The following is a 46,000-nucleotide window of genomic DNA, read 5'->3' as shown; positions in this document are numbered from 1 at the left end:
CTCCCACAGGGGAATGCATTCCAAAGGTGGGAGCGAGCCTGCTCGCGAAAGGGTTGGCACTGCCAGCGCATAATCGTCGGACACAAAAAAAGGCCCGCATCACTGCGGGCCTTCTTTTTCAGTGCGATCAAATCAACCGCGACGACGCAGGGCGTCAATACGCTCTTCCAGCGGCGGGTGGCTCATGAACATGCGGGCGAAGCCCTGTTTGATGCCACCGTTGATGCCAAAGGCGTTCAGGGTGTCGGGCATATGCACCGGCAAGCCCTGTTCGGCGCGCAAGCGTTGCAGCGCGCCGATCATCGCGCTGGTACCGGCCAGGCGGGCGCCGGCTTCGTCGGCACGGAATTCGCGCTTGCGCGAGAACCACATGACGATCGCACTGGCGAGAATGCCCAGCACCAGTTCGGCGAAGATGGTCGCGACGTAGTAGGCGATGCCCTGGCCTTCTTCGTTCTTGAAGATCACCTTGTCGACGAAGTTGCCGATGATCCGCGCGAAGAACATCACAAAGGTGTTCACCACGCCCTGGATCAGTGCCAGCGTAACCATGTCACCGTTGGCAACGTGACCGATTTCGTGGGCCAGTACGGCTTTCACTTCATCGGGCGAGAAACGCTCGAGCAGGCCCTGGCTGACCGCGACCAGCGCGTCGTTCTTGTTCCAGCCGGTGGCGAAGGCATTCGCCTCGTAGGCCGGGAAAATCCCGACTTCAGGCATCTTGATCCCGGCTTCGCGGGACAGTTGCTCGACCGTTTGCAGCAGCCATTGCTCATGACGAGTGCGTGGCTGGCTGATGATTTGCGTTCCGGTGCTCATCTTCGCCATCCACTTGGAGATGAACAGCGAGAACAGCGAGCCGGCGAAACCAAAGACCGCACAGAAAACCAGCAGCTGACTGAGGTCGAGATCGACCCCGTTGGCCGCCATGAACCCGTTGAAGCCGAACAGGCTCAGGGTGATGCTGGCTATCAGCACGACCGCCAGGTTAGTGGCCAAAAACAGCAGGATGCGCATCATGGTTGTAGAACTCTCCTCAAGCTAAAGATGTAGCGTACTGCGGGGTATATAAGGTGCGGCACCGGGCTATTCAACCGAGTGACTATTTCAAACTGTGTCCTACAGCGGTTTCCTGAGGAAAAAGAAAATTCCCACCCTCAATTCCGATGCGGATGACACAGCTTCGCGCCCCGCTGCCATTAGGTCGGACACGTCTGCACGCCTCGCATCGCAAGTGTAGAAGGGCTGCAAAGGTGCGGAACAAAGATGTGTTGCTGAATCAGACAGTACGCAACGGCTGATCCGTTGCGCACTGCTGGCCTATTACTGGCGGTAGGACTTGAGGAAGTTGCCGATACGGCCGATGGCCATTTCCAGATCATCGACGCGGGGCAGGGTGACGACACGGAAGTGATCCGGCCAAGGCCAGTTGAATGCCGTACCTTGCACCACCAGCAACTTCTCGGAGAGCAGCAGGTCGAGGACGAATTTCTCGTCGTTGTGGATCGGGCAGACCTTCGGGTCGATTTTCGGGAATGCGTACAGCGCGCCCATCGGCTTGACGCAGCTGACACCGGGAATGTCATTGAGCAGTTCCCAGGTGCGGTTGCGCTGTTCCAGCAGGCGGCCCTGGGGCAGGACCAGATCGTTGATGCTCTGGTAACCGCCCAGCGCGGTCTGGATCGCGTGCTGGCTCGGCACGTTGGCGCACAGACGCATGTTGGCCAGCATGTCGATGCCTTCGATGTAGCTCTGTGCGTTGTGTTTCGGCCCGGAGATGGCGATCCAGCCGGAGCGGAAACCGGCCACGCGGTAGGATTTCGACAGGCCGTTGAAGGTCAGGCAGAGCAGGTCCGGCGCCAGCGAAGCGGTGCAGATGTGCACGGCATCGTCATACAGGATCTTGTCGTAGATTTCATCGGAGAACACCACCAGGTTGTGCGCCCTGGCGATTTCCAGCATGCCCAGCAACACTTCCTTCGAGTACACCGCACCGGTCGGGTTGTTCGGGTTGATGATCACCATGGCCTTGGTGTTCGGGGTGATCTTGGCCTTGATGTCGGCCAGGTCCGGGAACCAGTCGGCGCCTTCATCGCACAGGTAATGCACGGCATTCCCGCCGGCGAGGCTGACGGCGGCGGTCCACAGCGGATAGTCCGGCGCTGGCACCAGCACTTCGTCGCCGTTATTGAGCAGCGCCTGCAGCGACATCACGATCAGTTCGGAAACACCGTTGCCCAGGTAGATGTCTTCGATGCCGACGCCCTCGACCTGTTTCTGCTGGTAGTACTGCATCACCGCCTTGCGCGCGCTGAACAGGCCTTTGGAATCGCTGTAGCCTTGCGCGGTCGGCAGGTTGCGGATCACGTCCTGGAGGATTTCGTCCGGCGCTTCGAAACCAAACGGCGCCGGGTTGCCGATGTTCAGCTTGAGGATGCGCTGGCCTTCCTCTTCCAGTCGTTTGGCGTGCTTGAGCACCGGGCCGCGAATGTCGTAGCAGACGTTGGCGAGCTTGTTCGATTTGCTGAACTGCATGGCGATGTGATCCCGAAAATGAACGATCCAGGCGGCAAGTGGACAACCGTACTGGGATTGCTGCGTCTTCGCACAGGCGGAGGTCTGTCGCTTGAGCGCTCAGAATCCGTTTGAATGCGCCCGGTCTGGCTGCCAGACTGGCGCGTGACGAGGCGCAATCATACGTGCCGCCCGATCCGTGGAAAAGGTACAGATCGGGCTTTTTCAGCCGCTGAGGTGTGATGATGGAAAAGTTGCAGAAAACCCTGGAAGAGTGGAAAGCCATGCTCGACCCCGAGCAGTACAACGTCTGCCGTCTGAGTGCCACCGAGCGCCCGTTCTCCGGCAAATACAACGACACCAAAACCGACGGTGTCTACCACTGCATCTGCTGCAATGAACCACTGTTCGATTCCACGACCAAGTTCGATTCCGGTTGCGGCTGGCCGAGCTTCTACGCGCCGATCGGCGAAAGCGCGATGACCGAAATCCGTGATACCAGCCACGGCATGATCCGCACCGAAGTGAAATGCGCGCGCTGCGATGCGCATCTTGGCCATGTGTTCCCGGATGGCCCGCCACCGACTGGCCTGCGGTACTGCATCAACTCGGTGTGCCTGAATCTCGAGCCCCGCGAATAACCGAACCAGGCGACGCGATGTCGCCTTTTTTTCGAATAATTAAATTGCACACAATTCAATTGCTCGTTATGTTCGCCCTTTCCTCACGATTGCGGAGCCATCTCATGAGCGACAACCTGCTGAATATCCCCTGCACCACCATCAAGGGTGAGCAAAAGACCCTCGCCGACTTCGCTGGCAAAGCAGTGCTGGTGGTCAACACGGCGAGCAAGTGTGGCTTCACTCCGCAATACAAAGGCCTCGAAGAGCTCTGGCAGACCTACAAGGACCAGGGGCTGGTGGTGCTGGGCTTTCCCTGCAACCAGTTCGGCAAGCAGGAACCGGGCACTGAGGGCGCCATCAGCGAATTCTGCGAGCTGAATTTCGGCGTCAGCTTCCCGCTGTTCAAGAAGATCGACGTCAATGGCGCCGATGCTCATCCACTGTTCGTGCAGTTGAAGAAACGCGCCCCGGGCGTGCTCGGCTCGCAGGGCATCAAGTGGAACTTCACCAAGTTCCTGATTGGCAAGGACGGCCAGTTGGTCAAGCGCTTCGCCCCGACGACCAAGCCGCAGGATCTGAGCGGCGAGATCGAAGCCCTGCTGAAATGAGCCTGGCGGTTGATTCGCTGAAGCTCGACAGCCAGTTGTGCTTCAAACTTTACGCAGCCTCGCGGGCAGTGATTCGCGCCTACAAGCCGATGCTTGATCAGTTGGGCCTGACTTACCCGCAGTACCTGGCGATGCTGGTGCTGTGGGAGTGGCAGGACGCTGCACCGGAGCAGCCGACGGTAAAAGCCCTCGGTGAGCGTCTGGCGCTGGACTCGGGCACGTTGACGCCGTTGCTCAAGCGGCTGGAGCACATCGATCTGGTCCAGCGTCGGCGCTCGGAGCGCGATGAACGCGAGGTGCATTTGAGCCTGACGCCTGTCGGCGCAGCATTGCGCGAACAGGTCGGGCCGCTGAAAGCGCGCCTGTTATGCGACAGCGGCGTTGATCTCGACCGTCTCAACGACTTGCGCGCCGGCCTCGATCACTTGCTGGGGCAGATCAAAGCGCTGACGTAGTCGGCATCCACTGATCGAGCAACGCCGCGAGTTCTTCGCGGCGAAAGGGTTTGGCCAGATAATCGCTCATGCCGGCCGCGCGGCAGCGTTCGCGCTCCTCGGACATGGCATTGGCGGTCAGCGCGACGATCGGCAGATTCGGCCAGCGTCCGCTCTGGCGAATCTGCCGACTGGCTTCATAGCCATCCATCACCGGCATGTTGCAGTCCATCAGCACCAGATCGAAATCGGCAAACTCCAGCTGGTCCAGCGCCTCGGCGCCATGGCCCGCCACCACCACATCGCAGCCTAGCTTGCCGAGCATGCCTTTGGCGACCAACTGGTTGACCGGGTTGTCCTCGACCAGCAGCACCTTGCCCCGACGCGTGGACGGCGAGGCATCCGCTTGCGTTTCACTGAGGGTGGCGACATCCGGTTGCAGAATCCGCCGCAGGTGCTGATAGAGCGCGTTGCGCGCCAGCGGCCGGGCTTGCTGCTGCAAGGGGGCGAGGGCGGCGGCTTCTTCGCTGGGCAGGAAACTGCCGTAAGCCGTCACCAGCAGAATCGGTGCGGTGATGTTCGGGCGCAGACCGAACAGGCACTCCGGGCAATCAGTGATCAGTACGTCAGGATTCAGGCCCAGCAGCGAGTCATCGATGGTGCGCTGCGTGTATTCCAGCCCCCACACCGGCAACAGGCTTTTCAGCAGCTCTGCCAGACCACTGCTGGCGGCGGTGATCGCCAGGACCTTGCCGCGTAACGGCTCCGGCGCCAGTGCGCGGGTGTGGCTTGGCAGGGGCAGATCGGCGCAGAACTGGCTGCCGAAACCGCTCTCGGAACTGATGGTCAAGCGGCCCTGCATGGCTTCGCACAGGTTGTACGTCAGCGCCAGACCCAGCCCGGTGCCGCCGTATTGACGGGTAATGCCAGCGCCGGCCTGAGTGAACGGCTGGAAGATTTTCACCTGAGCTTCCTGGGCGATACCGATGCCGGTATCGCAGACTTCGATGCGCACGCCATGCTTGTGCGCCGACAAACGCACGTCGACCCGACCGAAGCGGGTGAATTTCAGCGCATTGGACAAAAGGTTGCTGACAATCTGCCGCACTCGCGTCGGGTCCCCCAGCACCAGGGCCGGGAAGTGCGGCTCGATCAAACAGGTCAGCTCAACGCTCGGCGCAGCATTTTGTGAGAGCAGATTGGCCGTGTCCTCGATCAGCGAGCCGAGATCGAACGGGATGTTTTCCAGCTCCAGTTGCCCGGCGTCGAATTTCGACAGGTCGAGAATGTCGTTGAGCAGTTCCACCAGCACCTTGCCCGAGTCGTGGGCAATCGACAATTGTTGCTGCTGCTCGGCGTTCAGCGGGCCGTCCAGCGACAGCGCGATCATCCCCAGCAAGCCGTTGAGCGGCGTGCGGATTTCATGGCTCATGTTGGCCAGAAAGGCCGAACGCGCTTCGGCCATGTCCAGCGCCGTGCGGCGCGCCACTTCGAGTTCTTCGTTGGACTGGCTGAGGCGGGCGTTGATCGCCTTGAGCTCGGCGGTGCGCGCCGAGACGATGTCTTCAAGTTGCGCGAGGTATTCGGTCAGGCGGTTTTCCGCTGTACGCCGTTGCTGGATTTCCGTGGCGATGTTCTCGAATTGCTGATTGGCGACTTTTACCAGTACGCCGATTTCATCATTGCCGTGGCCGGCGGGGCACTCGAGCGTGGTCGGCTCGGCGCTGCGTGGATCGCGGCCGCTGAGTTCGCGGATGACTCGCACCAGCGGCTTGGTCAGCATCACGTAGAACAGCGCCAGCAGGATCCCGGTCAGCAGCAGGCTGCGGGCGAAGCCATTGAGCAGGGTGACTTCTGCACGTCGCAGGAAACGGCTGCCGAAGGCATAGGTGTCGACTTCGAGCTTGAGGACGCCGAGGGATTCGTTGGGCAAGTGGTCGAGGTACAGGCGGTCTTCGAAATGACGCTTGGCGCCGAACAGGAAGTCGCTGATCAGCCGATAGTTGCTCTGCAGTTCCGGGCGTTTGACGTTGGCCAGCACGGTCTCGTTGTTGTCGATCAGTTGCGCGGCGATGATCGCCGGCGAGCGCAGCAGGCCCAGGGTGAGTTCCTGCGCCAGTTCGGCGTCGATGTTGTAGGCGATGCGCGAGGCCGGGTTGTGGCTGATTTCCAGCAGGGCGAGGATTTCCCGGTTGATGGAAGCGTCTTCGCTGGCATAATCGATGCCGATCTGCAGCAGACTGAGCAGGGTGCCCAGAATGAACCCGACCAGCACGGTAAGCCTGGCTTGCTTGTATGACAGCCGGTGGGTGAATTTGATATCCATGAGGTGTTGAACCACTTCCGTTTCCCTTCGCTGCTCAAGCATAGTCGATCATGTATGGATACCGAGGTTCCCGAATCGCCTTGTAACAAGGCTTGGTCGGGCAATTCTATCTGTGCAGGGTCGCTGGATCGTCATCATCACTGTGAAAGTGCCCGAGGAGAAGACGTGGATTCCCGATTGAATGCTTTTCTTGAACGCGCCGAGTCGGTTCTGGCGCGAATCGAACCACTGTTGCCGGCACCGCGTCCTGTCATTGACTGGAATACGTGTCTGGCGGCGCGCTGGCAGCGTGACGGGCGCAGCGGTTATCTGCTGCCGCTGGAAGTCAGCCTGGACATGCGCCTGTCGGACCTGATCGGCGTCGACCGTCAGTTGGAGCAATTGGGCCGCAACACGCAACAGTTTCTCGATGGCATGCCGGCCAACCACGCTTTGCTGTGGGGCTCGCGCGGCACTGGCAAGTCCTCGCTGGTACGGGCGTTGCTGGCCGAGCATGCCGGCGCGGGCCTGCGTCTGATCGAGATCGAGCGCGATCATCTGGCGGACTTGCCACGGGTGGTCGAGCAGGTCGCCAAATTGCCGCAACGTTTCGTGCTGTTCTGTGATGACTTGTCGTTCGAATCCGGCGAAGGCGACTACCGCGTGCTGAAAAGCGTGCTTGACGGTTCGCTCGAGCAGGCCCCCGACAACGTCTTGCTGTACGCCACTTCCAACCGCCGCCACCTGGTGCCGGAAAAGGAAAGCGACAACGAAAACTGGAAGCGCGTCGACGGCGAACTGCACCCCAGCGAAGCGGTGGAAGACAAGATCGCCCTGTCGGACCGCTTCGGTCTGTGGCTGTCGTTCTATCCGTTTACCCAGGAACACTTCCTCAATGTCGTCGAACACTGGATCGGCCAGTTGGCCGCCAAGGCCGGCCTGAGCTGGCAGCGCGACGAAGCACTGGACATTCTCGCCGTGCGCTGGGCCACCGGCCGCGGTAATCGCAACGGACGTTGCGCGTATCAATTCGCCCGGTACTGGGTGGGACTGAAATTGCTGGAGCACAAGGCATGATTGATTTGCAACACAGCGGCCAGGGCCTCGAAGGCTACGGTATGTTGGCTGCCCAACTGGAGTCGCTGCTGGCGGACGAGCGCGATTTCATCGCCAATGCCGCGCAGTTTTCCGCGTTCCTGTTCAACCAACTCGATGATCTGAACTGGGCCGGCTTCTACCTCAACCGCAACGAAGAGCTGGTGCTCGGCCCGTTTCAAGGCCAGATCGCGTGCGTGCGCATTCCGTTCGGGCGTGGTGTGTGTGGCGCGGCGGCTGCCAGTCTGCAGACTCAGCGCGTCGAAGATGTGCATGCCTTCCCCGGCCACATCGCCTGCGACAGCGCGTCCAACAGTGAGTTGGTGGTGCCGTTGGTCAAGGACGGTCGCCTGATTGGCGTGCTTGACCTCGACAGCCCGAAGCTGGCGCGTTTCGGCGCCGCAGACCAGGCCGGGATCGAGCAGCTGGCAGCGATTTTCCTGCGCCTGACCGACTGCTGATCAACCGCTGAGGCCAGCCTTGTGCAACAGGCTGGCCGTGTCCACGCTGTCGATTTGCGCGGGATCGAGAAACCGCGTCGCGTACTGCATGTACACCCCCTCGTTGATGAACAGGCCGAACAGCGTCGCGTCAATGTGCGCTTCGCGGCACATGGTCGCCATGATCCCGAGCGCCTCGCTCAACGATTTGGCTTTCTTGTAAGGGCGATCGGCGGCGGTCAGCGCTTCGAAAATATCGGCAATCGCCATCATCCGCGCCGGCAGGCTCATCTGCTCGCGCTTCAGCCGTTTCGGGTAGCCGGTGCCGTCCATTTTTTCGTGATGGCCGCCAGCGATCTCGGCGATGCTGTCGAGGTGGCCGGGGAAGGGCAGGCGGCTGAGCATCATGATCGTCTGCACCATGTGGTGATTGATGATGTAGCGCTCTTCGCGGGTCAGCGTGCCCCGGGCGATCTTCAGGTTGTAGAGCTCGCCGCGGTTGTACTTGTATGCGGGCACATCGAGTTTGAAACCCCAGGGATTGTCTTCCGGGATCAGTTCGTTCGGGTCGCGTTCGATCAGATGCTCGGGTTTGTCGGCCAGCAGTCTTTCGCTGACGGGCAGCGTGGGCGCAGGCGTTTTCGCCTGGCGGCGGTGTTCTTCCCATGACACACCAAGGCGATCGTCAAGCGTGCGCAGCCAGGGGCGTAGCGCGATCTGGTCAAGGCGTTGCAGATCAGCCTCGGCCATGGCCTCGCCACCGAGATTGCAGCGGGCGACAAAGGCAAAATCGTCGTCCAGCGTCATCAACTCAAGGTCACGCGAGCGGGCCAGCGCAGCGTCGTCTGCACCGTTCGCCAATGTCTGCCAGTAGTTGATCCAGACATCACGCTTGAGCACTTCGAAACGCGTACGGATTTCGTGGATGCGGTCGTTGATGGTTTCAAGTTTGGTGGCTTTGTCGACCACGTATTCCGGCGTCGTGACCTTGCCGCAATCGTGCAGCCACGCGGCGATGTGCAACGCCTCCCATTCATCCTCACTGGGCTGATAGGCACTGAACGCCGGCGCCTGGCTGGCGGCGGCAGCCTGGGCAAGCATCAGCGTCAGTTCCGGTACTCGCTGGCAGTGGCCGCCGGTGTACGGGCTCTTGGCGTCGATCGCGCTGGCGAGCAGCTGGATGAAAGCATCGAGCAATTGTTTCTGCCGGGCCTGCAGGCGCTGGCTTTCGATGCTCACCGCCGCCGCGCCGGACACCGCCTGCAGAAAGGCGATGCGGTCCGGCCGCAGTTTTTCCAGATCGCTCGGCGCACCGCTGTCATCGACCAGCAGAATCAGCAGGCCGATGGTTTCGTCATGCTGGTTGTGCAGGCGGATACCAATGAGGTGGATGCGTGGCGACTGCATCGCCAGGAGGATTTTCTGCAAGTCGCCAGCCTGATCGAAGCCCAGATGGCTGACGGTATTGTTGGCGCTGGCCAATTGTTCGAACCACGCCGGCCCGCTGTTTTCATGCAGCTCACGGCCCTGAATGTCAAATGCCTCCAGTGCTTGCGGCACGCCATCGATGATCAGCCCATAAGGTTCCATGCGGGCACCGTCGGCTTCACGCAGATAGATCAGGCCGGCCTGAGCCTGGGCGATTTGCACGGTTTCGAAGAGCACTCGTTCAAGCAACGGGGCGAAGCGTGTTTCGGCACACAGGCTGTCGGTGATCCGGAAGAAACTGCCCAGGGTGTCCTTCATCCGCGCCATGGACAGGCTCAATCGGTCGATTTCCAGCACGGCTGAGCGGCGGGTCAGTGGGAAGTTGAAGTCGAAGCTGCGAATGGCATCGGCTTCCTTGACCAATGCATGCAGCGGTTTGACGAGGATCCGCGAAGTCACCCAGCCCAGTGGCAGGCACAGCAGCAAGATCGCCAGGGTGATGAGCGCGCCTTGCCAGCGCAGGCGGAAAGCGTCGGCCAGCAATTCATCTTCCGGCACCAGCAGCGCCAGTTGCAGACCTTTTGGCCCACCTTCCTCAATGCCGGTACGGGCGACGATCCATTGCCGGCCGTTCACCTGCAGGCGCTTGCCAATATCTCCTGCGCTGAAAAGCGCGTTCAGCTCGGGGCTCAGATCGGCCGCTCGGGCCAGCCGCGCCGAGCGATCGTCGACGATCAGGCGATGGCTGTCGGGGTAGGCCACGGCATTGCCGTCGGTGTCGTACAACGCGATTTCTGTAGAGGGCGTGACCCGGTGCCTGCCAAGGGCGGTCGACAGCGAAGCGAGGGTCAGGTCGGCGCCAATCACGGCGTTCTCGCCGCTGCGCCGGGCCAGCGTGGTGCCGACATTGTGAGTGGAGAAAAATACGTAGGGTTCGGTGGTGATCTGCCCGGCCTGTTGCAGGGCGTCGCTGAACCAGTTCCGGTTGCGTGGATCGTAGGCGTCCTGCGGATGATCGCGGCGGCTGATCGGGGTCAGGGCCTGATCAAAGAACAGTGATTGCGAGCGTATGGCGCCTTGGGGATCGTGCTCGATGCTCCACACCTGATACACCGCCGTGTCCGGCGCCTGCAACTGGGCCTTGAGCGCCGCCGTGCGCAGCGCCCGCACCATGAAAAAGTCGCCATTGGCGTAACCCAGATACAGCGAAGCCAGCGCCGGGTTGTCGACCAATGACTGGCTGAAGGGCTTGAGCAAGGGCAGGCGATGCTCAAGATCAGCAGACTGGGCCGCCGGGGTATCTGCCAGCAGGCTCAACAGATGGCGGATCGGCTGGTAAGTCGCCTGCAGGTCATCGCGCACATCCTGTTCGATGCGATCGAACAGTTTCTCGCTGCTCGACAGAATGATCTGCGTGGTCTGGCGGTAATTGAACAGGCCGAGCACTACGCCCGTCAGCAACAAAAGAAAAGTGAACATGACGCTGATGTGCACGTGCAGCGGCAAGCGGCGCTGCTCGGGGCGCAGTGGGCTGGGCATTGCAGGCTCTCCATGAATGTTTAACTCACTGCTCAGCTCCAAGCATAGTTAAGACTCGCTCACTGTGCCTTGGTCGGCCAATGCCAATTGATGTTGCAGGGCTTGCTCCAGTTCGAGCATCGCCTGACTGGTTGCTTGCCATCGGCGGCCAATCTCCAGCGAGGGAAGCGCTTGCTGGCAAGCGTCCTCGAGGGCATCGCAACATTCGATCAGCCGCGATGCCTGGGCGATGCGTGCCGCGCCCTTGATCTTGTGGGCGACTACTGTCAGTCCTTCGCGATCATCGGCAGGCGAAAGAGTGAGCAGTTCCTGGCGGTCGAGGCGGCTGCTTTTGAGCAGCTCCACCAGCAAGCGGCGTGTCTGCGCCGGGTTGCTGCCGGTCAGCAGGCACAAACTCTGCAGGTCGAACACCGATGCGGGAGACGCTGGCGTGATCCCGTCGATCCACTGTCCGAGCAGGGTCAGGCTCAGTGGCTTGAACAGGCAATCGTTCATGCCGGCGAGTTTGCAGCGCTGGACTTCCTCTGGCTGGGCGTTGGCCGTGAAACCCAGCACGGTGCACGGCGGACGACGATTTTGCAGCTCGAACTGGCGGATGGCGCGAGTCAGCTCATATCCGTTCATCACGGGCATGTTGCAGTCGGCAATCACCAGATCGAAATGCTCTGCCTGCCACAGTTCCAGGCCGCTGCGGCCATCTTCGGCGATGCTGAAGCGGTGACCGAGAAACTCGAGCTGCTGGCACATCAGCAAACGGTTGGCGGGATGGTCGTCGACCACAAGGACATGCAGGGGCGTCGTTGCAGGTTTGATCGCCAGCTCGCTTTTCGCTGGGTGTGTCGTTGCCGGGCGGATTTGCAATGGCAGGGACACGCAGACCTGAGTGCCCAGTTCCGGCTGGCTGTTGAGCTGCAGTTGCCCGCCCATCATTTCACACAGATTGCGACTGATGACCAGCCCCAGCCCGGCGCCGCTTGTGGCCTGGCGACTGCCATTTTGTGCCTGGGCAAACGGTTCGAACAGGCGCTGTTGATCTTCGGCGCTGATCCCGACACCGCTGTCCTGCACGGTCAATTGCATCAGAGCCCGTCCGGTTGCGTCCGATGTCATCAAGTCCAGGGTAATCCGCACGTGGCCGTGGTCGGTGAATTTGATGGCATTGCTGACCAGATTGGACAGCACCTGCTTGAAGCGCAGCGGATCCAGATGCACCTCCACGGCCGGGTCAGGCGGATTGAAGACGACTTGCAGGGCGAGGTTTTTCTGCCGGGCGAGACCGTCGAAGATGCGCGCCACGGATGTCACCGTGTCGACCAGGTTGATCCAGTCCGGACACAGGCTCAGTCGCCCGGATTCGATGCGGGCGATGTCGAGAATATCGCCAATCAACCCCAACAGATCCTTCGCCGAATGGTACGCCGTGTCGATGGACGCTCGATCCGGATGCTGGGGCTCGATGCGTTTGAGGGTCAGCTCGAGCATGCCGATCACGGCGTTCATCGGTGTACGGATTTCATGGCTCATGGTCGCCAGAAACGTGCTCTTGGCCCGGTTTGCCTCGTCTGCCTGCTCCTTGGCCGCGCGCAGTTCCTCGAACAACTGACGGCGTTCACTGATATCGATCCAGCCGCCGATGATGCCCTGGACGTCGCCGCTGGAGTCGCGGTAGGGAAGGATCCAGTGGTAAATCGTCAGACGGCGGTTGCCGATGTGCAGGGGGCGGTCGAGTATCAGCGCAGTACCTTCGGCGATGACTCTCTGGTAATCGGCGTGGAAGGCCTGGGCCTCGAAAGCATTGCTCACTGTGCCCTGCATCACCCCTTTGCCAAGGATGTCCTCACGCTTGGCGTTGAACGCCTGGAGATAGCTGTCATTGCAACTTTGCAGCAGACCCTGGCGATCCCGCACGTAGATCGGATGCGGCGTGCCGTTGACCAGAGATCGCATGAACTCCAGTTGATCGTTCAACGCGCGCTCGGCGGCGCGGCGCTGTTTGATCTGATGGCGCATGTAGGCGTTCCAGGTCAGTAACAGCAGCAGGATCAGGCCGGCGGCAGCGATGACTTGATAGAACAGGCGCTGATAGTTTTGCCAGATGTTCTGCGATGCGGTGGAGTAACCACGCCAGCGACCGTTGATCACACCCAGTTCTTCCGGAGCAATGCTCAGCAGTGCCTTGTTGATGATCGAGGAGAGCTCGCTGTTGTCACGGGCGGTTGCCAGCGAAAACGCGGCCTGACCGGTACCGATGGTGGTGGTGATCTGCAATGGCCGGGCAAAGATGCGCGATGAAATGAAGTAGTTGGCGATCACCAGTGAGTTCACGGCGCCGTCGACATGGTTTTCAGCCAGCATCGACACCGCGCTGAAACTGTCGGGCGTTTCGATCACTTCAATGCCCGGGAAGTCTTCCCGCAAGTAATCGACCAGTGGATTGCCTTGGGCGATCGCCAGCCGCTTGCCTTTGAGTTGTGCCAGGTTGGTCGGGCCGTCGGCGCTTTTGCGGGTCAGCAGCACGTAGGAATTTTCAAGGTAGGGCCGGCTGAAACTCAGGGTTTTTTCGCGTTCGGCACTGGGCAGCAGCGCGGCGATCAGATCGGCTTTGTGGTTGTCGATCTGTTTGATCATTTCCGCATCGTTGCGACTGCGCTGAATTTCGAAACGCAGGCCGGTGCGCAAGCGAATGAGTTCGAGCAGATCGGCGCTGATGCCCCGAAAGTTGCCGGCGCTGTCGAAGAAGGTCAACGGTGCGAACGCTTCATTGACCACTACGCTGACTACGGGATGCTGCTTGAGCCAGCTCTCCTCGCGATGGGTCAACTGCAGTTTTCGGTCGGTGAGCAGCAAGTCGCTGCCAGCGCTCCAGCGTTTGCCGATTTCGTCGCGCTGGCTGCCCGGAATGGCATCTAGCACCGTGTCGACAATGGCCAGCAGTTGCGGATTGCTGCGCCTTACGGCGAAGCTGAACCCTTGCGCTTCCTGCTTGCCGAAGTTGGCCATGCGGACATTGTTCAGATAACCCTTGTTGATCATGTAGTGGGTGGAAAGGGTATCGCCGAGAAACACATCGGCCTGGTCGAACGCCACGGCGTTGATTGCATTCTGGTAGGACGGATAACAGGTAATGAGCGCCTTGGGATACAGCGCTCTGATCTCGGGCAGTGGCAAGTAGTGATAAACCATGCTCAGGCGCAGCCCGGCCAGACCCTCGGTCAGAGAGCGGGTTTCATCCTCGCGGGTCACCAGTACTGGCTGATCGACCGCGTAAGGTCTGGAGAACGCGAGATTGGCGTTGCCCGCTTCGTAGCCGTTGGCTGTGCCGAGCAGGTCGATCTGGCCGTCGACCAAGGCGCGAATGGCAGCGTCGCGGGAGGGGAAACGTTGCACCCTGATCGGTAAGCCGGTGGCCTGGCCGAGGATGCCCGCGTAGTCGGCGGTGAGTCCTTCGTAGTCCTTGCCGCTCACGGTCATGTCGAATGGCGGGTAGTCAGGTGCAGAGGTTCCCAGCACCAGTTCGCTGCGACTCTGCAGCCATTGCCGCTGAGCAGGCTGCAAGACAACCTGGACGGCTTCGCTGGCCGAGCGACTGAGCAAGGCGTAGTCCGGTGAGACGCCTGGCATGGCAGATGCGTTGGCGCTCAGGCACAGACCTGCGCTCCAGGCGATTAGATAGTCCTTTAAACGGCTGGGCATGTAGGGTCTCACACAAGAGCGTTGCGTTTGGCCATCTCGATAAGTTCTACAAGGGATCTGGCCTTGAGTTTTTGCATCAGGCGTTTTTTATACGTGCTCACCGTCTTGTTACTTAGGAACATGCCCTTGGCAATTTCTTTATTGGTACGGCCCTGGGCAAATAACTGCAGCACCATCAATTCGCGATCATTGACGGATTTGAATAATTCAAGTTCGACATAACGGATGTCGTCACAGCGCACCGGATTAAGTGCCTGGCTGGGGAAGTAGTTATAACCGGAGAGTACCGCTTTGATTGCGCTGACCAGTTCGCTCAGATCTTCCTGTTTACAGACATAACCGGAGGCACCGGACTGCATGCAGCGAATCCCGAACAGCGTTGGACATTGCGCGGTCAGAATGAGGATTTTGAAATTCGAACCCATGGTGTTGAAGCGGGCCAGCACTTCGAGGCCGTCCAGCTTGGGAATGCTGACATCCAGGATGACCAGGTCAGGCATGCATTCGCGGACCATTTGCATGGCATCGACACCGTTATCGGATTCACCGACGACCTTATAGCCTTCATGTTCCAGCAGCATTCGGACGGCGAGACGGATAACCGGATGGTCGTCCACAATAAAAACGGAGTTCATAAATAGAGTCCCATGCAAGCATGAATAAAGCGCGCACCTTAGCTCAGATGCGTGAGCACTCGCATGGACTGGCAGTGTCGTGACTACCTTATAGGATTAGTCCTACGCGTAATAAGGAAAGGGACTACGTTAAAATTAGGTTTGACGTAAGGAAGTGCAGGGTTGGCAGGACTTCACTGTTGGCTTGTCAGAGTTTGCAAGTGTTGGGCTTTGATAATTTTTGCAAGTGTTTAAATATGGGTTTAACAGTGCGCCGTCGTGGTGTTTATCTTTTCCGATATCAGCTCACGCGCTGCCCTGGCCAGCACGGCGTTTTCCGAATGATCGCGGGGGGCAGCTGGTTGTATCCAGTCGGTCATGGTGCCCGCCCGACTGGATGCAGCAGACTCAGTGGCTGGAGCGGCCGGTCATTTCCAGCGCCATGTCGCTGGCATAGCTGTCGGTCATGCCGGCGATGAAATCGATCATGCGCAGAAACGAGCTGTGCAACGACCCCCGCGGGTCCGGGGCGTTATTACCGAGCAGATCGAGGATGCGCCGACTCTTGAACGACGGCGTGCGGCCGTTGTGTTGCTCCAGCGCGGCGCCGCAGAACGAATTGAGCAGGATTTCCAGCGTCGTATACGCGCCGATTTCGTGCAAGGTCTTGCGCTTGTCCTGAAAGATTTTCTTGCGGGCAATGTCCTTGGCGTTCAACACGCAGCGTTTCGCCGGCCCGTGCATGTGTTCGACCAGATCGCCGTGCAGCGTGCCCGCAAGCAGGGCTTCCTGTTGTTCGACAAAGGCCCGCGCCGCTGCGTTGGTCAAGTGCTCGATGGCCTTGCCGCGCAGGATCGCCAGCTTGCGCCGCCGTGAATCCTGCGGGCCGAGCTGGCGATAGGTTTCCGGCAGGTCGTCACCGACCAGTCCGAGCAGCAGCGATTCGACTTCGGCGTATTCTAGGAGCTCCATCTCCAGACCGTCTTCGAGATCGATCAGCGCATAGCAGATGTCGTCGGCTGCCTCCATCAGATACACCAATGGATGGCGTGCCCAGCGCTGATCTTCCAGTTGTGGCAGGCCGAGCTTGTGAGCGATCTGTTCGAGCAGCGGCAGTTCGCTCTGGTAGCAGCCGAACTTGTGTTTCTTGTAGCCAAGGGAGTCAGCGTGGCGCGCGGTCCACGGGTACTTCAGATAGGTACCCAGCGTCGCGTAGGTCAGGCGGGTGCCGCCATCGAACTGGTGATATTCCAACTGTGTCAGCACGCGAAAGCCTTGAGCATTGCCCTCGAAATTGAGGAAGTCACCGCGCTCGGCTTCGCTCATGCCATCGAGCCAGCCGCGCCCGGCGGCTTGTTGAAACCAGTGGCGAATGGCGTCTTCGCCGGAATGGCCGAACGGCGGGTTACCGATGTCGTGAGCCAGGCAGGCCGACTGCACCACCATGCCGAGGTCGGCGGGGTCGCACCATTCCGGCAGCGCGCTGCGCAGGGTTTCGCCGACGCGCATGCCCAGCGACCGGCCGACGCAACTGACTTCCAGCGAGTGGGTCAGGCGCGTGTGAATGTGATCGTTGCTGGTGACCGGGTGCACTTGGGTCTTGCGCCCGAGGCGGCGGAAGGCACCGGAGAAAATGATGCGGTCATGGTCTTTGTGAAAAGGGCTGCGGCCAAGTTCTTGCGGGCTGTGCAGCGGCTTGCCGAGGCGTTCGCGGTTGAGCAGGGTAGGCCAATCCAAGGCTGATTCTCTCCGTCTGGTGACTGATCGCCCTAGCTTCCCGGTTCGGCCCCGTGCCTGCAAGCAGAACTACAGGCCCGCCGCATCGATATCGATCAACAGCAAGCGTTCACCGTTATCGAAGAACTGCCCGGCGGTCAGGCAATACTGGTTGCTGGTGGCATCGCGATAAGTACTCGACAGGGTCAGGCGGCGTTCTTCCCAGCCTTCGGCGAGCAGATGATAGAAGTAGGGTCGCCACGACCAGTTGTGCCCCAGGTAGCGATCATCGGCGAACCAGCCGTCGTGTCGCCATTCCAGATTGGGCGTCAGTTGCGTGCCGTGACGATCACATTGATAAAAGCGCAACAGCCAGGGAAACGCCTGCAGCTTTGGCAGTGCGCTGAGCGGAGCGCGGGCCTGCGCCCATTGCTGCAGAATCGCCATCAACTCACTGAGCTGCTGGCGCATCTGCATCAGCCGTCCGCGCTCGCTGAGTTTCTGCTTCACATAGCGCTGGCGCAGTTGAGCGAAGTGCGCGACGAAAGCATCCGAAGCGAAGAAATCTTCCTGCGCACGGGCGAAGAGAAAACCCTGCACGTAGCGCGAGCCGCATTCCAGAGCGAAATTGAGCTGCGCTTCGGTTTCGACACCTTCAGCGATGATCCAGCAGCCGGTTTTCTCGGCCATTTGCGCAAGTGCTTTGACCACATCGCTGCTCGGGCCACCAAGGGCCGCTGCCTGGAACAGGCGCATGTCGAGCTTGAGAATGTCCGGTTGCAGGGCTAGCACCCGATCCAGCTGCGAATAACCAGCGCCGAAATCATCGATGGCGATTCTTGCGCCTGCGTCGCGGTAGCGTCCGACCACCTGTGACAAACGTTCGCTGTTGCCACCCAGCTCGGTGATTTCGAACACGATGCGCTGCGGATCAACCTTGTTCCGGGCGAACTGCTTGAGACTGGGCAAGGCCTGATCCGCACGCAGGCGACTGATCCAGCGCGGCGACATGTTGAGGCTGAGAAACCATTCTGGCGGTGCCTCATGCAGGCGGCTCAAGGCATGATCACGGATCTGCCGGTCGAGACGACGCAGGGCCGTGGCCGGGGTGCGCGGATCGGCGAATAACGGCCCGACCGAGGTCAACTGACCATCGCCGTGACGCAAGCGGCCGAGTGCTTCGACGCCTGCAATGCGTCCGGTGGCGGTGTCAATGAAAGGCTGAAAGCAGGCGAGCGGTTGCCCGTCGATCACGGCAAGTCCTTAATCTTATTGTTTGTTGGCCGCGTTTGCCGGATAGGCACGCGGGATTGAATCCCCCGATAAGGAGATTCACCCCGGCGCTATTGCAAGATTGTAGCCAGAGACACCGACTCAGCGTTTGCCCGAGCTGTGCATGACCAGTTTGATCAGCGGTCCGAGTGTGGTGCCGAGACGCAGCAGTCGGGTCAGACCGCCACCGCCGCTGCGTTTCGAGCCTTTGCCGGTGAGGAAACCCAGCAGCGTTACCGCCGCCACGCCCCACAACGGCGCATGCTTGATGCCGAAACCGTCCTGCACGTTCTGCTTCATGCCACGCATGCGCTGCAAGGGTTGCAGCACTTGCGCGGTTTCGTGGCGGATTTCCTGACGGTGCATTTCCATGCGCAGGCGGATCAGGGCCTTGCGCATTTCCCGGCGCGAGCTGTTGTGCGGAAGTTCAGGCAGGCTCATGGCAGCAGGCGCTCCCGGTCGTTGGCCAGCTCTTCGAGCGTGCCGTGGAAAGGCGAGGACTCGTCGAAAATCGCCGCTTTGAGGCGCAGGCCGCAGAAGATCGACGCCAGCGTGTAGAACACGCACAGGCCGATGATCGCCGCCAGACGGTAGGTGTCCCAGAAGATGATCATCACCAGCGTCGACAGGCCCACCAGCAATAGCAGGGCAAACACCAGCGCCAGACCGGCAAACAGCAGCAGGCTGACGGTGCGTGATTTCTGCTCCTGCAATTCGATGCCGAACAACTCGACATGACTGTGCAGCAGGCCCAGAACGGCGGCGCCGAGACGACGCGTGGAGGAGGCGGTGCCCGCAGTCGGGCCGGATTCACCGATCGACATGATCAGCGCCGAGTAGCCAGCAGGCCAATCAGGAAACCGACGCCGGCAGCGATGCCCACCGATTGCCATGGGTTGGCGGACACATAGTCTTCAGTAGCGGTGACCGCCGCCTGACCGCGTTCGCGCAGAGTGTCTTCAGTCACTTTCAGGGTCTCGCGGGCGCGCAGCAGGCTGTCATGAATCTGGGCGCGCAGCTCATCGGCCTGATCGCCAGCGAGGGTCTTGGTGTGCTCGAGCAAGCGTTCGGTGTCGGCAACCAGAGTCTGGAAGTCGTTCATCAGGATTTCTTGAGCAGTCTTTGCCTTGATGCTGGCCATTGGTGGATCTCCGTAGGTGGCTTTGAAGCGTTCGAGTATGAGCCTTGCGTGAAGGTTCAGTGCAAATGCCTGGTACAACTTTTGCTGTGTCGTGGTGCGTCGCTTGGTACCCGTGCGCTGTTGCCGGGCGAAAAAATCCAATTCATCTGCTTGCGGTTCGTGATCGGACATCAACAGTGCGCCACATCAGTTCATCCCATTTGTGGATGGATGACTGACGGGGCGCAACTTGGTGCATGAAATGTCCCCATGAACCGCTTTGGTGCCTTTTTAGCCTTCAGGTCTGCCTCCTCATGGAAAATCTGCAAAGCGCTGTGGACACGCTGGTTCACAGTTCCAACACGTTGTTCATTCTGATCGGTGCGGTGATGGTACTGGCGATGCACGCCGGTTTCGCCTTTCTGGAGGTCGGCACGGTCCGGCAGAAGAATCAGGTCAACGCACTGTCGAAAATCCTCAGCGATTTCGCCGTCTCGACCCTGGCCTATTTCTTTATAGGCTATTGGATCTCCTATGGCGTGACCTTCATGCAACCCGCCGCGGTGCTCAGCGCCGACCATGGCTATGGACTGGTGAAGTTTTTCTTTCTGCTGACCTTCGCTGCCGCGATCCCGGCGATCATTTCCGGCGGTATTGCCGAGCGCGCGCGTTTCGTCCCGCAGCTGTGCGCGACGGCGCTGATCGTGGCGTTCATCTATCCGTTTTTCGAGGGCCTGGTCTGGAACGGCAACTTCGGCCTGCAAGGCTGGCTGGCGGCGAAGTTTGGCGCCGCATTCCACGACTTCGCAGGCTCGGTGGTGGTGCACGCCATGGGCGGTTGGCTGGCGTTGGCCGCCGTGTTGTTGCTCGGGCCGCGCAATGGTCGTTATCGCGATGGTCGGCTGGTCGCATTTGCGCCATCGAGCATCCCGTTTCTGGCACTGGGCTCGTGGATCCTGATTGTCGGCTGGTTCGGCTTCAACGTGATGAGCGCGCAGACGTTGCAAGGTGTCAGTGGCCTGGTCGCCGTCAACTCGCTGATCGCCATGGTCGGCGGCACCGTTGCGGCGTTGATCGTCGGGCGCAATGACCCGGGCTTTCTGCACAACGGCCCGTTGGCCGGTCTGGTGGCGATCTGCGCCGGGTCCGACCTGATGCACCCGGTCGGCGCACTGGTGACGGGGGCAATTGCCGGAGCCTTGTTTGTCTGGTGCTTTACCGCTGCTCAAGTCAAATGGCACATCGATGACGTCCTCGGCGTATGGCCGCTGCACGGCGTGTGTGGCGTGTGGGGCGCAATTGCCTGCGGCATTTTCGGCCAGACTGCGCTGGGAGGTCTGGGCGGGGTGAGTCTGATCAGCCAGGTGATCGGCACCGTGCTCGGCGTCGTGGTGGCGCTGGTCGGCGGCTTTGTAGTTTACGGCGCGATCAAGGCTCTGCATGGGCTGCGCCTGAGTCAGGAACAAGAGTATTACGGCGCCGACCTGTCGCTGCACAAGATCGGCGCGGTGAGTCAGGACTAGATTTCCTCATCATTGGCTCCGGGGTAGAAACCGTGGAGGAGGCGATAGCGATCGATGCGCACCTGATCGACTTTCTCCTGCACCTGATGCGCTGGCAGGCCAAGCATGATCAGTGCGTGTGAAGCGAGCATCAGGCTCGACTCCAGAAGCTCCGGCACCACCTCGGTGGCGCCGGCGGCTCTGAGCTCGGCCGATTGGCTGTCGTCACGGGTGCGCACCAGGATCGGCACCTGTGGGTTGAGTCGGCGCGCTTCGCGGAGGATGCGCAACGCCACATCACTTTGATCCACGGCAATCACCAGCAGCCTCGCGCGTAGCAGGCCGACGGCAGTAAGCAGGTCGCCACGCGCCGAGTCGCCGTAATGCACGTCGCTTTCCCCGCTAGCGGCTTCCTGTACCCGTACCGGGTCGTTGTCCAGCGCGACATAGGCTTGCCCGGCATTGCCCATGAAGCGCCCGATGGACTGGCCAACGCGACCGTAGCCGCAGATCACCACATGTTGGTCGAGATCGGCGTTGAGCGCGCTGATCTGTTCGATCTGCGCTTCCTGATTGGGCTTGCGGTGCAGCACGGCGGCAAGGCGCGGCGCTGCGCGCAAAAGCAGCGGCGTGAGCAGCATCGAACAGAACGTCGCCGCGAGCAGCAGGGCACCCGGTTCGGCTGGCAGCAAACTGTTCTGTTGCATCTGCGCCATCAAGGCAAAACAGAATTCGCCGCCCTGGGCCAGTGCCAGACCGCTGCGCCACGCGGTTTCGCTGTCGCTGCCACGCCACTTCACCAGCAGCGCAACCACGATGCCCTTGACCAACATCAGTCCCAGCGTCAGGCCGATGATCAACAGGCTGTGACTGACGAACAATTGCAGGTCGATCAGCATGCCGATGCTGACGAAGAACACGCCGAGCAGGATGTCGCGAAAAGGCCGGATGTCGGCTTCGATCTGGTGCCGATAATGGCTCTCCCCGAGCAACATGCCGGCCAGAAAGGCGCCGAGGGCTGGCGACAGGCCCAACAAGTGCGTGAGCCATGCGGTGAGCAGCACGATCACCAGTGCCAGCAGGACGAACAGCTCCGCCGAGCGTGACGCCGCCACTTCATGAAACAGCCTTGGCAGCAACCAGCGACTGGCGAGCAGCAGGCCGAAGAACAGCACCACGGTTTTGCCCAGGGTCAACGGCAAGGCCCAGTACCAGGGCTGCTCGCTGGTCCCGGCGAACACGGGCACCAGTGTCAGCAGCAACACTGCGACGACGTCCTGAAACAACAGCACGCCGACCGCGTTCTGGCCGTGGCTGCTGAACACTTCACCGAGACTGCCCAGCTCCTTGGTCACAATCGCCGTGGATGACAGCGATAGACCGGCACCGAGCAACAGCGCTGGCATCATCGGCATGCCCAGCCCCATCAACAGTGTGCCGAGCAAGGCTGTGCTGATGAGCACCTGCTGACTGCCGAGGCGAAACACCACCTGACGCAGCGCAATCATCTTCGACAGGGAAAACTCCAGGCCCAGCGAGAACAGCAGGAACACTACGCCCAGCTCAGCGACATCCGGCAGATGTTCGCTCTCGTTGACCCAGTCGAACGCGTTCGGCCCGACCATTAATCCCACGCACAGGTAGCCCAGCACCGGTGGCAGTCGCAGGCGCCGGAACAGGGCAATCACCACCAGGGACGAGGCGAGAATGATCAACAGATTTGCAAACACGGGACACTCCGCTGTCAGGGCGTTGGCCTCTGAAGCGTAGAGGCAAAAAGTCCGCGAGGATGACGCAATTGCAATTTGCGCCGAATGATTTGCGTCAGGATTTTGCGCCAGCAGCGTTGCATCCTTTGGGCGGTGGCGGGTCGACGAGGGTTCGGCACCGTCCTAGAATGGGCTCACTTGTTTTGCGGTAATGCCGTCATGCCTCCTGAATGTCAGCTGTTCGGCACCCTCGGGTGTCATCTGTGTGAAGTCGCCGAAGCCGAGCTGATGCCTCTTGTCGAGCATGGTCTGCTGGTGGAACTGGTGGACATCGCCGAAGACGAATCGTGGTTCGAAAAGTACAGCTTGCGCATTCCGGTACTGCGGCGGGTCGACACTGGCGCGGAGCTGGATTGGCCGTTCAGTGACGATGAAATCGTGGCGTTTTTACGCTGACGCAGAGTTGTCCTGTTCATTCCGCTGGTCGCAGCAACCCATCCTTGCGTTGGCACTCCCCGGCTTCTTCGGTTACTGTATGTTCATACAGCAATCGAGTCAGAGGGATGAACCGTGGTCAATGTCGAACAGTTGAAGAGCAGCGTTAACCGGATGTCGGTCGACGTGGTGCGCGAGGCCGTCCTCGAATTGCGCCTGGACGGGCTGGTCACGGAAGGCAAGACGCCGTTCAACAAGCTGCATTTCAATACCTGCTTTGCCGAAATCGAAGCCCTGTTTCAACGCGCCGGTTATCACAAGCAGCTGGATGTGGTCGGCTATCAGGGCCTGCTGTATGCCTTGTACGATCCGGGGCGCTGGGAGGCGGTCGATGTGTTGCGCTGGCTGAAGGAGTTCACCGAAGCGGCGGCACTCAAATCGGTGCCGGCGTGAAGAAACTGCGCTAGGTGGCTTTGCCTCGGTGTTGGATAATGCCGGCCTGCATTGAGGATTCCTGTTTCGTATGTCCACTCCCGTTTTTTCCGCTGCGCACAATCAGGCCAGCACGTTGTACTTGCCGCCCGGTCCCTGGCTGACGGTCCTCGATTGCCTGTGCGAGCACTTCAGTGCCATCGGCCGCGAGCAGTGGCTCGACCGGATTGCTCGGGGGCGGGTGCTGGATGCACAGGGCCAGCCGATTGCACTGGACTTGCCGTACAAGGAAGGTTTGCGCATTCATTACTTCCGCGAAGTACCGGATGAGAAACCGATTCCGGTGGTCGAAGCGATTCTCTACGCCGATGAACATCTGGTGGTGGCCGACAAACCTCATTTCCTGCCGGTCACGCCGGCCGGGGAATATGTCGAGCAGACCCTGCTGCGGCGGCTGATCCGTCGGCTGGACAATCCGCATCTGGTGCCGCTGCACCGCATCGATCGGCACACCGCAGGGCTGGTGATTTTCTCGGCGAATCCGCAAACCCGTTCCGCCTATCAGTCGTTGTTCCCGACGCGGCAGATCGACAAACGCTACGAAGCGATTGCCCCGGCGCTGCCCGAACTGAATTTTCCGTTGGTACACAAGAGCCGGTTGGTCGATGGCGAGCCATTCTTCCGCATGCAAGAGGGGCCTGGTGTCAGTAATACCGAAACGGCGGTCGAGGTGCGCGAGAAAAACGGCGATCTGTGGCGCTATGGCCTGTTTCCAGTGACCGGCAAGAAGCATCAGCTGCGTGTGCATATGACCGCGCTGGGGGCGAGTATCTGCAACGATCCTTTTTATCCGACTGTGCTGAAAGATGTCGAGGACGACTACGCCAACCCGTTGAAGCTGCTCGCGCAAGGCCTGCGCTTCATTGATCCGGTGACGGGTGAATTACGGGAGTTCGAAAGCCGGATCACCTTGCAGTGGTGACAACCGATCCACTTTTGCTACGCCCATGAAAAAGCCCGCATCGCAATGCGGGCTTTTCTGTATCCGGTATCGACCCGGAGCCTTACAGCTCTTTAACGGTACGAACCTGATCCTTGTTGATGCGGGTTTCTTTGCCGTCCAGTTGCTGGAACTCGTAGAAGCCCGAATCATCATCGTATTTCGGGGTGTCGACGGCCTGGATTTCGCGACCGTCATTCAAGGTGATCACTGTTGGCGAGGAGCAACCGGCGAGGGTTGCCAGGCCCAGTGCGAGCATGAAAGTGGCGAGGGTCCGTTGAGTCATGAGTGTGTCTCCGAATGGGAAATCTTCTGGTTACTGAGCTTGAGACGTAAACAAGGCGTGAGAGTTCCTTGGATAATGTCAGTCTGACACAGTGTTATGCAGATGTAACAATTCGGGGGTGTTGAGGTTGGCCAGTCGTGGGTCGTTGTCGGGGCATTGCAATGCGACGGCGCCCAGACCGCGCATCACCCGCCCGGGGCTGCGTTCACCGCTGTGCCACGCCGCTTCGAATGCCGGCAATAGCGCCACAGGAATCACACACAGCAGCGGTTCCCAGTGCTCGCCGTGGCGCAGCATTAAAGGTTTTTCACGTTGCAGATCGGCGGTGGCAAGCATGGCTTGCAGCAACGCCTCGTCGATCCGTGGCACATCGCATGGCAACACCAGCAAGTGCGCATGGCGCGCCGCTTTCAGCCCTGCACGAATCCCGGCCAACGGGCCCGGAAAGTCCCCCTCATCATCCATGACCAACTGATCGGCAAACGCGGCATAACGCTCGCGATTGCGGTTGCACGAAATAATGAGATCGTCGGTCAGCGGCCGCACCTTACGCTGCAAATGCGCGATCAAAGGCTCGCCCAGCCATTCGATGAGCCCCTTGTCCTGACCGCCCATGCGCTGGCCGCGTCCACCGGCCAGAAGCAGGACAGAGCAGGGTGGCAATGGGCTGTTCAAGGGCATGACGACTCTCCAGAGGGGCGGCAGAAAAATGAGCCGCTGTGATATAACACCGGGCTGTTTCCCCTACAACTGGAAGAGCCTATGAAAGCCAAGGCTGATGTACCTTTCGTGCCGCTCAATATCGCGGTGCTGACTGTCAGCGATACCCGAACCCTGGAAACCGATACCTCCGGCCAGGTCTTCGTCGATCGCTTGATCGCGGCCGGCCATGCGCTGGCCGAGCGCGTTCTGCTAAAAGATGATCTGTATAAAATTCGCGCGCAAGTCGCCAACTGGATTGCCGACGATGTCGTTCAAGTGGTGCTGATCACTGGCGGCACCGGCTTCACCGGCCGTGACAGCACACCGGAAGCAGTGGCGTGCCTGCTCGACAAGCAGGTCGACGGTTTTGGCGAACTGTTCCGCCAGATCTCCGTGGCCGATATCGGTACGTCGACCGTACAGTCCCGTGCCCTGGCAGGTCTGGCCAACGGCACGCTGGTGTGCTGCCTGCCAGGTTCGACCAATGCGGTGCGTACCGGATGGGACGGCATCCTCGCTGAGCAACTGGACGCCCGTCATCGTCCGTGCAACTTCGTCACCCATCTGAAGCAGGCGGCGCCTTGTGAATCCCGTGGGTAAGCCAGGCAAGACCGGCAGTTTGTTGCCCGTCGAAGCGGCGCTCGAGCGTTTGCTGGACATGGCCGATGCATCGCGCATTGTCGAGCGCGAGCACTTGCCGCTGGCTCAGGTGGAAGGACGGGTGCTGGCTGAAGATCTGATCTCGACACTGGATCTGCCGCCCTGGCCGAACAGCGCCATGGACGGCTACGCCTTGAACCTTGCTGACTGGAACGGTGAGCCGCTGCCCGTCAGTCATAAGGTCTTCGCCGGGCAGTCTCCGCAACCGTTGGAGCGAGGCACTTGCGCTCGCATCTTTACCGGGGCACCGCTGCCGCCGGGCGCGGACTGCGTCGAGATGCAGGAAAACGCTGAAGTTCAGGCCGACGGCCGAGTGCGTTTCCTTGAAACGCTGAAACCAGACCAGAACATTCGTCCGCAGGGCCAGGAAACCACGGTTGGCGAATTGGTGCTGCAGGCAGGCACCCGATTGGGGCCGATTGAGCAAGGTCTGGCTGCTTCGCTTGGCTGCGCCGGCCTCAATGTCGTGCGCAAGCCGCGCGTGGCGGTATTGTCCACCGGTGACGAACTGGTCGAGCCCGGACAGGCACTGGGCCCGGGCCAGATCTACAACAGCAACCGCGTGCTTCTGTGCAGCTGGCTGCAGCGTCTGGGCTGTGAAGTCATCGATGGCGGAATTCTCCCGGACGATCTGCCCACCACAAGGGCCCGGCTGGGCGAGTTGCAAAATGTCGATCTGATTCTTTCCACCGGCGGTGTCTCGGTCGGTGAGGCGGATTTCCTCGGCATTGCCTTGCGTGAAGAAGGCGAACTGGCCTTGTGGAAGCTCGCCATCAAGCCTGGAAAACCCTTGACCTTCGGCCATTTCCGCAACGTGCCGGTGATTGGCCTGCCCGGCAATCCCGCCTCCACGCTGGTGACGTTCGCATTGCTGACGCGGCCTTATCTGTTGCGACGCCTGGGTGTGCAAGACGTCGAACCGCTGAAGTTTGCAGTGCCAGCAGGTTTTGTCTGGCCGGTCGCCGGAAACCGTCGCGAATATTTGCGCGGACGTCTCGAGCACGGGCGGGCAATCATCTACCGCAACCAGAGTTCGGGTGTGCTGCGTAGCGCGGCGTGGGCCGACGGATTGGTCGAAGTCCGAGAAGGCCGCACGCTGAGCGAGGGTGATGAAGTGAACTTCATTGCGCTCAGTGAGCTTCTGGGGTAGACCTTCTCACCCATGCACGCGTCGGCGGGTACGCACGGCGCGTGCAACGATTGGTTCGGTCAGTTGCTGATCAGTGTCACCAACTGGTCGAATCGGCTGTTGGCCACCCATCCCAGCAGTCCCAGGATGACAGCGGTCGCACCCGCCGAATACGCCAGACGGTGTTTGATGGTACGGACGTCATTGAGCATTTCGTCCATGTCGCGGCGCATGTATTTGAAATGGGTTTCCAGCTCGCTGACACGGGGCTCCATATCAAACTCTCCAGTGGGTTTGGCGTTGTTGCAAAAATCCGCTTTTTTACTGGCACGACTTTCGGCGAGCGCCGCGACCGGGCTCACCGGTGCCTTGGTTTCATGGTTGTGCATGGAAGTACTCGCTGAATGAATCAACTGCACGCTTGCTGATGTTTCCATGACGCGATTCATGAAAATAAATCGGGGGGGATCCGTTCATTACCGGCACATCCTTGTGTAATTGGGTTGAAGGTTGATGCTGCCAGCACACGGTGACCCAAGGGCCGGGCGCGGTCAATTAAGCCGATTCCTGTTGTTTCGTAAGAAAAAATACCGCTGTGCAGGAAGCTTGCTGTTCTAACAGGAATTAATTGCTCTCCCCGGTGGCTTTTTCGAGGCACGCCGTGGTCAAGATGTTTCAACCGATTCAATTCTTGGAGTGACGTTATGAGTGAACGCCGGGCACTGCTGATCTTGCATGGCAAACAGGCACTCAACGAGGATGTCCGCGCCGCTGTCGAGGCCAGGCGCGAGTCAGGCTGGGAGCTTGCGGTGCGAGTGACCTGGGAAGCCGGCGACGCCCAGCGTCTGGTAGAAGACGCGCTGGCCGCCGGCTACACGAAAATCATCGCCGGCGGCGGCGACGGCACCTTGCGTGATATCGCCGAAGCATTGGCTCAGCATCCGCAACAAGCCAGTCTCGTCTTGCTGCCACTGGGCACCGCCAACGATTTTTCCCGGGCTGCCGGCATTTCCCTGGAGCCGGCGCAGGCCCTCGATCTGCTGGACGTCGAGCCTTCGGATATCGATCTGGGCGAAGTCGGCGGGCAGATTTTCCTCAACATGGCGACGGGTGGATTCGGCAGCCAGGTCACCGCCAATACCTCGGAAGACCTGAAAAAGGTCCTGGGTGGCGCGGCTTATCTGTTCACTGGCCTGACCCGGTTCAGCGAGCTGCACGCCGCTTACGGTGAGTTGCAGGGGCCGGATTTCCATTGGCAGGGCGAACTGCTGGCACTGGGCATCGGCAACGGGCGGCAGGCGGGTGGCGGGCATGTGTTGTGCCCCGAGGCGCGAGTCGACGACGGTCTGCTGGATATCAGCATTTTGCCGGCGCCGCAGGAACTGGTCGGGACACTGAAGAATTTGCTGAGCGAGGGCTTTGGCCTCGACAACATGTTTGTACGCGCGCGGTTGCCGTGGGTCGAGATCAAGGTCGCCGAAGGGCTGAGTATCAATCTCGACGGCGAGCCGCTGGAAGGCGACAGTCTGCGCTTCGTGGCGAAACCCGCAGCGTTGCAGGTGCACCTGCCGAAAGACTCGCCGCTATTGGGCCCACAAGCGTCAATCAGTCATCCAGGCTGATGATCTGTTCACGCACGGCGAACAGTACCAGACCCGCTACGTCGTAGATCTGCAGGCGTTTCATGATCTGCGCGCGATGGGTTTCCACGGTCTTGACGCTCAAGCCCAGGCCGTTGGCGATTTCCCGGGTGGATTTGCCTCGTACGATCAGCCGAAGGATCTCCAGCTGGCGCGCCGTCAGGTTGTGCGAATCGGCGATGTCCGGCTGGCTCTTCTGGTTACGAGTCAAAGCCTGGTTGATCACCGTATGAGCAATGGCGGGGCTGAGGTAGCGTTCGTTGTTGCGCAGGGCTTCCAGTGCGTGTTCGAGCTCGGTGGCCGTGGTGTCCTTGAGCAGGTAACCATGGGCACCGGACTCCAGCGCCTGCATGATCAGCGCCGGATCGGTGTGCATCGACAGGATCAGCACCTTGCTCTGCGGGCGCACGCGCTTGAGGCGTTGCAGCGCTTCCAGGCCCCCGGTTTCCCTCATCGAAATGTCCAGCAATACGATGTCGGGGCTCAATTGCTCGACCATTTCGAGCAGTTGCGAACCATCATTGGCTTCGCCGATTACCGCGTAACCGGGAATATCCAGTACCAGAGCGCGCACGCCGGCCCTGATCAGCGAGTGGTCATCCACCAGAAGTAAGTTACAAGTCAACGCATAACCTTATTCGTACTGGCCCGTTCGAGCGCTCGCGGCGCCCAGGGGAAAAGTGCTTCGATTCTTGTGCCTTTGCCCGGCTCGCTGACAACGCTCAATGTGCCGCCCAACTGTTCGATGCGCTCGGCCATCCCGGCCATGCCGCGTTGGCCTTCTCTGGCCGGGTCGGCCGCCGGGGCGAAACCGAGACCGTCATCGCTGATCAGCAGAGTCAGACCTTGCGGCAGACGCTGCACTCGAATCAACAGATTTTTTGCCTGTGCGTGGCGCAGGATATTGGTCACGGCTTCCTGAGCGATGCGAAACGCCGCGACGGCCATTTCCTCGGGAATGCCGTTGAGCCGTTGCTGGCAGTCGAGGCTCCAGTTGACCGAGCTGTTGGCCAGCGTCTTGAGCAAATGCGCACGCAAGCTGGCTTCAAGCCCCAGACTGGTCAATTGCCGCGGATTGAGAATGGCCGAGACGTCACGCACTTTGGTCAGGGTTTCGTCCAGCGTGTCGCACAGCACCGCGCATTGTTCCTGCAGCTCTTCCGGCAGGCGACGCTTGAGCCAGTCACTTTGCAGTTTGGCGGCGGTGAGCAATTGGCCGATATCGTCATGTAATTCGCGGCTGAGGCGGTGCCGTTCGTTTTCCTGGACTTGCAGCAGACGATCGGCCAGCTCTTGCGGCTGGAACTTGATCGACTTGCGCGACAAACGATATTGCACCCAGACGCAGGCGGTCGCGGCGATCTCGATCGCCAGCAACCCCAACGGAATGCTCGCGGAAAAACAATAGGCCAGTAAACTGCCAAGGGTCGCCAGAACACACAGCACCAGTGTGAAGCGCCGGGCGTTTTCCCGTGAGGGTGGCCATGTAATGAGTGACTTGAGACTGGCGTACATAACGGATGGAGCCAATGGATGTTCGCTGCGGGCAGACCGGCCGGTAAGGGGCGGATCTCTGTGTGGAAATACTGTCAATTATGTTATTGATTCAAACCGCATTCGTTAAGCAATCATTGACCGGCAATAACATCGGTACCGAAACGCTGAAGTCAGTGTGCCATTAATCGGCAGGCAACTAACCGGCGGCATAATACCACTTAACATACCGTTGGTCGCGGTCGCTATATATGTCTATCTGGTCAGGAAATACCGGATCGTGGACGCAAGTTCCATATTGGAAAAGTTGGAATTATTGTATTTGGACGACTTCGATTTGCCTGGAAGTATCGCCGGGTGCACACAGGGAAAACCCTGATGCCGGCACTTGGAAATCAGCCGTTGGTCGGGCGGATTATTTGGCCCGGATTGTCGCTGGCAGGTATCAACTATTCAATTACGACAGTATCGCGGCCTGGTTTCTCAAGCCTGGCGCGCCGTCAGAGACGAAGGGAGCAAACGTTTGCTCGCCGTCTTCGGCTCAAGGGCGTCCTGATCCATGTGCGCCGCGAACGCTTCAAGCAAGGCTGCCTGCTCGCTTTCATCGAGGCTCAGTTGGCCGGTTTTAGGATCGACCAGTTCAAGCTGCCACGCCATCAGGGTGAAGCAGTCTCGCAGCGCATCGAGGGCCTGCTCGTGCAGGTCGACATGACCCTGGGTCAGATTCAGCAGGTTGTAGATGTGCAGGGAAAACTCGGAGATCGCTTCCAGCGCCAATGCTTCGGCCCGGCCCGCCAACTTTAGCAGGGTGCCGAGCATGCAGTCGATGGCATCCTTGTCATTGCTGATCAGTTGCAGGTGATTCAGGCATTCTTCGGACTTGGCGAGAAGCGTTTCGGCCTCGACCAGAAATTCGGGGAAGCGCTGCGCCCAGTCTTTACGGTCGATTGGCATGTTCATCTCCACCACGTCGTGTTGGTTGACGGATGGCCGTGTGTGGCGACGATCGTGGATCGTCGGCAGATCGCTCCCGGCGGTGCAGGTGCACGGACCGAGGGGTTCCAGAGGGTGGGTTGCCACTGAATTGCGATCGCACACAATAGCCTGACTCCGTTCATGCAATGAGAATGGCGTCACAGTAATGGCTATTGGAAAGGGCGAATATCAGGTTGGGCCTGATTGTGGCTAGGGGAATCCCTTAGGCGCGGGAACCTAACGTGCAAACCGAGGTCGCGCCGCAATGAATCTAGCAGATGAAATCACCAACGCCAGTAAAGCATGATGTCAGTGTGACATCAATGGGCGTTTATGGCATTTTTACCGGCGCTGCTTACAGCAATCAAGATTAGCTGAACGCGGCCGATAAACCCCCATAGTGAATTCATCAGAACAAGCCCAGGAGTCATTGATGGCCGGCATTCTCGACACGGTAGACCAACGCACGCAACTGGTGGGTGAGAATCGCCTGGAAATCCTCATGTTTCGCCTGGCCGGACGCCAGTTGTTCGCGATCAACGTGTTCAAGGTTCAGGAAGTACTGCAACTGCCGAAGCTGACCCTGATGCCGCAGCGTCATCCCTTTGTCTGCGGCGTGGTCAATCTGCGCGGCCAGACATTGCCAGTGATCGACCTGTCCCAGGCGATCGGCATGCGCCCACTGGTGCCGGGCCCGAACAGCACGATCATCGTCACCGAATACAACCGTTCGGTGCAGGCCTTCCTTGTTGGCGGTGTCGACCGCATCGTCAACATGAACTGGGAAGCCATTCTGCCGCCGCCGACCAGTGCCGGCCGCCAGCATTACCTGACTGCGATCAGCAAGGTCGACGATCAACTGGTCGAGATCATCGACGTGGAAAAAGTCCTCGCCGAAATCGTCCCGTACAACGCCAAGGTCTCGCGCGAGAAACTCGACGACCCGGTACTGGAGCGCGCCCGTGGGCGCGAAGTGTTACTGGTGGATGATTCCAACGTGGCGCTTTCGCAATTGCGCGACACCCTCGGCCAGCTCGGGGTGAAAATGCACATCGCCAGCGACGGTTTGAAAGCCTTGAACATGCTCAAGGCCTGGGCCGATACCGGCGTGCACATGACCGACAAACTGCTGATGATCTTCACCGACGCAGAAATGCCGGAAATGGACGGCTATCGTCTGACCACGGAAATCCGCAACGACCCGCGTCTGCGTGGCTTGTACGTAGTGCTGCACACCTCGCTGTCTGGCAGTTTCAACGACTCGATGGTGAAGAAGGTCGGCTGCGACAACTTCCTGTCCAAGTTCCAGCCGGACAAACTGGTCGATGTGGTGCGCCAGCGCCTGATGCTCGACGCCGTGCCAGCCTGAAACACGCAGATTTTGCTTCCTGTGAGAGCGAGCCTGCTTGCGAAGACGCCGGCACATTCACCATCAATGCTGTCTGGGCCTGCGCTTTCGCGAGCAGGCTCGCTCCCACAACGGATATGTTCAAACCCACTACGGCTTTGATTCAGCATTGAAGCTCGTATAGGGTGGCGTTTTTCCATCAGGGAGCTGGCCATGCTGCGTCTGAGCGCGCTTTATCGTTACCCGTTGAAATCCGGCAAGGGCGAAATCCTGCAAAGCATCGAGCTGGACAAGCTGGGCCTGGCGGGCGATCGACGCTGGATGTTGGTGGACGAGGCCAGCGGACGCTTTCTGACCCAGCGCGCCGAAGCGAAAATGAGTCAGTTGTCGGCATTGTGGAATGCCAGCGGCGGTCTGACCCTGAGCGCTCCAGACCAGGGGTCCATCGAAGTCCCATTGCCTGCGGCCGACGCCGAGCTGCGCGGGGTGACGATCTGGCGTGACACCCTGCGTGTGCCGGACGCCGGTGATCAAGCCGCGCGATTTGTCAGCGACTTCCTCGGCAAACCGACGCGTCTGGTGCAAATGCCACTGGAGCGGGCGCGCACCACCCAGTCGGGATTCGGCAAGGACGATGATCAAGTGGCGTTCGCGGACGGTTATCCGTTGCTGCTGATCGGTGAAGCCTCGCGGCTGGCGCTTGCGGAAACAGTCGGACGACCGCTGGAGATGCTGCGTTTCCGCCCGAACCTGGTCATCGAAGGCAGCGCGCCTTACGCTGAGGACAACTGGAAGCGTATTCGCATCGGCGACATCGAATTCCGCGTGGTCAAGCCGTGCGCGCGCTGCATCATGACCACGGTCGACCCGCAAACCGGTGAGCGCAGCGCTGATCGCGAGCCTTTTGCGACACTGCAAAAGCACCGCTCTACCGCCGATGGCGCAATGTTCGGGCAGAATCTGGTCAACGACGGCAACGGCCGCCTGGAAGTCGGCATGCCGGTGGAAGTTCTCGAATAGGCTGTCGCTGAAATGAAAAATGCCCGTGTCTTCTGGACACGGGCATTTTTTTGCGCGGTGAAACCGGCGGGATCAGCCGCGGTATTCGCACAGGTAAGCGGTATCGACGGCGACTTTCAGCTGGAACTTGCTGTTGGCGGGGACGTTGAACTGGCTGCCGGCGGCGAAGGTTTCCCAGTCGCTGCTGTCTGGCAGTTTTACGCTCAGCGCGCCGGAAACGACGTGCATGATTTCCCGCTGGCTGGTGCCGAATTCGTATTCGCCCGGGGCCATGACGCCAATGGTCGCCGGACCTTCAGCGGTGCCAAAGGCGATCGACTTGACGGTGCCGTCGAAGTACTCGTTGACTTTAAACATGGGCGGATTCCTCGAAAAGGGCTTGAAAGGGGGCGGCCAGTATGCACAAGGCTTGCAACCTCGTCACGCCCCTAAAGCGGCAGGACCAGCGGCAGTAATCGTGCAGTATTGCGCGCATCTTCCAGGGCACGATGCTGTTGACCGCTGAACTGCATGCCCGCCAGTTGCAGCGCGCCGTTGAGCCCAAGCGGTCGTTCCAGGCGGCGGGCCTTGGCGAAGCGTTGTTTGAGGTTCATGTGCGGCACTTTGCTCAGGCCACTGTCGATGTTCAGGCGCTGCCATTCCTGCAGCAGCTGCTGGCGATCGTAACCGCCCCAACTGGCCCAGCCTTCAAGGCGAGCCTGATGCTGCGCCAGCCAGCGCTCGAAAGCCGGCCAGACCTCGCTCAGCGGTTGTGCCGAATCGATGTTGGCCTGGGTGATGTGCGTCAGCTCCCGACAGAACGGCGTCAGCAATGGCCGGCGGGTCGGTTTGACGAAGCGCTGGAAGTGATCCTGCTCGCGCCCGGCACGATCGACCAGCGTCGCACCGATCTCGATAATTTCCATTTCCGTCACCGGCCAGCCACCCTCGTCTGTGGTGGCTTCCAGATCTATGACCAGCCAATGGGGCATCGCAGGGTTCCTGATTTCCGCGTTCTGATTTATCAGAGCGTAGTCAAACCCCGCGCTTGTGTCCGGGCGACTACTCGACCTGCAACAGAACCTGACGATTTTTTACCTGATCGCCGACCTTCACTTGCACCCGTTTGAGCACGCCATCGATGCCGGCTTTCAGCGGATGCTCCATTTTCATTGCCTCCAGCACCACCAGCAATTGACCCTTGCTGACCGTACTGCCCTCGCTGACCAGCACGTCGACAATGGCACCGTCCATCGGTGCTTTCAGGGTGCCGGAGGCGACGCTGGTCTGACTGCCGATCTGCGCATGAGTTCGATCCTCCAGGCGCAGGCTGCCCGGATGGGTGAACAGCCAGAGCTGCCCGTCGTGCAGACGATAGGCGTGGCGCTGGCGCAGACCGTCGACCTCCATGGTGACCGATTGCGCGGTGTGCTCGATGACTTTCAATTCCAGCGTGCGTTCGGCGACCTGCACGACGCATTCGCCGGATTTGCGCGCCAGCACTGACAGTGCCCAGTCCTGCTCGTCACTGCCGAGTAGATAGTGCAACGGCACACTGGCGTTGTTGCGCCAGCCGTTCAAAGGGGCGCGATGGGGCAGGGCGCTGGCCTGATAGAACAACACCACGGCAATCGCCAGTTGCTCCGTCGTTGGCACATGGGTGTTGAGACTGGCGTGGCTGGAAAAGTGCTGCTGGATGAAAGCGGTGCTGAAGTCGCCACTGATGAACTGCGGATGTTGCAGCAGGCCTTCGAGCAAACGTTGATTGCTCTGCACCCCGAGCAGCACGGTGTCCTGCACCGCACGCAACAACTTGCGCCGCGCCTCTTCACGAGTGGCGCCGTGGGCGATCAGTTTGCCCAGCATCGGATCGTAGAACGGGCTGACCGACTGACCTTCAAGCAGACCGTGATCGATGCGCGCGCCGTGCCCCAGCGCTGGCTGCCATGCGGCGATCCGGCCGGTTTGCGGGAGAAAGTCCGCGGCGGGATCTTCAGCGTAGAGGCGCACTTCCATGGCGTGACCGTCGAGATGGATCTGTTCCTGCGTCAGCGGTAGCGGCTGGCCTTCGGCGACCAGCAACTGCCATGCGACCAGATCAAGTCCGGTGATCATTTCCGTCACCGGGTGTTCGACCTGCAGGCGCGTGTTCATCTCCAGAAAGTAAAACTGCCCGCGCGCGTCGAGCAGAAACTCCACGGTGCCAGCGCCGACGTAATCCACCGCGCGCGCGGCCTTGAGCGCCGCCTCGCCCATGGCCTGGCGCAGCTCGGCGGTCATCACCGGGCAGGGTGCTTCTTCGATGACTTTCTGATGGCGCCGCTGAATTGAGCAATCGCGTTCGCCGAGGTAGACCAGATGGCCGTGCTGATCGCCGAACAGCTGCACTTCCACATGGCGGGGTTCGATCAGTGCCTGTTCAAGGATCAACTCGTCACTGCCGAAACCGTTCAGTGCTTCGGAACGAGCCGTGCGCAGTTGCGCCGCCAGTTCGCTGGCCTCGTGCACCAGGCGCATGCCGCGTCCACCGCCACCGGCGCTGGCCTTGATCATCAGCGGATAACCGATGCGCTCGGCCTCGGCCAGCAGGGTCGCGTCGTCCTGCGCGGCGCCCTGGTAGCCGGCAATGCATGGAACACCGGCATCAAGCATGGCGATCTTCGACAGGCGTTTGCTGCCCATCAGTTCGATCGCGTCGGCGCTGGGGCCGATGAAGATCAGCCCGGCTTCGGCGCAGGCGCGGGCGAAATCGGCGTTTTCCGAGAGGAAGCCGTAGCCGGGGTGAATCGCATCGGCGCCGCTGCGTCGGGCGGCTTCGATGATCGCCGGAATGTTGAGGTAGGACTGCTGCACCGGCGCCGGGCCGATGTGCACCGCCTGATCGGCCATTTGCACATGCAGCGCATCGGCGTCGGCATCGCTGAACACCGCGACGGTGCGATAGCCCAGCGCCTGGGCCGTGCGCTGGATGCGGCAGGCGATTTCACCGCGGTTGGCGATCAGGATTTTGTGGAGGGTGGGCATGGTGAATTTCCTGAAATGATGGCGGTGAATGTGATGGCCTCATCGCGAGCAGGCTCGCTCCCACATTTGCAATGCAATTTCGACCTGTGGGAGCGAGCCTGCTCGCGAAGCTTTTAGTTGACCCACCGCGGTTTGCGCTTTTGCACAAAAGCCAGAGTCCCCTCGATCCCTTCGTCTCCAGTTACCGCCGCGCTGAACCACTGCGCCGCGTCGTCCAGCAATTCATTCGACGGTTGCCCGGCACTCGCCAACAGCAATTTCTTGGTCATCGCATTCGCTTGCGGGGCGCAGCGCAGCACCTGTTGCAACACTTCATCCAGCCGTTCGGCCAGCGCTTGCGCATCCTGTTCAACGAAATGCACCAGCCCCAATCGCTGCGCCTCGGCGCCGTCGAAACGCGCCGCCGTCAGCGCGAGTCGGCGGGTTTCGGTCAGGCCGATCCGTTGCACCACAAACGGCGCGATTTGCGCCGGGATCAGGCCGAGGCTGGTTTCCGGCAACCCGAACTGCGCCTTGTGATCGGCCAAAGCGATATCGCTGACACAGGCCAGACCGAATCCGCCGCCGAGCACCGCGCCTTGCAGCACAGTGATCAGCACTGGCGGCGTGTGCTGGGCTTCCTCCAGCAACGCGCCGAACGCCCGGTTCAACTCACGGTAAGCCTCCGTGCCCTGCGCCCGTGCGTTGGCCATGTCCTTGATGTCGCCACCGGCGCAGAAATGCCCGCCGGCACCGCTGAGCACCAGGGCCCGCACCGCGCGGTCATCGCGTATCGCCGCCAGCACCGCGCGCAGTTCGGCGACCATTTGCAGGCTCATCGCGTTGCGGCTGTCCGGGCGGTTGAGAGTGATATGCAGCACGCCGCCATGCAGTTCCAGCAACAGCGTCTGGCAATCCGGCAGGCCGCTCATTTCTTTTTCCCCGGCAGGATGCCCATCAGTTTGCAGATGATGCCCAGCATGATTTCGTCGGCGCCGCCGCCAATCGACACCAGGCGCACATCGCGGTAGGCGCGGGCCACCGGGTTGTCCCACATGAAACCCATGCCGCCCCAGTATTGCAGGCAGCTGTCACTGACTTCGCGGCCGAGGCGTCCGGCCTTGAGCTTGGCCATCGACGCCAGTCGCGTGACGTCCTGGCCTTTGATGTATTGCTCGGTGGCCTGATAGACCAGCGCACGCAGGCATTCGATTTCGGTCTGCAATTCGGCGAGGCGGAAGTGGATGACCTGATTGTCGATCAGCGTATTGCCGAAGGTCTTGCGCTCCTTGCAGTACTCGATGGTGCTGTCGATGCAATATTCCAGGCCTTTGATCATGTTCGCCGCGCCGAACAGGCGTTCTTCCTGGAACTGCAGCATCTGCATCATGAACCCCGCGCCTTCATGGCCGATGCGGTTGCGCTGCGGCACGTGCACGTTGTCGAAGAACACCTGCGCGGTTTCCGAGCTGCGCATGCCGAGCTTGTCCAGGTGCGAGCTGAGGCTGATTCCCGGGGTGTTCATCGGCACCATGATCAGCGACTTGTTGATGTGCGGCTTGTCGTCCGAGGTGTTGGCCAGCAGGCAGATGAAGTCGGCGCTTGGCGAGTTGGTGATCCACATCTTGCTGCCGTTGATCACGTAGTCGTCGCCGTCCTTGCGCGCCGTGGTCTTCAGCCCGGCGACATCGGAGCCGGCGCCGACTTCGGAAACGCCGATGCAACCCACCTGTTCGCCAGTGATGGCCGGACGGAGGAATTCTTCGCGCAGTTCATCGGAGCCGAAACGCGCCAATGCCGGAGTGCACATGTCGGTCTGCACGCCGATCGACATCGGAATCCCGCCGCAATGAATGGTGCCGAACTCTTCGGCGGCGACAATCGAATAGCTGTAATCGAGGCCCATGCCGCCGAATTTTTCCGGTTTGGAAATGCCCAGCAGGCCCAGTTCGCCGGCCTTGCGGAAAATATCGTGGATGGGAAAGCGCCCGGCCTTTTCCCATTCTTCGACGTGCGGGTTGATCTCGTGCGTGACGAACTGGCGGACGGTGCGGCGCAGGGCTTCGTGTTCCGGGGTGAAGATCATTGTTGTTGTTCTCCGTAGGATCCGTGGCGGTCAGAAGCGGCTGACGCCGAAGCTGTTGGGTTGCAGCGCACGCCTGTCGGCTTCGTGGCAGATATCCAGCAAGTAACCGAGCAGGGTGCGGGTGTCGCGCGGGTCGATCAGGCCGTCGTCCCACAGGTTGGCGCTGCCGTACAGTGCGGTGGACTGGCTGTCGAGTTTCTGCGCGGTCATCTGCTCGAGCATGTCGAGCATTTTCGGATCGGGCTCGATGCCGTCCTTGAGCTGTTTGGCCTCGGTGACGATGCGCAAAACCTTGCCGGCCTGCGCACCGCCCATCACTGCGGTGCGACTGTTGGGCCAGGCGAAGATGAAGCGCGGGTCGAGACCGCGCCCGCACATCGCGTAGTTGCCGGCGCCGTAGGAACCGCCGACGACGATGGTCAGTTTAGGCACCCGCGCGTTGGCCACCGCTTGAATCAGTTTCGAGCCGTGCTTGATCACGCCTTGCTGTTCCGATTCGGTGCCGACCATGAAACCCGTGGTGTTGTGAAAAAACAGCAGCGGCGTCTGGCTCTGGTCGCACAACTGGATGAACTGCGCCGCCTTGCTCGCGCCGTTCGGCGTGATCGGACCGTTGTTGCCGATGAAGCCGCAGGCGCGGCCCTGGATTTTCAATTGGCCGCAGATGGTTTGTTGATCGAACTCGCCCTTGAACTCGAGAAAATCCGATTCATCGGCGATCCGCGCGATGATTTCGCGCACGTCGTAGGGCTTTTTCGCATCGTCCGGGATCAACCCGAGCAGTTCATCGATGGGGTAGAGCGGTTCTTTGAATTGCGCCTCCGGCTGCCATGGCAGCTGTGCATTCCATGGCAGCATGCGCATGATTTCGCGCACCTGACGTACTCCGTCAGCATCGTTCTCGGCCAGATATTCGGCGGTACCGGCGACCTGCGCGTGCATCTCGGCGCCACCCAGCTCCTCATCGCTGGCCACTTCGCCGGTCGCCGCTTTGAGCAATGGCGGGCCGGCGAGGAACAGCTTGGCCTTGCCGCGCACCACCACCACGTAATCCGACAAACCCGGTTGATAAGCGCCGCCCGCGGTGGCCGAGCCGTGCACCACGGTGATCTGCGGCAACCCCATGGCCGACATGCGCGCCTGATTGGCAAAACTGCGCGCGCCTTCGACGAAAATCTCCGCCGCGTAATTGAGATTGGCGCCGCCGCTTTCGGCGAGGGTGATCATCGGCAGTTTGTTTTCCCGAGCGATCTGTTGCAGGCGCAGGGATTTTTTCAGGCCGCTCGGCGAGATCGTGCCGCCCTTGATCGCGCTGTTGTTGGCGACCACCATCGCACGGATGCCGCAGACGTAACCGATGCCGGCAATCAGCCCGCCACCGGCCGAACTGCCATCCTTGTCGTCGTGCAACTTGTAGCCGGCGAGGCTGGCCAGTTCGAGGAACGGCGCGCCAGGGTCGAGCAACAGGTTCAGACGCTCGCGGGGCAACAGTTGCCCGCGTTTGCTGAATTTGTCTTTGGCTTCGGCGGCCTTGTCCAGCAGCTTCTGTTCAAGCTGCCGGACCTGCTCGATGGCGGCGAGCATGGCGGCGCGGTTGTGCGCGAACGCTTCGCTGTGCGGGTCGAGTTGCGACTGAATCTGCGCCATGGCTTATTCCTCGTCCTTGGGCACGTCGGGACGCAACACTTCTGGTAAGTAGGCGCGGTGAAAGCCGTTGAAGGATTCGCTGTGGCTGGCCTTGTGCAGCGGCCAGGCGCGACTGCCGAGGCTGGCGGCGCCGTCGATTTTCACCGTGGTGCCGCTGATGAATGACGCCGCCGGGCTGAGCAGAAACACGATCGCCGCACTGACTTCCGACTCGGTGCCGATGCGCTTGAGCGGCACATGCTCGCGCAAGGTCGGAATCACCGCTTTGAATGCGCCTTCGTAAGTGTCCATGCCGCTGGACGCAATCCAGCCCGGTGCCACGGCGTTGACCCGCACCCCGGCATAGCCCCACTCGAACGCGGCAGTCTTGGTGAAGTTGTCCATGCCCGAACGCGCGGCGCCCGAGTGGCCCATGCCGGGCATGCCGCCCCACATGTCGGCGAGCATGTTGACGATGCTGCCGCCGTGTTTGCTCATCGACTGGTTGAACACCTCGCGGGCCATCAGAAAACCGCCGACCAGATTGGTGCGCAACACGGTTTCGAAACCCTTCTGATTGATCGACGCCAGCGGCGACGGGTACTGACCCCCGGCGTTGTTGACCAGACCGTGAATCGGCCCGTGTTCGGCGATCAGCTCTTTGACCAGTTGCCTGACCGCTTCTTCATCGCGGATATCGCAAGCCTTCCAGTGCGCGCGGCCGCCGTCCTCGGTGATTTCGGCGGCGACCTTTTCAAGCTTTTCCGGCTTGCGCCCGACCAGCAGCACATGGGCGCCGAGCGCCGCCAGTTCATGGGCGGTGCAGCGACCGATGCCGCTGCCGCCACCGGTGACAATCAGGTTCTGGCCGCTGAACAGATCGGCGCGAAAAACCGACGCGTAAGCCATGCACACCATCCTCTAGTCGAGCTGTTCGGCGATGCTCTGCGGCACCGGGATCTGGATTTCCAATAATTGCTGGGCGAAGGCTTTGCCCTGCGGGTCGATGCGCAGACTGGCGACACCGCCACCGCCGAGGGCGTTTTCCAAGAGAAAGTTGAGGCTGTGGGTGCCGGGCAGGTACCAGCGTTCAACACGCCCGAGCACTGGATCAAGGACGTGGCGCATCCAGTCGACCACCACCGAAGTTGTCAGCGCTTCGGCGATCCACGGCAGGTAATCGGGATGGCGCGGCATCACGCCGATGTTGCTGTGGTTGCCCTTGTCGCCGGAGCGCGCCACCGCCAGTTTCACCAGCGGCACACTGGCATCGGCGCGGCCCTGGGGTTTGGGCGGATGCTGGGCGACGGGCAAGTCTGCACTGTCCAGAGCGACCACGGCGGGCAGGGCACACGGATGACGCTCGCCAGCCATGTCTACTTGCAGGGTGCAGGCGCTTTTTTCGATGAGAAACGAGAACAGGCGGATGACTGGGTAAACGTTCGGGCGACCGCCGACGATGCCGGTCAAGCCAGGCGCCATACCGGTCGCAGCCTGGGCGATCTCTTTGGAAAACAGCACCAGCGCACGTTTGTCGGGATGCCGCACGGCGATTTTGATCACCACTTCGCGGCTGTCGCGGCGCTGAGCGTGGGGGCCATAGGTGGCTTCGCTGCCGAGCAGTTCGACGTGGGTTTCGCTGTAGGGCGCCCAGCCGCGCAGGCTGAACATCTCGGCGGTCTTGTCGATGATTGCCTGGCTGACCCGCCGCGCCTTGTCCACTGCGTCGATGCCGGCCATCAGGCAACTCGCCGTACAGCGAAAGCCGTCCGGACAAGTGGCGCTGACCTTGTATTTGTCGGTGGGCGGCAGGCCTTTGGCACCGTGCACCTGCACGACGTTTTTGCCTTGCTGCTGGAGTTTGACCTGAGTGAAGTCGCAGACCACGTCGGGTAGCAAGTAAGCCTGCGGATCGCCGATTTCATAGAGCATCTGCTCGCCGACCGTCAGCGGCGTGACCAGCCCGCCGGAGTCTTCCGGTTTGCTGACGAGGAACTGGCCATCGGCGCTGACTTCGACGATCGGAAAACCGATGTGCTCGTAATCCGGTACCTCGCGCCAGTCGGTGAAATTGCCGCCGGTGCACTGCGCGCCGCATTCGATGATGTGCCCGGCCAGCGCGGCCTGGGCGAGTTTGTCGTAGTCATGCCACGACCAGCCGAATTCGTGGACCAGCGCCGCGCTGACCACGGCGCTGTCGACCACCCGACCGGTAATGACGATGTCGGCACCCAGACGCAACGCTTCGACAATCCCCGGCGCGCCGAGGTAGGCGTTGGTCGACACGCACACGCGTGGAAGCGGGGCGCCGCTGAACATTTCGCGGATGTCGGCGGGGTTTTCGAGGTGTCCTTGCAGGTCATCACCGAGCAACACGGCAATCTTCAACTTGACCCCGGCCTGGTCGCACGCCGCTTGCAGGGCAGCCGCGCAGGCCTGCGGATTGACCCCGCCGGCATTGCTGATCACGCGGATCTGCTGTTCGGCCAGTTGCGTCAGCAGCGGCGTCAGCACTTCGATGAAGTCGCCGGCGTAACCGGCCTGCGGGTCTTTGAGACGCGCGCCGGCCATCAGCGACATGGTGATCTCGGCCAGATAATCGAACACCAGATAATCGAGGTCTCCGCCCGTCACCAGTTGGGCGGCAGCGGTGGAGGTATCGCCCCAAAAGGCGCTGGCGCAGCCGATACGCACGGTGGTTGGCATTTTTATCTCCGACTCAGGGACCTGCGACAGAAGTGTCTGGAGGCTACCAAGCAAGCGCTTGGTTTGTAAACAGGGGAAACATTCTTCTGCCCAAGCGCTTGCTTGGTGCCCGCGCGCGGCTTAAATTGCGCGCAACCCTGCGGTTACAGGGGGCAACACACTGATCGACTGTAGGAGAGAACGGGTGGACGAGCAAAAAGCCCTGCGGGTCATGCGCGAACTGGTCGAGTCAGGCCAGTTGACCGACCCGGACAGCGCCCGTGGCAAATTGCTGCAAGTGGCGGCTCACCTGTTTCGCAACAAAGGCTACGAGCGCACCACGGTGCGCGATCTGGCCAGCGCCGTGGGCATTCAGTCGGGCAGCATTTTTCATCACTTCAAAAGCAAGGATGAAATCCTTCGCGCGGTGATGGAGGAAACCATCCGCTACAACACCGCGTTGATGCGCGCAGCCCTGGCCGAGGCAAACGACGTGCGCGAGAAAGTCCTGGCACTGATTCGTTGCGAGTTGCAGTCGATCATGGGCGGCAGCGGCGAAGCGATGGCGGTGCTGGTGTATGAATGGCGCTCATTGTCCGAAGACGGCCAGGCTAAAGTCCTCGCTTTGCGTGACGTTTATGAAGACATCTGGCTGCAGGTTCTGGGCGAGGCCAAGGACGCCGGTTATATTCGCGGCGACGTTTTTATTACCCGACGTTTCCTCACCGGCGCACTGTCCTGGACCACCACCTGGTTCCGTGCCGGCGGCAGTTTGAGCCTCGATCAACTCGCCGATGAAGCGCTGATTCTGGTCCTCGAAGCGCGTTGAACGGTTGTCGGACCGGCCGGGAAACTGGCTAAGTCGGCGAAACCGCCTAGCTTGAATGCATTGATCGCTATTTTTTTTCGGGGAGTGGGGTGTTTTGAAGTCTTCGCCAATTCGGACAGCCGCCGGGCTGATGCTCGCTGCGCTGGCTGCGTTATGGGTATTGCCCGTTCAGTCAGCGCAATTGGTCCGGGTCGGCGCCGCGCATTTCCCGCCCTATACGATTCGCCCGGAAAACGGCGCCGACACCGGCCTGTTGCCGCAATTGATCGAGGCGTTGAACAGTTCGCAGAGCGACTATCAGTTCGTCCTGGTGCCGACGTCGATCCCGCGCCGCTTCGGTGATTTCAAGCAGGGCCGCATCGACATGGCGATCTTCGAAAACCCCGAGTGGGGCTGGAAAGACATTCCCCACGATGACGTCGACATGGGCCTGGAAGACGCCGAGATTTTCGTCGCGCAACGCGAAGACGGCCGCCAGCAGAGCTATTTCTCCAGCCTTTCGGGCAAGCGTCTGGCGTTGTTCAGCGGTTATCACTACGAATTTGCCAACTTCAACGCCGACCCGAAATACCTCGCGAAAAACTACAACGCCACGCTGACCTATTCCCACGACAGCAACCTGCTGATGGTCCTGCGCGGACGCGCCGACATTGCTCTGGTGACCCGTTCCTATCTGTTCGATTACCTGCTGCGCAACGAAAAGGTCCGCGACGCCTTGCTGCCCTCGCAGCGTACCGATCAGATCTATCACCACTACGCGATTCTGCGCACAAGTGCTCCGATCACTGGCGAAGCTTTCAGCAAGCTGCTGCAAGGGCTGCGCGACAACGGGGAATTGCTGAGGATCTTCGATCCGTACCGGATTGCGGTGGTGCCGGTGCCTCAGCGCTGAGGTGCGGTTTTCGTCCCGCGCTTAAATTTCCCCTCCCGGCTCACGTCACTTCGTTGAACTGTCGACGATTACGTGAGCCCGACCCATGTCCAATCTGAATGACCTGACTGCCCTGGCCTTGCCCTCGGGCAGTCAATTGATCGCTGATGCCACCGAGAGCCGCTTGAGCCTGAGCCTGGACGGTCAGCCGTTGATTCGGCTGCGTCTCGACCGCGAGGGCAAAGGCCCGATCCAGCTCGACGAGCGTTTCGCCCTGCCGCCCGGGCAAGCTTTGTGGGCGGCCTGCTATTGGTTGTTCGCCCGTGACCCGGCGTGTCAGCAGTTGACCTGGCAACTCGACCAACCGCCCACCGAGGCATTGCTCAGCGGTTTGTTGATCAATACCGAAGTGGCTGGCGAATATCGCTGCGAGCGCACGCTGTTCTGGCAACTGCCGCTACCGTGGCTCGGCGCTTCACTGACCGGCAGCTATCCGCAGCAAATGGTCATCAGCCAGGGCAAGCGCCATCCGCTGCGCCCGGTGAAGCCGCGGGGTGAAGTCTATCGACGTTTCGATGCGCGGCTCGGCGCGTGGATTTCCCTGCGTACGCTGGAAATCGAAGAAGACCTGTCGCGCTTCAATCGCTGGCAGAACAGTCCGCGCGTGGCGAGCTTCTGGCAGGAGGAGGGCAGCCTTGAGCAGCATCGCGAATACCTGAGCAAGCTCGATGCCGATCCGCACACGCTGACCCTGATCGGCTGTTTTGACGATCAGCCATTCGCCTATTTTGAAGCCTACTGGGCCAAGGAAGACCGCATCGCGCCGTTCTACGATGCCGGCGATTACGACCGTGGGATTCACATGCTGGTCGGCGAGGAAAGCCATCGCGGCCCGCACAAAGTGGCGAGCTGGTTATCGGCGCTGGTGCATTACCTGTTTCTCGATGACCCACGCACCCAGCGCGTGGTCGCCGAGCCGCGTGCCGATAACGCGAGGATGATCGGGCATATGCACAACCAGTGTTTCCACTGCGAAAAGGAATTTGATTTCCCGCACAAGCGCGCGGCGCTGATGATTCTGGGGCGGGAGCGGTTTTTTGATCGGTGCCCATTGGCCTGATATCGCATCAAGCAAAAGATCGCAGCCTTCGGCAGCTCCTACAGAGGAATGCATTCTCAAGTAGGAGC

General features: G+C 60.6%; 44 protein-coding genes. 17 read left to right on the top strand and 27 right to left on the bottom strand.

The window, feature by feature from the left end:
* Positions 1-132 precede the first annotated feature (132 nt).
* Together htpX and DCO47_RS09115 are read right to left on the bottom strand one after the other, a co-directional pair.
* Positions 133-1,020 (bottom strand): protease HtpX, encoded by an 888-nt coding sequence (gene htpX, locus DCO47_RS09120; RefSeq protein WP_007908619.1) that lies wholly within the window; start codon positions 1,018-1,020, stop codon positions 133-135.
* A gap of 303 nt (positions 1,021-1,323) precedes the next feature.
* The gene (locus tag DCO47_RS09115) at positions 1,324-2,535 is read right to left on the bottom strand and encodes a pyridoxal phosphate-dependent aminotransferase (RefSeq protein WP_016770856.1); all 1,212 of its coding nucleotides are present in this window, start codon (positions 2,533-2,535) and stop codon (positions 1,324-1,326) included.
* Positions 2,536-2,759: 224 nt separating this feature from the next.
* Between DCO47_RS09115 and msrB the strand changes: the two genes are divergently transcribed.
* From msrB to DCO47_RS09100, 3 genes are all read left to right on the top strand, one after another.
* A complete protein-coding gene (gene msrB, locus DCO47_RS09110) occupies positions 2,760-3,155 on the top strand; it encodes a peptide-methionine (R)-S-oxide reductase MsrB (protein ID WP_065616895.1) in 396 nt (131 codons plus the stop codon).
* 104 nt (positions 3,156-3,259) lie between these two features.
* Positions 3,260-3,745 (top strand): glutathione peroxidase, encoded by a 486-nt coding sequence (locus tag DCO47_RS09105; RefSeq protein WP_042607874.1) that lies wholly within the window; start codon positions 3,260-3,262, stop codon positions 3,743-3,745.
* Complete coding sequence (locus DCO47_RS09100) at positions 3,742-4,200, top strand: MarR family winged helix-turn-helix transcriptional regulator (protein WP_042607873.1); 459 nt, start codon at positions 3,742-3,744, stop codon at positions 4,198-4,200. Before DCO47_RS09105 ends, DCO47_RS09100 begins: the two co-directional genes overlap by 4 nt.
* On the opposite strand, the gene DCO47_RS09095 is transcribed toward DCO47_RS09100, so the two are convergent.
* On the bottom strand, positions 4,184-6,505 hold the full coding sequence (locus DCO47_RS09095; protein ID WP_042607872.1) for a response regulator: 2,322 nt from the start codon (positions 6,503-6,505) through the stop codon (positions 4,184-4,186). The two genes, DCO47_RS09100 and DCO47_RS09095, sit on opposite strands and share 17 nt — an antisense overlap.
* A 165-nt stretch (positions 6,506-6,670) precedes the next feature.
* Between DCO47_RS09095 and DCO47_RS09090 the strand changes: the two genes are divergently transcribed.
* Both DCO47_RS09090 and DCO47_RS09085 read left to right on the top strand, forming a co-directional pair.
* Complete coding sequence (locus tag DCO47_RS09090; protein ID WP_041478431.1) at positions 6,671-7,561, top strand: ATP-binding protein; 891 nt, start codon at positions 6,671-6,673, stop codon at positions 7,559-7,561.
* Positions 7,558-8,040 (top strand): GAF domain-containing protein, encoded by a 483-nt coding sequence (locus DCO47_RS09085; RefSeq protein ID WP_042607871.1) that lies wholly within the window; start codon positions 7,558-7,560, stop codon positions 8,038-8,040. Before DCO47_RS09090 ends, DCO47_RS09085 begins: the two co-directional genes overlap by 4 nt.
* On the opposite strand, the gene DCO47_RS09080 is transcribed toward DCO47_RS09085, so the two are convergent.
* The 8 genes from DCO47_RS09080 to DCO47_RS09045 form a co-directional block, all read right to left on the bottom strand.
* Positions 8,041-10,986 carry an HD domain-containing phosphohydrolase gene (locus DCO47_RS09080; protein WP_116657955.1) on the bottom strand — a complete coding sequence of 982 codons (2,946 nt, stop codon included), beginning with the start codon at positions 10,984-10,986 and terminating at the stop codon, positions 8,041-8,043.
* A gap of 48 nt (positions 10,987-11,034) precedes the next feature.
* Positions 11,035-14,679, bottom strand: a complete 3,645-nt coding sequence (locus DCO47_RS09075) for a transporter substrate-binding domain-containing protein (RefSeq protein ID WP_116657954.1) — start codon at positions 14,677-14,679, stop codon at positions 11,035-11,037.
* An 8-nt stretch (positions 14,680-14,687) separates the two neighbouring features.
* On the bottom strand, positions 14,688-15,314 hold the full coding sequence (locus DCO47_RS09070; protein WP_042607868.1) for a response regulator transcription factor: 627 nt from the start codon (positions 15,312-15,314) through the stop codon (positions 14,688-14,690).
* 387 nt (positions 15,315-15,701) lie between these two features.
* Positions 15,702-17,030: a deoxyguanosinetriphosphate triphosphohydrolase gene (locus tag DCO47_RS09065; protein WP_116657953.1), complete on the bottom strand. Its 1,329-nt coding sequence runs from the start codon at positions 17,028-17,030 to the stop codon at positions 15,702-15,704.
* Positions 17,031-17,099: 69 nt separating this feature from the next.
* A complete protein-coding gene (locus DCO47_RS09060; protein WP_116657952.1) occupies positions 17,100-18,263 on the bottom strand; it encodes an EAL domain-containing protein in 1,164 nt (387 codons plus the stop codon).
* Positions 18,264-18,383: 120 nt separating this feature from the next.
* Positions 18,384-18,722, bottom strand: a complete 339-nt coding sequence (locus DCO47_RS09055; RefSeq protein ID WP_042607865.1) for a hypothetical protein — start codon at positions 18,720-18,722, stop codon at positions 18,384-18,386.
* Positions 18,719-19,105 (bottom strand): phage holin family protein, encoded by a 387-nt coding sequence (locus DCO47_RS09050; RefSeq protein ID WP_008079909.1) that lies wholly within the window; start codon positions 19,103-19,105, stop codon positions 18,719-18,721. The genes DCO47_RS09055 and DCO47_RS09050 overlap by 4 nt, the downstream gene beginning before the upstream one ends.
* Before the next feature lie 2 nt (positions 19,106-19,107).
* On the bottom strand, positions 19,108-19,422 hold the full coding sequence (locus DCO47_RS09045; protein WP_016770842.1) for a YqjD family protein: 315 nt from the start codon (positions 19,420-19,422) through the stop codon (positions 19,108-19,110).
* Between the two features lie 293 nt (positions 19,423-19,715).
* On the opposite strand from DCO47_RS09045, the gene DCO47_RS09040 reads away from it, so the two are divergent.
* The gene (locus tag DCO47_RS09040; protein ID WP_116657951.1) at positions 19,716-20,924 is read left to right on the top strand and encodes an ammonium transporter; all 1,209 of its coding nucleotides are present in this window, start codon (positions 19,716-19,718) and stop codon (positions 20,922-20,924) included.
* Here DCO47_RS09040 and DCO47_RS09035 read toward each other — a convergent pair.
* Complete coding sequence (locus DCO47_RS09035) at positions 20,921-22,633, bottom strand: monovalent cation:proton antiporter-2 (CPA2) family protein (protein WP_116657950.1); 1,713 nt, start codon at positions 22,631-22,633, stop codon at positions 20,921-20,923. The two genes, DCO47_RS09040 and DCO47_RS09035, sit on opposite strands and share 4 nt — an antisense overlap.
* 198 nt (positions 22,634-22,831) lie before the next feature.
* Between DCO47_RS09035 and DCO47_RS09030 the strand changes: the two genes are divergently transcribed.
* The 3 genes from DCO47_RS09030 (at position 22,832) to DCO47_RS09020 (ending at position 24,461) form a co-directional block, all read left to right on the top strand.
* Positions 22,832-23,068 (top strand): glutaredoxin family protein, encoded by a 237-nt coding sequence (locus DCO47_RS09030; protein ID WP_116657949.1) that lies wholly within the window; start codon positions 22,832-22,834, stop codon positions 23,066-23,068.
* Positions 23,069-23,182: 114 nt separating this feature from the next.
* On the top strand, positions 23,183-23,500 hold the full coding sequence (locus DCO47_RS09025) for a hypothetical protein (RefSeq protein ID WP_042607861.1): 318 nt from the start codon (positions 23,183-23,185) through the stop codon (positions 23,498-23,500).
* 70 nt (positions 23,501-23,570) lie between these two features.
* Positions 23,571-24,461 carry a pseudouridine synthase gene (locus DCO47_RS09020; protein ID WP_116657948.1) on the top strand — a complete coding sequence of 297 codons (891 nt, stop codon included), beginning with the start codon at positions 23,571-23,573 and terminating at the stop codon, positions 24,459-24,461.
* 82 nt (positions 24,462-24,543) lie between these two features.
* Here the strand turns inward: DCO47_RS09020 and DCO47_RS09015 are convergent, their stop codons facing one another.
* The gene (locus DCO47_RS09015; protein ID WP_016770600.1) at positions 24,544-24,765 is read right to left on the bottom strand and encodes a YgdI/YgdR family lipoprotein; all 222 of its coding nucleotides are present in this window, start codon (positions 24,763-24,765) and stop codon (positions 24,544-24,546) included.
* Positions 24,766-24,843: 78 nt separating this feature from the next.
* Entirely contained in the window at positions 24,844-25,446 is a 603-nt protein-coding gene (gene mobA, locus DCO47_RS09010; protein WP_116657947.1) for a molybdenum cofactor guanylyltransferase MobA, read from the bottom strand.
* An 81-nt stretch (positions 25,447-25,527) separates the two neighbouring features.
* On the opposite strand from mobA, the gene moaB reads away from it, so the two are divergent.
* A complete protein-coding gene (gene moaB, locus DCO47_RS09005; RefSeq protein ID WP_016770598.1) occupies positions 25,528-26,067 on the top strand; it encodes a molybdenum cofactor biosynthesis protein B in 540 nt (179 codons plus the stop codon).
* Positions 26,051-27,277: a gephyrin-like molybdotransferase Glp gene (gene glp / locus DCO47_RS09000; RefSeq protein ID WP_116657946.1), complete on the top strand. Its 1,227-nt coding sequence runs from the start codon at positions 26,051-26,053 to the stop codon at positions 27,275-27,277. Before moaB ends, glp begins: the two co-directional genes overlap by 17 nt.
* Positions 27,278-27,336: 59 nt before the next feature.
* Here glp and DCO47_RS27105 read toward each other — a convergent pair whose 3' ends face one another.
* Both DCO47_RS27105 and DCO47_RS26910 read right to left on the bottom strand, forming a co-directional pair.
* Positions 27,337-27,645 carry a hypothetical protein gene (locus DCO47_RS27105; RefSeq protein WP_172667884.1) on the bottom strand — a complete coding sequence of 103 codons (309 nt, stop codon included), beginning with the start codon at positions 27,643-27,645 and terminating at the stop codon, positions 27,337-27,339.
* A gap of 56 nt (positions 27,646-27,701) precedes the next feature.
* Positions 27,702-27,935 (bottom strand): hypothetical protein, encoded by a 234-nt coding sequence (locus DCO47_RS26910; protein WP_133247397.1) that lies wholly within the window; start codon positions 27,933-27,935, stop codon positions 27,702-27,704.
* 25 nt (positions 27,936-27,960) lie between these two features.
* Here DCO47_RS26910 and yegS point away from each other — a divergent pair, with 25 nt between their 5' ends.
* Positions 27,961-28,878, top strand: coding sequence for a lipid kinase YegS (yegS, locus tag DCO47_RS08990; RefSeq protein WP_116657945.1), 918 nt, complete (start codon positions 27,961-27,963; stop codon positions 28,876-28,878).
* Here the strand turns inward: yegS and DCO47_RS08985 are convergent.
* From DCO47_RS08985 to DCO47_RS08975, 3 genes are all read right to left on the bottom strand, one after another.
* Positions 28,862-29,521 (bottom strand): response regulator transcription factor, encoded by a 660-nt coding sequence (locus tag DCO47_RS08985; protein ID WP_042607856.1) that lies wholly within the window; start codon positions 29,519-29,521, stop codon positions 28,862-28,864. The genes yegS and DCO47_RS08985 overlap by 17 nt on opposite strands.
* A complete protein-coding gene (locus tag DCO47_RS08980; RefSeq protein WP_064361555.1) occupies positions 29,518-30,411 on the bottom strand; it encodes a sensor histidine kinase in 894 nt (297 codons plus the stop codon). The genes DCO47_RS08985 and DCO47_RS08980 overlap by 4 nt, the downstream gene beginning before the upstream one ends.
* A 462-nt stretch (positions 30,412-30,873) precedes the next feature.
* Positions 30,874-31,344 carry a hypothetical protein gene (locus DCO47_RS08975; protein ID WP_064361556.1) on the bottom strand — a complete coding sequence of 157 codons (471 nt, stop codon included), beginning with the start codon at positions 31,342-31,344 and terminating at the stop codon, positions 30,874-30,876.
* A gap of 454 nt (positions 31,345-31,798) precedes the next feature.
* Between DCO47_RS08975 and DCO47_RS08970 the strand changes: the two genes are divergently transcribed.
* Together DCO47_RS08970 and DCO47_RS08960 are read left to right on the top strand one after the other, a co-directional pair.
* Entirely contained in the window at positions 31,799-32,734 is a 936-nt protein-coding gene (locus tag DCO47_RS08970) for a chemotaxis protein CheV (protein WP_016770829.1), read from the top strand.
* 192 nt (positions 32,735-32,926) lie between these two features.
* A complete protein-coding gene (locus DCO47_RS08960) occupies positions 32,927-33,733 on the top strand; it encodes an MOSC domain-containing protein (RefSeq protein ID WP_064361557.1) in 807 nt (268 codons plus the stop codon).
* Positions 33,734-33,805: 72 nt separating this feature from the next.
* Here DCO47_RS08960 and DCO47_RS08955 read toward each other — a convergent pair whose 3' ends face one another.
* The 8 genes from DCO47_RS08955 to DCO47_RS08920 form a co-directional block, all read right to left on the bottom strand.
* Positions 33,806-34,090 carry a pyrimidine/purine nucleoside phosphorylase gene (locus DCO47_RS08955; protein ID WP_039759849.1) on the bottom strand — a complete coding sequence of 95 codons (285 nt, stop codon included), beginning with the start codon at positions 34,088-34,090 and terminating at the stop codon, positions 33,806-33,808.
* 71 nt (positions 34,091-34,161) lie between these two features.
* Positions 34,162-34,704, bottom strand: coding sequence for an exonuclease domain-containing protein (locus DCO47_RS08950; RefSeq protein ID WP_064361558.1), 543 nt, complete (start codon positions 34,702-34,704; stop codon positions 34,162-34,164).
* 70 nt (positions 34,705-34,774) lie between these two features.
* Entirely contained in the window at positions 34,775-36,736 is a 1,962-nt protein-coding gene (locus tag DCO47_RS08945; protein WP_116657943.1) for an acetyl/propionyl/methylcrotonyl-CoA carboxylase subunit alpha, read from the bottom strand.
* A 113-nt stretch (positions 36,737-36,849) separates the two neighbouring features.
* Positions 36,850-37,647 (bottom strand): enoyl-CoA hydratase/isomerase family protein, encoded by a 798-nt coding sequence (locus DCO47_RS08940; protein ID WP_116657942.1) that lies wholly within the window; start codon positions 37,645-37,647, stop codon positions 36,850-36,852.
* Positions 37,644-38,801: a citronellyl-CoA dehydrogenase gene (gene atuD / locus DCO47_RS08935; RefSeq protein WP_116657941.1), complete on the bottom strand. Its 1,158-nt coding sequence runs from the start codon at positions 38,799-38,801 to the stop codon at positions 37,644-37,646. Before atuD ends, DCO47_RS08940 begins: the two co-directional genes overlap by 4 nt.
* A gap of 30 nt (positions 38,802-38,831) precedes the next feature.
* A complete protein-coding gene (atuC, locus tag DCO47_RS08930) occupies positions 38,832-40,448 on the bottom strand; it encodes a geranyl-CoA carboxylase subunit beta (protein WP_116657940.1) in 1,617 nt (538 codons plus the stop codon).
* Between the two features lie 3 nt (positions 40,449-40,451).
* Positions 40,452-41,336 carry an SDR family oxidoreductase gene (locus DCO47_RS08925; protein WP_116657939.1) on the bottom strand — a complete coding sequence of 295 codons (885 nt, stop codon included), beginning with the start codon at positions 41,334-41,336 and terminating at the stop codon, positions 40,452-40,454.
* 12 nt (positions 41,337-41,348) lie between these two features.
* Positions 41,349-43,133, bottom strand: a complete 1,785-nt coding sequence (locus DCO47_RS08920; protein WP_116657938.1) for an acyclic terpene utilization AtuA family protein — start codon at positions 43,131-43,133, stop codon at positions 41,349-41,351.
* Positions 43,134-43,317: 184 nt separating this feature from the next.
* Here DCO47_RS08920 and DCO47_RS08915 point away from each other — a divergent pair, with 184 nt between their 5' ends.
* From DCO47_RS08915 to DCO47_RS08905, 3 genes are all read left to right on the top strand, one after another.
* Positions 43,318-43,941, top strand: a complete 624-nt coding sequence (locus tag DCO47_RS08915) for a TetR/AcrR family transcriptional regulator (protein WP_042607845.1) — start codon at positions 43,318-43,320, stop codon at positions 43,939-43,941.
* A 94-nt stretch (positions 43,942-44,035) separates the two neighbouring features.
* The gene (locus tag DCO47_RS08910) at positions 44,036-44,833 is read left to right on the top strand and encodes an ABC transporter substrate-binding protein (protein ID WP_116657937.1); all 798 of its coding nucleotides are present in this window, start codon (positions 44,036-44,038) and stop codon (positions 44,831-44,833) included.
* 85 nt (positions 44,834-44,918) lie between these two features.
* Positions 44,919-45,932 (top strand): GNAT family N-acetyltransferase, encoded by a 1,014-nt coding sequence (locus DCO47_RS08905; protein ID WP_116657936.1) that lies wholly within the window; start codon positions 44,919-44,921, stop codon positions 45,930-45,932.
* Positions 45,933-46,000 lie beyond the last annotated feature (68 nt).

This window comes from Pseudomonas sp. NDM (assembly GCF_003105095.1).
GTDB classification, from domain to species: Bacteria; Pseudomonadota; Gammaproteobacteria; order Pseudomonadales; family Pseudomonadaceae; genus Aquipseudomonas; species Aquipseudomonas moraviensis_A.
Note: the sequence above shows the minus strand (reverse complement) of the source record. Positions and strands in the feature narration are given on the sequence as shown.

Bases quoted from the DNA above. Each gene is read 5' to 3' on its own strand.
- htpX (WP_007908619.1), bottom strand. From the start codon at position 1,020: ATGATGCGCATCCTGCTGTTTTTGGCCACTAACCTGGCGGTCGTGCTG.
- DCO47_RS09115 (WP_016770856.1), bottom strand. From the start codon at position 2,535: ATGCAGTTCAGCAAATCGAACAAGCTCGCCAACGTCTGCTACGACATT.
- msrB (WP_065616895.1), top strand. From the start codon at position 2,760: ATGGAAAAGTTGCAGAAAACCCTGGAAGAGTGGAAAGCCATGCTCGAC.
- DCO47_RS09105 (WP_042607874.1), top strand. From the start codon at position 3,260: ATGAGCGACAACCTGCTGAATATCCCCTGCACCACCATCAAGGGTGAG.
- DCO47_RS09100 (WP_042607873.1), top strand. From the start codon at position 3,742: ATGAGCCTGGCGGTTGATTCGCTGAAGCTCGACAGCCAGTTGTGCTTC.
- DCO47_RS09095 (WP_042607872.1), bottom strand. From the start codon at position 6,505: ATGGATATCAAATTCACCCACCGGCTGTCATACAAGCAAGCCAGGCTT.
- DCO47_RS09085 (WP_042607871.1), top strand. From the start codon at position 7,558: ATGATTGATTTGCAACACAGCGGCCAGGGCCTCGAAGGCTACGGTATG.
- DCO47_RS09080 (WP_116657955.1), bottom strand. From the start codon at position 10,986: ATGCCCAGCCCACTGCGCCCCGAGCAGCGCCGCTTGCCGCTGCACGTG.
- DCO47_RS09075 (WP_116657954.1), bottom strand. From the start codon at position 14,679: ATGCCCAGCCGTTTAAAGGACTATCTAATCGCCTGGAGCGCAGGTCTG.
- DCO47_RS09070 (WP_042607868.1), bottom strand. From the start codon at position 15,314: ATGAACTCCGTTTTTATTGTGGACGACCATCCGGTTATCCGTCTCGCC.
- DCO47_RS09055 (WP_042607865.1), bottom strand. From the start codon at position 18,722: ATGAGCCTGCCTGAACTTCCGCACAACAGCTCGCGCCGGGAAATGCGC.
- DCO47_RS09050 (WP_008079909.1), bottom strand. From the start codon at position 19,105: ATGTCGATCGGTGAATCCGGCCCGACTGCGGGCACCGCCTCCTCCACG.
- DCO47_RS09045 (WP_016770842.1), bottom strand. From the start codon at position 19,422: ATGGCCAGCATCAAGGCAAAGACTGCTCAAGAAATCCTGATGAACGAC.
- DCO47_RS09040 (WP_116657951.1), top strand. From the start codon at position 19,716: ATGGAAAATCTGCAAAGCGCTGTGGACACGCTGGTTCACAGTTCCAAC.
- DCO47_RS09030 (WP_116657949.1), top strand. From the start codon at position 22,832: ATGCCTCCTGAATGTCAGCTGTTCGGCACCCTCGGGTGTCATCTGTGT.
- DCO47_RS09020 (WP_116657948.1), top strand. From the start codon at position 23,571: ATGTCCACTCCCGTTTTTTCCGCTGCGCACAATCAGGCCAGCACGTTG.
- DCO47_RS09015 (WP_016770600.1), bottom strand. From the start codon at position 24,765: ATGACTCAACGGACCCTCGCCACTTTCATGCTCGCACTGGGCCTGGCA.
- mobA (WP_116657947.1), bottom strand. From the start codon at position 25,446: ATGCCCTTGAACAGCCCATTGCCACCCTGCTCTGTCCTGCTTCTGGCC.
- moaB (WP_016770598.1), top strand. From the start codon at position 25,528: ATGAAAGCCAAGGCTGATGTACCTTTCGTGCCGCTCAATATCGCGGTG.
- DCO47_RS27105 (WP_172667884.1), bottom strand. From the start codon at position 27,645: ATGCACAACCATGAAACCAAGGCACCGGTGAGCCCGGTCGCGGCGCTC.
- yegS (WP_116657945.1), top strand. From the start codon at position 27,961: ATGAGTGAACGCCGGGCACTGCTGATCTTGCATGGCAAACAGGCACTC.
- DCO47_RS08980 (WP_064361555.1), bottom strand. From the start codon at position 30,411: ATGTACGCCAGTCTCAAGTCACTCATTACATGGCCACCCTCACGGGAA.
- DCO47_RS08975 (WP_064361556.1), bottom strand. From the start codon at position 31,344: ATGCCAATCGACCGTAAAGACTGGGCGCAGCGCTTCCCCGAATTTCTG.
- DCO47_RS08970 (WP_016770829.1), top strand. From the start codon at position 31,799: ATGGCCGGCATTCTCGACACGGTAGACCAACGCACGCAACTGGTGGGT.
- DCO47_RS08960 (WP_064361557.1), top strand. From the start codon at position 32,927: ATGCTGCGTCTGAGCGCGCTTTATCGTTACCCGTTGAAATCCGGCAAG.
- DCO47_RS08955 (WP_039759849.1), bottom strand. From the start codon at position 34,090: ATGTTTAAAGTCAACGAGTACTTCGACGGCACCGTCAAGTCGATCGCC.
- DCO47_RS08950 (WP_064361558.1), bottom strand. From the start codon at position 34,704: ATGCCCCATTGGCTGGTCATAGATCTGGAAGCCACCACAGACGAGGGT.
- DCO47_RS08945 (WP_116657943.1), bottom strand. From the start codon at position 36,736: ATGCCCACCCTCCACAAAATCCTGATCGCCAACCGCGGTGAAATCGCC.
- DCO47_RS08940 (WP_116657942.1), bottom strand. From the start codon at position 37,647: ATGAGCGGCCTGCCGGATTGCCAGACGCTGTTGCTGGAACTGCATGGC.
- atuD (WP_116657941.1), bottom strand. From the start codon at position 38,801: ATGATCTTCACCCCGGAACACGAAGCCCTGCGCCGCACCGTCCGCCAG.
- atuC (WP_116657940.1), bottom strand. From the start codon at position 40,448: ATGGCGCAGATTCAGTCGCAACTCGACCCGCACAGCGAAGCGTTCGCG.
- DCO47_RS08925 (WP_116657939.1), bottom strand. From the start codon at position 41,336: ATGGCTTACGCGTCGGTTTTTCGCGCCGATCTGTTCAGCGGCCAGAAC.
- DCO47_RS08920 (WP_116657938.1), bottom strand. From the start codon at position 43,133: ATGCCAACCACCGTGCGTATCGGCTGCGCCAGCGCCTTTTGGGGCGAT.
- DCO47_RS08905 (WP_116657936.1), top strand. From the start codon at position 44,919: ATGTCCAATCTGAATGACCTGACTGCCCTGGCCTTGCCCTCGGGCAGT.